The 54,341-nt window shown below is 68.0% G+C and carries 62 protein-coding genes (1 of these 62 running past the window's edge); 9 read left to right on the top strand and 53 right to left on the bottom strand.

Features of this window, described 5'->3' with window-relative positions; genetic code table 11:
- The 4 genes from rpsI to HMPREF0043_RS08690 form a co-directional block, all read right to left on the bottom strand.
- On the bottom strand, window positions 1-319 hold the 5' portion of the coding sequence (rpsI, locus tag HMPREF0043_RS08705) for a 30S ribosomal protein S9 (protein WP_021602677.1). The gene continues 170 nt to the left of window position 1, outside the view; the window shows 319 of its 489 coding nt (coding positions 1-319); its start codon is at window positions 317-319; its stop codon lies beyond the left edge, outside the window.
- A gap of 25 nt (window positions 320-344) precedes the next feature.
- Window positions 345-788, bottom strand: coding sequence for a 50S ribosomal protein L13 (gene rplM, locus HMPREF0043_RS08700; protein ID WP_021602676.1), 444 nt, complete (start codon window positions 786-788; stop codon window positions 345-347).
- A gap of 163 nt (window positions 789-951) precedes the next feature.
- Entirely contained in the window at window positions 952-1,668 is a 717-nt protein-coding gene (locus HMPREF0043_RS08695; RefSeq protein ID WP_084432479.1) for a DJ-1/PfpI family protein, read from the bottom strand.
- A gap of 79 nt (window positions 1,669-1,747) precedes the next feature.
- The gene (locus HMPREF0043_RS08690; protein ID WP_021602674.1) at window positions 1,748-3,091 is read right to left on the bottom strand and encodes an LssY C-terminal domain-containing protein; all 1,344 of its coding nucleotides are present in this window, start codon (window positions 3,089-3,091) and stop codon (window positions 1,748-1,750) included.
- Between the two features lie 105 nt (window positions 3,092-3,196).
- Here HMPREF0043_RS08690 and HMPREF0043_RS08685 point away from each other — a divergent pair, with 105 nt between their 5' ends.
- Window positions 3,197-3,901, top strand: coding sequence for an NAD(P)H-binding protein (locus tag HMPREF0043_RS08685; protein ID WP_040318208.1), 705 nt, complete (start codon window positions 3,197-3,199; stop codon window positions 3,899-3,901).
- 111 nt (window positions 3,902-4,012) lie between these two features.
- Here HMPREF0043_RS08685 and HMPREF0043_RS08680 read toward each other — a convergent pair whose 3' ends face one another.
- From HMPREF0043_RS08680 to HMPREF0043_RS08670, 3 genes are all read right to left on the bottom strand, one after another.
- Window positions 4,013-5,362: a sn-glycerol-1-phosphate dehydrogenase gene (locus HMPREF0043_RS08680; protein WP_021602672.1), complete on the bottom strand. Its 1,350-nt coding sequence runs from the start codon at window positions 5,360-5,362 to the stop codon at window positions 4,013-4,015.
- An 11-nt stretch (window positions 5,363-5,373) separates the two neighbouring features.
- Window positions 5,374-6,939: an FGGY-family carbohydrate kinase gene (locus HMPREF0043_RS08675; protein WP_021602671.1), complete on the bottom strand. Its 1,566-nt coding sequence runs from the start codon at window positions 6,937-6,939 to the stop codon at window positions 5,374-5,376.
- A 121-nt stretch (window positions 6,940-7,060) separates the two neighbouring features.
- Entirely contained in the window at window positions 7,061-7,939 is an 879-nt protein-coding gene (locus tag HMPREF0043_RS08670) for a tRNA pseudouridine synthase A (RefSeq protein WP_021602670.1), read from the bottom strand.
- Between HMPREF0043_RS08670 and HMPREF0043_RS08665 the strand changes: the two genes are divergently transcribed.
- Window positions 7,938-8,843: an ROK family protein gene (locus HMPREF0043_RS08665; protein ID WP_021602669.1), complete on the top strand. Its 906-nt coding sequence runs from the start codon at window positions 7,938-7,940 to the stop codon at window positions 8,841-8,843. The two genes, HMPREF0043_RS08670 and HMPREF0043_RS08665, sit on opposite strands and share 2 nt — an antisense overlap.
- Before the next feature lie 80 nt (window positions 8,844-8,923).
- Here HMPREF0043_RS08665 and HMPREF0043_RS08660 read toward each other — a convergent pair whose 3' ends face one another.
- From HMPREF0043_RS08660 to HMPREF0043_RS08505, 32 genes are all read right to left on the bottom strand, one after another.
- Complete coding sequence (locus HMPREF0043_RS08660; RefSeq protein ID WP_021602668.1) at window positions 8,924-9,430, bottom strand: DUF2510 domain-containing protein; 507 nt, start codon at window positions 9,428-9,430, stop codon at window positions 8,924-8,926.
- Between the two features lie 219 nt (window positions 9,431-9,649).
- Window positions 9,650-10,174, bottom strand: a complete 525-nt coding sequence (gene rplQ / locus HMPREF0043_RS08655) for a 50S ribosomal protein L17 (RefSeq protein WP_021602667.1) — start codon at window positions 10,172-10,174, stop codon at window positions 9,650-9,652.
- 29 nt (window positions 10,175-10,203) lie between these two features.
- Window positions 10,204-11,208, bottom strand: coding sequence for a DNA-directed RNA polymerase subunit alpha (locus tag HMPREF0043_RS08650; protein ID WP_021602666.1), 1,005 nt, complete (start codon window positions 11,206-11,208; stop codon window positions 10,204-10,206).
- Between the two features lie 144 nt (window positions 11,209-11,352).
- Window positions 11,353-11,763 (bottom strand): 30S ribosomal protein S11, encoded by a 411-nt coding sequence (gene rpsK, locus HMPREF0043_RS08645; RefSeq protein WP_040318207.1) that lies wholly within the window; start codon window positions 11,761-11,763, stop codon window positions 11,353-11,355.
- A gap of 25 nt (window positions 11,764-11,788) precedes the next feature.
- Window positions 11,789-12,160, bottom strand: a complete 372-nt coding sequence (gene rpsM / locus HMPREF0043_RS08640) for a 30S ribosomal protein S13 (RefSeq protein WP_040318206.1) — start codon at window positions 12,158-12,160, stop codon at window positions 11,789-11,791.
- 142 nt (window positions 12,161-12,302) lie between these two features.
- Entirely contained in the window at window positions 12,303-12,416 is a 114-nt protein-coding gene (gene rpmJ, locus HMPREF0043_RS08635; RefSeq protein ID WP_021602662.1) for a 50S ribosomal protein L36, read from the bottom strand.
- A gap of 44 nt (window positions 12,417-12,460) precedes the next feature.
- Complete coding sequence (gene infA / locus HMPREF0043_RS08630) at window positions 12,461-12,682, bottom strand: translation initiation factor IF-1 (protein WP_021602661.1); 222 nt, start codon at window positions 12,680-12,682, stop codon at window positions 12,461-12,463.
- Between the two features lie 163 nt (window positions 12,683-12,845).
- Window positions 12,846-13,667 (bottom strand): type I methionyl aminopeptidase, encoded by an 822-nt coding sequence (map, locus tag HMPREF0043_RS08625; protein ID WP_021602660.1) that lies wholly within the window; start codon window positions 13,665-13,667, stop codon window positions 12,846-12,848.
- A 19-nt stretch (window positions 13,668-13,686) separates the two neighbouring features.
- Window positions 13,687-14,271, bottom strand: coding sequence for an adenylate kinase (locus HMPREF0043_RS08620; protein WP_198010315.1), 585 nt, complete (start codon window positions 14,269-14,271; stop codon window positions 13,687-13,689).
- A gap of 33 nt (window positions 14,272-14,304) precedes the next feature.
- Complete coding sequence (gene secY, locus HMPREF0043_RS08615; RefSeq protein ID WP_021602658.1) at window positions 14,305-15,594, bottom strand: preprotein translocase subunit SecY; 1,290 nt, start codon at window positions 15,592-15,594, stop codon at window positions 14,305-14,307.
- Between the two features lie 205 nt (window positions 15,595-15,799).
- Window positions 15,800-16,273 (bottom strand): 50S ribosomal protein L15, encoded by a 474-nt coding sequence (rplO, locus tag HMPREF0043_RS08610; RefSeq protein ID WP_021602657.1) that lies wholly within the window; start codon window positions 16,271-16,273, stop codon window positions 15,800-15,802.
- Window positions 16,273-16,455 carry a 50S ribosomal protein L30 gene (gene rpmD, locus HMPREF0043_RS08605; protein WP_040318224.1) on the bottom strand — a complete coding sequence of 61 codons (183 nt, stop codon included), beginning with the start codon at window positions 16,453-16,455 and terminating at the stop codon, window positions 16,273-16,275. Before rpmD ends, rplO begins: the two co-directional genes overlap by 1 nt.
- Window positions 16,455-17,156, bottom strand: coding sequence for a 30S ribosomal protein S5 (gene rpsE, locus HMPREF0043_RS08600; protein WP_021602655.1), 702 nt, complete (start codon window positions 17,154-17,156; stop codon window positions 16,455-16,457). The genes rpmD and rpsE overlap by 1 nt, the downstream gene beginning before the upstream one ends.
- A gap of 25 nt (window positions 17,157-17,181) precedes the next feature.
- Complete coding sequence (rplR, locus tag HMPREF0043_RS08595) at window positions 17,182-17,553, bottom strand: 50S ribosomal protein L18 (protein WP_021602654.1); 372 nt, start codon at window positions 17,551-17,553, stop codon at window positions 17,182-17,184.
- A complete protein-coding gene (rplF, locus tag HMPREF0043_RS08590) occupies window positions 17,553-18,089 on the bottom strand; it encodes a 50S ribosomal protein L6 (RefSeq protein WP_021602653.1) in 537 nt (178 codons plus the stop codon). Before rplF ends, rplR begins: the two co-directional genes overlap by 1 nt.
- A gap of 11 nt (window positions 18,090-18,100) precedes the next feature.
- Complete coding sequence (rpsH, locus tag HMPREF0043_RS08585; protein ID WP_021602652.1) at window positions 18,101-18,499, bottom strand: 30S ribosomal protein S8; 399 nt, start codon at window positions 18,497-18,499, stop codon at window positions 18,101-18,103.
- 54 nt (window positions 18,500-18,553) lie between these two features.
- Window positions 18,554-18,739, bottom strand: coding sequence for a type Z 30S ribosomal protein S14 (locus HMPREF0043_RS08580; RefSeq protein WP_021602651.1), 186 nt, complete (start codon window positions 18,737-18,739; stop codon window positions 18,554-18,556).
- 2 nt (window positions 18,740-18,741) lie between these two features.
- The gene (rplE, locus tag HMPREF0043_RS08575; protein ID WP_021602650.1) at window positions 18,742-19,287 is read right to left on the bottom strand and encodes a 50S ribosomal protein L5; all 546 of its coding nucleotides are present in this window, start codon (window positions 19,285-19,287) and stop codon (window positions 18,742-18,744) included.
- Complete coding sequence (gene rplX, locus HMPREF0043_RS08570; protein ID WP_021602649.1) at window positions 19,284-19,691, bottom strand: 50S ribosomal protein L24; 408 nt, start codon at window positions 19,689-19,691, stop codon at window positions 19,284-19,286. Before rplX ends, rplE begins: the two co-directional genes overlap by 4 nt.
- Before the next feature lies 1 nt (window position 19,692).
- Complete coding sequence (gene rplN, locus HMPREF0043_RS08565) at window positions 19,693-20,061, bottom strand: 50S ribosomal protein L14 (RefSeq protein ID WP_021602648.1); 369 nt, start codon at window positions 20,059-20,061, stop codon at window positions 19,693-19,695.
- A gap of 82 nt (window positions 20,062-20,143) precedes the next feature.
- Complete coding sequence (gene rpsQ / locus HMPREF0043_RS08560; RefSeq protein ID WP_021602647.1) at window positions 20,144-20,422, bottom strand: 30S ribosomal protein S17; 279 nt, start codon at window positions 20,420-20,422, stop codon at window positions 20,144-20,146.
- Window positions 20,423-20,430: 8 nt separating this feature from the next.
- A complete protein-coding gene (gene rpmC / locus HMPREF0043_RS08555) occupies window positions 20,431-20,664 on the bottom strand; it encodes a 50S ribosomal protein L29 (protein WP_021602646.1) in 234 nt (77 codons plus the stop codon).
- Window positions 20,661-21,077 carry a 50S ribosomal protein L16 gene (rplP, locus tag HMPREF0043_RS08550; protein ID WP_021602645.1) on the bottom strand — a complete coding sequence of 139 codons (417 nt, stop codon included), beginning with the start codon at window positions 21,075-21,077 and terminating at the stop codon, window positions 20,661-20,663. Before rplP ends, rpmC begins: the two co-directional genes overlap by 4 nt.
- Window positions 21,078-21,080: 3 nt before the next feature.
- Window positions 21,081-21,878 carry a 30S ribosomal protein S3 gene (gene rpsC / locus HMPREF0043_RS08545; protein WP_021602644.1) on the bottom strand — a complete coding sequence of 266 codons (798 nt, stop codon included), beginning with the start codon at window positions 21,876-21,878 and terminating at the stop codon, window positions 21,081-21,083.
- The gene (rplV, locus tag HMPREF0043_RS08540; protein WP_021602643.1) at window positions 21,878-22,267 is read right to left on the bottom strand and encodes a 50S ribosomal protein L22; all 390 of its coding nucleotides are present in this window, start codon (window positions 22,265-22,267) and stop codon (window positions 21,878-21,880) included. The genes rpsC and rplV overlap by 1 nt, the downstream gene beginning before the upstream one ends.
- A gap of 37 nt (window positions 22,268-22,304) precedes the next feature.
- Complete coding sequence (rpsS, locus tag HMPREF0043_RS08535; protein ID WP_021602642.1) at window positions 22,305-22,586, bottom strand: 30S ribosomal protein S19; 282 nt, start codon at window positions 22,584-22,586, stop codon at window positions 22,305-22,307.
- A gap of 15 nt (window positions 22,587-22,601) precedes the next feature.
- Complete coding sequence (gene rplB, locus HMPREF0043_RS08530; protein ID WP_021602641.1) at window positions 22,602-23,438, bottom strand: 50S ribosomal protein L2; 837 nt, start codon at window positions 23,436-23,438, stop codon at window positions 22,602-22,604.
- A gap of 24 nt (window positions 23,439-23,462) precedes the next feature.
- Window positions 23,463-23,765 (bottom strand): 50S ribosomal protein L23, encoded by a 303-nt coding sequence (rplW, locus tag HMPREF0043_RS08525; protein ID WP_021602640.1) that lies wholly within the window; start codon window positions 23,763-23,765, stop codon window positions 23,463-23,465.
- Window positions 23,762-24,409, bottom strand: coding sequence for a 50S ribosomal protein L4 (gene rplD / locus HMPREF0043_RS08520; RefSeq protein ID WP_021602639.1), 648 nt, complete (start codon window positions 24,407-24,409; stop codon window positions 23,762-23,764). Before rplD ends, rplW begins: the two co-directional genes overlap by 4 nt.
- Before the next feature lie 2 nt (window positions 24,410-24,411).
- Window positions 24,412-25,077 (bottom strand): 50S ribosomal protein L3, encoded by a 666-nt coding sequence (gene rplC / locus HMPREF0043_RS08515; RefSeq protein WP_021602638.1) that lies wholly within the window; start codon window positions 25,075-25,077, stop codon window positions 24,412-24,414.
- A 14-nt stretch (window positions 25,078-25,091) separates the two neighbouring features.
- Window positions 25,092-25,400, bottom strand: coding sequence for a 30S ribosomal protein S10 (rpsJ, locus tag HMPREF0043_RS08510; protein ID WP_021602637.1), 309 nt, complete (start codon window positions 25,398-25,400; stop codon window positions 25,092-25,094).
- Window positions 25,401-25,650: 250 nt separating this feature from the next.
- On the bottom strand, window positions 25,651-26,448 hold the full coding sequence (locus HMPREF0043_RS08505; RefSeq protein WP_021602636.1) for a GntR family transcriptional regulator: 798 nt from the start codon (window positions 26,446-26,448) through the stop codon (window positions 25,651-25,653).
- Between the two features lie 191 nt (window positions 26,449-26,639).
- Here HMPREF0043_RS08505 and HMPREF0043_RS08500 point away from each other — a divergent pair, with 191 nt between their 5' ends.
- Genes HMPREF0043_RS08500 through deoC form a run of 4 tightly spaced genes read left to right on the top strand, consistent with a single transcriptional unit; the run spans window position 26,640 to window position 31,353 of the window.
- Window positions 26,640-27,659, top strand: a complete 1,020-nt coding sequence (locus HMPREF0043_RS08500; RefSeq protein ID WP_021602635.1) for a Gfo/Idh/MocA family oxidoreductase — start codon at window positions 26,640-26,642, stop codon at window positions 27,657-27,659.
- Window positions 27,660-27,688: 29 nt separating this feature from the next.
- Complete coding sequence (locus HMPREF0043_RS08495) at window positions 27,689-29,236, top strand: FGGY-family carbohydrate kinase (RefSeq protein WP_021602634.1); 1,548 nt, start codon at window positions 27,689-27,691, stop codon at window positions 29,234-29,236.
- A gap of 9 nt (window positions 29,237-29,245) precedes the next feature.
- Window positions 29,246-30,673 carry a sn-glycerol-1-phosphate dehydrogenase gene (locus HMPREF0043_RS08490; protein ID WP_021602633.1) on the top strand — a complete coding sequence of 476 codons (1,428 nt, stop codon included), beginning with the start codon at window positions 29,246-29,248 and terminating at the stop codon, window positions 30,671-30,673.
- Window positions 30,670-31,353: a deoxyribose-phosphate aldolase gene (gene deoC, locus HMPREF0043_RS08485; protein WP_021602632.1), complete on the top strand. Its 684-nt coding sequence runs from the start codon at window positions 30,670-30,672 to the stop codon at window positions 31,351-31,353. Before HMPREF0043_RS08490 ends, deoC begins: the two co-directional genes overlap by 4 nt.
- Window positions 31,354-31,397: 44 nt before the next feature.
- On the opposite strand, the gene HMPREF0043_RS08480 is transcribed toward deoC, so the two are convergent.
- From HMPREF0043_RS08480 to HMPREF0043_RS08460, 5 genes are read right to left on the bottom strand one after another with little or no spacing between them, the layout of a single operon-like run.
- Window positions 31,398-32,258: an ABC transporter permease gene (locus HMPREF0043_RS08480; protein WP_021602631.1), complete on the bottom strand. Its 861-nt coding sequence runs from the start codon at window positions 32,256-32,258 to the stop codon at window positions 31,398-31,400.
- A gap of 7 nt (window positions 32,259-32,265) precedes the next feature.
- A complete protein-coding gene (locus HMPREF0043_RS08475) occupies window positions 32,266-33,285 on the bottom strand; it encodes an ABC transporter substrate-binding protein (protein WP_040318205.1) in 1,020 nt (339 codons plus the stop codon).
- Window positions 33,286-33,321: 36 nt separating this feature from the next.
- Complete coding sequence (locus tag HMPREF0043_RS08470; protein WP_021602628.1) at window positions 33,322-33,990, bottom strand: ATP-binding cassette domain-containing protein; 669 nt, start codon at window positions 33,988-33,990, stop codon at window positions 33,322-33,324.
- Window positions 33,987-34,916: a class I SAM-dependent methyltransferase gene (locus HMPREF0043_RS08465; RefSeq protein WP_021602627.1), complete on the bottom strand. Its 930-nt coding sequence runs from the start codon at window positions 34,914-34,916 to the stop codon at window positions 33,987-33,989. The genes HMPREF0043_RS08470 and HMPREF0043_RS08465 overlap by 4 nt, the downstream gene beginning before the upstream one ends.
- Entirely contained in the window at window positions 34,913-35,287 is a 375-nt protein-coding gene (locus tag HMPREF0043_RS08460) for a cupin domain-containing protein (RefSeq protein ID WP_021602626.1), read from the bottom strand. The genes HMPREF0043_RS08465 and HMPREF0043_RS08460 overlap by 4 nt, the downstream gene beginning before the upstream one ends.
- A 297-nt stretch (window positions 35,288-35,584) precedes the next feature.
- On the opposite strand from HMPREF0043_RS08460, the gene HMPREF0043_RS08455 reads away from it, so the two are divergent.
- Window positions 35,585-36,841 (top strand): hypothetical protein, encoded by a 1,257-nt coding sequence (locus tag HMPREF0043_RS08455; protein ID WP_232206095.1) that lies wholly within the window; start codon window positions 35,585-35,587, stop codon window positions 36,839-36,841.
- Between the two features lie 198 nt (window positions 36,842-37,039).
- Here the strand turns inward: HMPREF0043_RS08455 and tuf are convergent, their stop codons facing one another.
- The 6 genes from tuf to rpoB form a co-directional block, all read right to left on the bottom strand.
- Complete coding sequence (tuf, locus tag HMPREF0043_RS08450; protein WP_021602624.1) at window positions 37,040-38,230, bottom strand: elongation factor Tu; 1,191 nt, start codon at window positions 38,228-38,230, stop codon at window positions 37,040-37,042.
- A gap of 114 nt (window positions 38,231-38,344) precedes the next feature.
- On the bottom strand, window positions 38,345-40,465 hold the full coding sequence (gene fusA / locus HMPREF0043_RS08445) for an elongation factor G (RefSeq protein WP_040318204.1): 2,121 nt from the start codon (window positions 40,463-40,465) through the stop codon (window positions 38,345-38,347).
- 60 nt (window positions 40,466-40,525) lie between these two features.
- Window positions 40,526-40,996 carry a 30S ribosomal protein S7 gene (gene rpsG, locus HMPREF0043_RS08440; protein WP_021602622.1) on the bottom strand — a complete coding sequence of 157 codons (471 nt, stop codon included), beginning with the start codon at window positions 40,994-40,996 and terminating at the stop codon, window positions 40,526-40,528.
- Complete coding sequence (rpsL, locus tag HMPREF0043_RS08435) at window positions 40,996-41,370, bottom strand: 30S ribosomal protein S12 (RefSeq protein WP_021602621.1); 375 nt, start codon at window positions 41,368-41,370, stop codon at window positions 40,996-40,998. The genes rpsG and rpsL overlap by 1 nt, the downstream gene beginning before the upstream one ends.
- Window positions 41,371-41,629: 259 nt before the next feature.
- Entirely contained in the window at window positions 41,630-45,514 is a 3,885-nt protein-coding gene (locus HMPREF0043_RS08430) for a DNA-directed RNA polymerase subunit beta' (protein ID WP_021602620.1), read from the bottom strand.
- Window positions 45,515-45,598: 84 nt separating this feature from the next.
- Complete coding sequence (rpoB, locus tag HMPREF0043_RS08425; RefSeq protein WP_040318203.1) at window positions 45,599-49,060, bottom strand: DNA-directed RNA polymerase subunit beta; 3,462 nt, start codon at window positions 49,058-49,060, stop codon at window positions 45,599-45,601.
- Between the two features lie 618 nt (window positions 49,061-49,678).
- On the opposite strand from rpoB, the gene HMPREF0043_RS11200 reads away from it, so the two are divergent.
- The gene (locus HMPREF0043_RS11200) at window positions 49,679-50,404 is read left to right on the top strand and encodes a hypothetical protein (protein WP_156897562.1); all 726 of its coding nucleotides are present in this window, start codon (window positions 49,679-49,681) and stop codon (window positions 50,402-50,404) included.
- Window positions 50,405-50,632: 228 nt separating this feature from the next.
- On the opposite strand, the gene HMPREF0043_RS08420 is transcribed toward HMPREF0043_RS11200, so the two are convergent.
- Window positions 50,633-51,688, bottom strand: coding sequence for an NAD(P)-dependent alcohol dehydrogenase (locus HMPREF0043_RS08420; protein ID WP_021602614.1), 1,056 nt, complete (start codon window positions 51,686-51,688; stop codon window positions 50,633-50,635).
- Between the two features lie 261 nt (window positions 51,689-51,949).
- Here HMPREF0043_RS08420 and HMPREF0043_RS08415 point away from each other — a divergent pair, with 261 nt between their 5' ends.
- Complete coding sequence (locus HMPREF0043_RS08415; RefSeq protein WP_021602612.1) at window positions 51,950-52,711, top strand: Rossmann-like domain-containing protein; 762 nt, start codon at window positions 51,950-51,952, stop codon at window positions 52,709-52,711.
- 22 nt (window positions 52,712-52,733) lie between these two features.
- On the opposite strand, the gene HMPREF0043_RS08410 is transcribed toward HMPREF0043_RS08415, so the two are convergent.
- Both HMPREF0043_RS08410 and HMPREF0043_RS11195 read right to left on the bottom strand, forming a co-directional pair.
- Complete coding sequence (locus HMPREF0043_RS08410) at window positions 52,734-53,555, bottom strand: phosphoenolpyruvate hydrolase family protein (protein WP_021602611.1); 822 nt, start codon at window positions 53,553-53,555, stop codon at window positions 52,734-52,736.
- Window positions 53,556-53,613: 58 nt separating this feature from the next.
- Window positions 53,614-54,341 (bottom strand): Tm-1-like ATP-binding domain-containing protein (locus HMPREF0043_RS11195; RefSeq protein ID WP_021602610.1); only part of this gene is annotated, 728 nt, incomplete at its 5' end.

Below are 54,341 nucleotides of genomic sequence, written 5' to 3'. Positions count from 1 at the left end.
CCTGGCCGGAGACGCCTCCGCCGTTGATGCGGGCGACGACGTCGAAGCGGCCCTCCAGGTCGAGGAGTGCGAAGGGCGAGCGGACGAGCTGCTGGTGCAGCTTGTTCGGGAAGTAGTCGTCGAGCGTGCGCCCGTTGATCTTCCATTCGCCGCTTCCGGGAATGAGGCGGACGCGGGCGACGGCTTCCTTGCGGCGGCCGAGCGCCTGGCCCGGGGCGGTCAGGGAGGATCCCCGGCCGACTCGGGGAGCTTCGCTCTCCGATGTGTATGAGCCGCTGAATTCCTCAGCCAGCTCGGTGTCGATTGTGGTCTCAGCCATTAATTGTGTCCTGTTCGGGAAAAATTCACTGAGTGATCTTCTTGAGCTCGAAGGGCTCGGGCTGCTGTGCCTGGTGGGGGTGCTCGGCCCCCGCGTAGACCCTCAGCTTGGTCAGCTGTTTGCGGCCGAGGCGCGTCTTGGGGAGCATCCCCCGGACCGCCTTCGTAACGGCGCGCTCGGGATGGGTGGCGAGCAGCTCCGTGTAGGAGGTCGCCTTCAGGCCACCCGGGTACCCGGAATGGTGATAGGCGAATTTCTGCTCGTGCTTGCTTCCGGTCAACACGACCTTGTCGGCGTTGACGACGATGACGAAATCGCCCCCGTCGTGGTGCGGAGCATAGGTCGGCTTGTGCTTCCCACGGAGCAGAGCGGCAACCTGCGTTGCCAGTCGGCCAAGGACGACGTCTGCGGCATCGATGAGATACCACGTGGACTCGACGTCGCCGGGCTTCGGTGAATACGTGCGCACGGGCGTAGCCTTCGTTTCTCATATCGGGGCCGCTGAAAAGAAGCGTGCGGCACCCACGGGTTTAGCTTAGAGATGTGGTGGACGCTGAGGCGGCGAGTGGGAAGGCGCCGCGCATGCAGCATGCACAACAAGGGTAAATCCTACGCCCCCCCGCCGCGGCCGGTCAAAACCCGGGGTGTGAAGTCGCACGCGCTCCCGTCGCAGGCCGTGCGGGGAGCCCGGAGCCGTCTGCCGGCTCCGCCGGGCTATCGCCGGTGCGGCCCGGCGGCGGGGGATCCGCGGTCTGCGCGAAGGGATCCCAGGACGGGTCCCCGTGCACGTCGAGCTCGGCTCGGGACGCCGCCTCGCGGGCGACGGCGTCGCCGAAGAGGCGTCCGAGCAGAGCGACGGCCATGTCCATCCCCGCCGCGACGCCCGAGGACGTCCAGCGGTCGCGGTCTTCCACCCAGCGCGCCCGCCGGATCCAGCGGACGTCCTCCCCGTGCGTCCGCACCCAGTCGAAGGCCCGCTTGTTCGAGGTGGCGTCGTAGCCGTCGAGCAGGCCCGCGGCGGCCAAGAGCGCCGACCCCGTGCACACCGACGTCACGAGGGAGGCGGAACCCGCCCAGCCGCGCAGCCAGGAGAGGAAGCGGCCGTCGGCGACGAGGCGTCTCGTGCCCCGGCCTCCGGGAACGAGGACGATGTCCGCAGGCGCGGCGGCGGCGTAGCCGCTGGTCGCGATCGCCTGCGCGCCCTGACCGCTGGCGACGGCCCCCGCCTGCGGACCGACGAATTCGACGTCGACCTTGCCGGGGACCATGCCGAACAGCTCCACCGGTCCGAAGACGTCGAGGAGTTCGAATCCGTCGAACAGCACGACGGACACACGGCGCGGGCTCACGGTGCCATTATGGCACCTGCTCCGGCTCGGCGCCTCGCCGGCCTCCGCGCCTCTCCCTCCTCCCCTCGCGGATTCCTCTCTACTCGCGCACCCAGGCGCGCACCGAGGAGGAGCTCACGGCGAGCACGACGAGCACGGAGAAGCCCGCGTCGACGAAGGCTTCGCTCTCGGCCCCGCCGACGAGGGCCAGGCGCATCGCGCAGGTCGAGGACGAAACCGCCATGAGCCCCACCCACGCCCACCGGAAGCGGGCGGCCGTGAAGAGGAAGAGGGCGGCGTTCAAGCCCGACGTGAGCAGAGCCGCGGCGGGAGTCCGGCCAGCGAAGACGAAGCCGGCCTGGAGGAGGAGCCCTCCTGCGGACAGCATGCCCGTGACCAACAGCGGCGTCGGCGGGACGTGATGGCGGGCGAGCCCCGTCTCGGCGGCGGGCGCCTCCGGCTCGGGATTCCTCTCCGCCGCGTCGGAGACGTCGACGACGGGAAGGTCGCCGTCGGTTTCGATGGCGTCTCCCCCGCCGCTGCGGGAGTGGTAGGCGGTGGAGAATCCGTCGATCACGCGCACGTCCACGCCGTGGTCGGCGTATCTCAGCGTGTCGACGACGTAGTCGCGTTCGGCGTCGGTGTCCGCGTCGATCCTGTGGGTGATCTGCCCGGTGAAGCTCGACAGGCCGACGGAGCGGTCGTAGGTTCCCGCCGCGAGGAAGTCGACGCGCTGGCCGCCGGGAAGGCGCCACCCTTCGGGCGTGGGCCAGAAGCGCACGTGGTGGCGCTGCGAGGGGTGGCCGTCCACTTCCTGCTGATAGGCGAAGGACTGCCGCCTGCCGAAGAGGAAGAGGTCGGAGACGGGGGCGTTCGGGTAGGAGCGGCGCAGCAGAGAGGATTTCACGATCCTCCAGGAGGAACGCAGGGTCACGTCGTCGGCGAGGGTCCAGCCCGCCGCCTGCATGGCCGCGTGGACGTCCTCGGGCGCGCCGTCGAAGGCGAGGTTGACGGGGTCGCCGAGGATGCCGTCGCCCGTGCGGGTCCGCCCGATGAAATAGTCGGGGACGTAGAGGACTGTGAACAGCTGGTGGATCCGGGGCAGCGCCAGGTAGGCGACGAGCCCCCAGAAGACGACGAGGTAGGCGCCCCAGGCGGGGTCCCCCGGGCGTCCCCTCATGAGGATCTCGCCTGCGAACCACAGGACGAGGGCGAGGGCCACGACGACGAAAACCGAGGCGACCGCGTCCCAGACGGGAGTCCTGCGGCGCCCGCTGACCTTCCTGGGCGCACTCGCGTAGCGGGGGCGCCCGACGGGAACCGGGTACCGCTCGGACGGGGTGCGCTCCACGGCCCGGACGGGCCGTGGGTCGACGCCGGCGCCCGGGCGTCGCGACGCGGGTGCTTCGCCTGCGCTCGGCGCCTCCTCGTTCTCGTAGGCCATGCCCCCATTGTCGCATCGCGGGAGCGTTCGCCGTGCGCTGAGAGCCGTGGCTCGGCGCCGGCCCGCCGGTGGATGATCGTGGAAGCCCACAGTGAGGAGTTCAGCATGTCCCGCATCGTCATCGTCGGCGGCCACGGCAAGGTGGCTCTCCTCCTCGCGCCCATCCTCGCGGCGCGCGGCGACGAAGTCGTCTCCCTCATCCGCGATCCGGGCCAGTCCGCGGACGTCGCCCGGACGGGCGCCGCGCCGTTGGCGCTCTCGGTCGAGACCGCCTCGACCGCCGAGCTCGTCTCGGCCTTCGACGGTGCGGACGCCGTCGTCTGGTCGGCGGGGGCCGGCGGCAAGGGCGGTCCGGGTCGCACCGACGCCGTCGACCGGGTCGCGGCGATCCGCAGTATGGAGGCGGCCCTCCAGGCGGGCGTGCCTCGCTACGTCATGGTCTCGTGGAACGGCTCGTTCGGCGACGACCCCGTGCCGGCCGACCATCCGCTCCACGCTTACGCGAAGGCCAAGATCGCGGCGGACCGGTACCTTCAGTCCACCGGTCTGGCCTGGACGATCCTCGGGCCCGGAACCCTGACCGCCGATGAGCCGACGGGCCGGATCGCGGTGGGGCGCCCGTCCCAGGGCGCGGACGGCCCTGCCCGCACATCCCGGGCGAACGTCGCGGAGGTCGTCGCGGCGGTGCTGGCCGACGCGAGCACCGCGGGCAAGGTGATCCCCTTCCAGGACGGTCCCACGCCGATCGCGGAGGCGGTGGCCAGGGTCGGCACGGAGTTCTCCGACCTGTCCGGGTCCCGCCTCGCGTGAGGCCGAAGCCCCATCTGTGCCCCCGCACCGCCTGCGCATGTACGGGGGCACAGTCTCAATGGCGGTATCTCGCTGGGCGGCAGCACCGCCCGCGCGCGGCGAGGGAGCGGCTCACGTCCAGACGCCTCCCGGGGCGAAGACCTCTTCCGTGATCTCCTCGAACCACCCCAGTTCGCGGGCCACGTCGAGCACCGTGTACCGGGAGCGGTAGTACATCGCCCGCGGGAAGGCCTGGCGGACGTCGTCGACGGACAGGCCGATGTCCTCCGGCCGAGTGGGGGCGCCCGCCTCCCCCAGCATCCGCTGGAGGCGTTCGGCGGGCATGAGCTGATCGCGCAGCCGGGACCGCAGCCGCGGCCACGACTCCACGAGCCGGTCGATCCTCACGCGCAGGGCGTCGGCGTCCACGTATTTCTCGCGGGTCTCGTTGATGCCCTTGTCGATGAGCGGCCCCGACATCGTGCCTCGGATGTCCCGCTCGATCTCCTCCCAGGACGGCCACCGCCCGACGGCGGCATCCACGTCGAGGCCGGCGAGGTCTCGGGCGAGGAATCGTTCGTGGAAGGAGGTCATCGCCAGGGTCCCGATCGCCACTTTGAAGCCGTGGCTGAGCGGAGGGTCGAGTTCGGCGCCCAGGTGGTCGAGCTCCCACAGGTGGCTGAAGTAGTGCTCGGCTCCGGAGGCCGGGCGGGTCCCTCTGGCCACCTGCATGGCCAACCCCGACATGACCAGGCCGGAGCACAGCCCCTCGTAGGCCTCGGGCACGCCCGCCGCGAGCTCTCCCGGCTGCGCCAGGGCTTCGCGCACCCCTCCCTGGACGAGCTCCCAGGCGAGCGGGTGGATCGCCTCGACGCCCAGGGCGTCGGCGTACATCCAGTCGGCGCCGGCGGGGATCTTCGCCGACAGGTCGCCGTACCCCGAGGCGGCCATCGGGCGCGGGGCGGCGGCGGCCACGTCGAGGTCGAAGATCACGGCCAGCGGCGCGGGGCAGGGCATCGTGATCTTCAGCCCGCCGCGGGTCATGGGAGCTCCGAAACCGGTGTAGCCGTCCATGGAGGCCGCGGTCGCGACGACGGCGTAGGGCTGGCGGAGTTCGCCCGAGGCCAGTTTGACGAGGTCGTTGACGGTCCCCGAGCCCACAGCCACGCCGAGTGCCCCGGTTTCGCGCAGGCGCTCGCGGATCTCCTCGCAGTTGTCGTAGGAGGCGTAGAGGGTCGGGCTGCCCGGGAAGACCATCGGCTCGGCGAGGCGGGCCCCCGCCCGGCGCAGCCGTTCCTCGACTGCGGCGCCGGCGGCCGCCCAGGTCCGCTCGTCGGCGACGAGCAGGGCCGGCCGCCCGCCGGCTAGGAGGGTGTCGGCGAGGATTCGGCCGCTGTCGGCGAGGACGCCGCGTCCGACCTCGATCGTCTTCGTGCTCTCGGCCTGGGCGAGGCCCCTGGCGACGGTGTCGTCATTCTTCATCGTTGCTCCTCTCATCGTCCCGGCTCGTCTGCGCCGGACAGGTGCTCGGCCACGGCGTGCTGGACGGGGCGCAGGGCCGGGTAGATCGCCTCGTACTGCTCCATCCAGAACCGGTACTCCTCGTGCCGGGCGGGGTCGGGCTCTATGACGTCCCGGTCATGGACCATCGCCGCGGCCGCCTCGTGCAGGTCGGCGAACCGTCCGGCGGCGACGGCCCCCATCATCGCCGAGCCGAGGGCGGGCCCGTCCTGGACCTGCGTGACGGTGATGCCCAGGCCGGTGACGTCCGCGTGCATCTGCAGCCATTGGGCGCTGGAGAGGGCGCCGCCGCAGGCCACGATCGACGTCGGCTCGTATCCCGCCGCGCGCAGCGTGCGCAGGTTCAACTCCAGCCCGTAGCAGGTCGCCTCCTGTATGGCGTGGTAGATGTGCTCGCGGCGGTGGTGCAGGCTCAGGCCGGTGATCGTCCCCCGGGCTCTGGCGTCCGTGTAGGGGCTGCGGTTGCCCTGGAAGTGCTCGGCGATCAGGATTCCGTCCGAGCCGGGCGGAATGTCCTTCGACAGGTCGTTCATGACCTCGTAGGGGGAGGGGCCTCCCCTCGTGGAGGCCTCGACCAGGTCTTTGGCCATCGTCTCCATGAACCAGCGCTTGATCGATCCGGTCGAGACCTGCGAGGCCTCCAGCGTGTACTGGCCGATGACGAGCGCGTCGGTGTGCGCGCCCACGATCCCAGGCCCGTACAGGGGAGTCGCGCTCTGGGACAGGAGGCAGTTGCTCGAGCCCGTGATGAGGGCCGACCGTCCCGGCCGCAGGACGTCCATTCCGATCATCCCCGCCTCGGCGTCGATTCCGCCCTGGGCGACGGGGACGCCCTCGTGCAGCCCGAGCTCCCGGGCGGCCCATGCGGTCAGCCGTCCCAGGCCGGCGCCCATGGGCTGGACGTCGCCGGGGAGCTTGTCCATGAGGTCGCCGATGCCGAGCTCGGCGTAGAAGTCGAGCGGGAAGCCGCCGTGGTCGGCGTTGTGGTACATCTTCAGGGAGGCGGACGTCAGATTGGTCCTCGCCACGCCGGTCAGGAGGAGACCGAGCCAGTCGGGGGCGTCGAGCACCCAGCGCGCTCTCTCCCACAGCGCGGGCTCCTCCTCCTTCATCCACATCGCCTTGAAGACGAACCACTCCGCCGAGGCGTCGTCTCCGCCGCCGCCGTTGTAGAGCCGCGCCCAGTGGTCGATGGCCGAAGCCCGGCGCGCTTGCTCCCTCGCACGCACGTCGGACCACATGATGGCGTTGCGCAGCGGGCGGTTCTCGCCGTCGAGGGCCACGAGGGTCGCGGAGGTCGCGTCGTAGCCGATGCCGGCGATGTCGCGGGGGCTGACCCCCGAGGCGTCCAAGGCCCCGCGGACCGAGCTCCGCAGGGCCGCCCACCATTCGTCGACGTCCTGCTCCACCCAGCTGGGCCGCGGATACAGGGACGCCACGGGGGTGTCGTGAAATGCGAGGGGCGTCCCCTCGTCGTCGAAGAGGCCGACCCTGCATCCGCCGGTGCCCAGGTCGATCCCCATGAATGCCGCACTCATCTTGTCTCGCTCCCTTGGTAGACATAGTTCGGTCATCCCCAGTATCCGCGGCGCCCGTGGGCTGCGTCAACGCCTGGAATCCCGGAAGGCCGCGCTTTCGAGCCGGTCAGCCGCGGCCGGGTCAGCCGCAGTCCCGGCGGGCCCGGGTCAGGCGGGCGCGGCCGGCCAACTCGCCGTCGGGCGGGTAGCGAACGGATTCGAGCGTGAGCGGGTGCGGCGGGGCGACCACCGCTTCTCCCGTGTCCCGCGAGCGCTCCGCGAGGCGCCTGGAGGGCCAGTCCTCGCCGCGGCGTCCCGTCCCGACGCGCATGAGCGCGCCGACGAGCGCGCGGACCATCGAGTGGCAGAAGGCGTCCGCCTGGGCGGTCACCTCAACGAGCCCCGCGGTGCGCACGGCCTCCAGGCGTTGGAGCTCGCGGATCGTCGTCGCCCCCTCCCGCGGCTTGCAGTAGGAGAGGAAGTCGTGCTCGCCTAGCAGCGGGCGCGCCGCGCGGTTCATCGCGTCGACGTCGAGGCGCTCCCCTAGCCACAGGACGTCGCGGCGGCGGAGCGGGTCGTAGGAGCGCGGGTCGTCGCAGATCCGGTAGGTGTAGCTGCGCGAGAGGGCGGAGAAGCGGGCGTCGAAGCCGGCGGGCGCGTAGGAGACCTTCGTGACGACGAGGTCCGACGTCCCCCTCGGGCCGTCCGATTCGCGGGCGAGCAGCGCGGCCAGCCGCCGGCGCAGGGCCTCGGTCGCCTCCAGGCCCGAGCGTCCGACGGCTCTGTCGAGTTCGGCCTCGCCGACGTCGACGTGGACGACCTGCCCCCGGGCGTGGACGCCGGCGTCCGTCCTGCCGGCGACCGTCAAGCGGTGCGCCGCCCCGGTGGCGGTGTCGAGGGCCGCGGCGAGGAGGCCCTCGACGGTCCTCAGCCCCTCCTGCCGTGCCCAGCCGTGGAAATCGGTCCCGTCGTAGGCGAGGTCGAAGCGCAGGCGGAGCGAATGCGATACCGTCGAGTCCATGACGCCAGTTTCCCACACGCGGCCTCCCGGCCCCCCCGATCCGAGCGCGGAGGGCCTTCAGATCGCGGACTCGCCGGAGCGCGCAGGCGCGGCGGGCCGCGAACACGCCCGGCGGGCGGACGCCTCCGCCGCGGGGCTCGCGCCGAGGACGCTGGCCGTGGACTGCGGCGGCGGCGGCATCAAGAGCTCGCTCTTCGACAGGGCGGGCTTCCAACTCGGCACGGCCCAGCGCACGGCCGTGCGCTACCCCTTCTCCCCCGCGGATCTGCTGCGCATCGTCACTTCCCATGCGCAGGCCTTCGACGGCTTCGAGCGGATGACGCTTGGCATGCCCGGGATGATCCGGCGGGGAGTCGTCGTCTACACGCCGCACTACATCCGCAGGGCCGGCCCGCACACGAAGGTCGAACCGGAGCTGGCGGCGGCGTGGGACCGCCTGGACATGGAGGAGGCGCTCGCCGAGCGCTTCGACGTGCCCGCGCTGGTGCTCAACGACGCCGAGATCGCCGCGGCGGGCGTCGTCTCGGGCCGCGGCTGCGAGCTCGTCCTCACGCTGGGCACGGGCCTGGGCACGGCCCTCGTCGACGACGGGCGGCTCGCCCCCCACCTGGAGGTGTCCCACGCGCAGGCGCGATGGGGGCTGACGTACGACGACGTCGTCGGCGAGGCCGAGCGCATCCGGCTCGGCGACTCCGCGTGGTCTCGGCGGGTCCTGCGCGCGATCGACAGCCTGTGGCCCGTCTTCCGGTGGGACAAGCTCTACATCGGCGGCGGCAATTCCGCGCGGATCAGCACGGGCGTGCGGGCCAAGTTCGACGAGAACGTCATCTTCATCCCGAATGCCGCGGGCATGAACGGCGGAGTGCGGGCGTGGGCGCTCGCGCGGCCGGGCAGAAGGGGGTGACCGCGACGTCGCAATGAGCACGCCTCGATCGGTGATGGCCGGGTAGAGGGGGGTGGCCGGCCGCCCGAGCGGCGAGCCGGCTATCGCCGCCGCCTGTGGCTGGAGAACCATCTGACGACATTGACGATTCCGATGACTAGGAACGCCGAAGAGAGGAGGGCTATGCCGGCTAGGACCGCGAAGCCGGCGTTCAGGCCGACGGAACCGTCGGAGATGGCGGTGAACAGGATGAAGCCCAGGAGGCACACTACCGACAGCATGATGACGATGAGGACGATTCCCTCGATGAGGGTGCTGATCGGTTCCCGCCGCCGCCGGCTTTTCGACAGGCCCTCGCCGCGCGCCAGGGACGACTGGGAGTTCCACCCCTGGGCCTCGTCGCCGTAGGCGTCGCCGCGCGCCAGGGACGGCTGGGAGCCCTCCGCGTTCCAGGCCGGCGCCCCCGGGGAGCCTCCGGCTCCGGCGTCGTCGGCCTCCCATCGCTGTGCCGCGCCGCGAGGGCGGCGGTCCCTCCATTCGACGCCGTTCCAGTAGCGCTCGTAGGAGCCGTCTTCTTGATCGGGGTACCATCCGGGGCTGAGACTCATACGTTTCCTCCTTCGGCCGGAGTCTGCCACGGCGGCCGCGGGTTGCGCGATGGGCCAGCCTATCCAGACTATCCGCGCGGCGCCGTCCGCAGGCGGCCGCCGAACCACGGGGGCGGCGCCTCAAAGGCGTGAGAGGGCGGCAGGGGATGTAAAGGACGGCGGGCGGGACATCCCTCGATGCTCCGCCCGCCGTCGAAACGCCGGCTTGGCCGCCGCCCGTCAGGCTCCGGCCTGCGTCGAGGCGTCCTGCGCCTCGGGTTCGGCGTCCGTCTGGGAGGCCTCGGGCTCCCGCGTCGCCTCCTCGTCCTCGGCCTTCCCGTCCTCGGCAGCGGCGGCCCTCTTGGCGGCCTTCTCGGCTTCGCGGACGGCCGCCTGCTTCGGCGAGACCTTCTCCGTCACGAGTTCGATGCGCGCCAGGGGCGCGTTGTCGCCTCTGCGATTGCCGAGTTTGACGACGCGGGTGTAGCCGCCGTCGCGCTCGGCGAATTTGGGGGCGAGCTCCTCGAAGAGGATGTAGGCCAGTTCGCGATCGCCGAGGGTCCTCAGGGCCAGGCGGCGGTTGTGGGTGTCGCCGCGCTTGGCTTTGGAGATGAGTCTCTCCATGTGGGGCTGTACGACCTTGGCGCGCGCCTGCGTGGTGGTCACCGCCTCGTGGCGGATGAGGTCCTTGCACAGGTTGGCGATGATGTGGCGCTGGTGGGCGGCCGAACCGCCCAGGCGGGGGCCCTTACTGGGCTTGGGCATTGTAGTGTCTCCTATGAAAAGTGCGGGCTTCAGGCCTGCGAGTCGTCGCTGAACTGCATCGTGTAGCTTTCGTCGCCGTAGGTGGACACGAATCCGGCCGGCGAGTCCTTGAGCCGCAGATCCAGTTTCGCGAGCTCGTCCTTGACGTCCTCGATCGACTTCGCGCCGAAGTTCCGGATGTCCAGGAGGTCGGCTTCGGAGCGCTGGATGAGTTCGCCGATGGTTCGGATCCCTTCGCGCTGCAGGCAGTTCTGCGAACGGGCGGGGAGGTTGAGGATCGTGATCGGGCGCTGAAGGTCGGAGGACTGGGTCTCCACCACCGGAGCGGGGCCGATTTCGATGCCCTCGGCCTCGTTGTTGAGGTCGACGCACAGGCCGAACAGCTCGACGAGGGTCTTGCCCGCGGAGGCGAGCGCGTCGCGAGGCGTCGTGGACGGCTTGACCTCGACGTCGACGATGAGCTTGTCGAAATCGGTGCGCTGCTCGACGCGGGTCGCCTCGACCTTGTACGACACCTTGAGGACCGGTGAGTAGATCGAGTCGATGGGGATGCGTCCGATCTCGTCGTCGAAGCCCTTGTTCTGGGCCGCCGAGACGTAGCCTCGGCCACGCTCGACGGTCAGGTCGATCTCGATCTTGCCCTTGTCGTTGAGGGTGGCGATGTGCAGGTCGGGGTTGTGGATCTCCACGCCGGACGGCGGGGTGATGTCGGCGGCCGTCACCTCGCCGGGCCCCTGCTTGTGCAGGTACATGAGCACCGGCTCGTCGTTCTCCGAGGAGACGACGAGGTCCTTGAGGTTCAGGATGATGTCCGCGACGTCCTCCTTCACTCCCGCTATCGTGGAGAATTCGTGGAGGACCCCGTCGATGCGGACCGACGTGACTGCCGCGCCGGGAATCGACGACAGCAGCGTGCGACGCATGGAATTGCCGAGCGTGTAGCCGAAGCCCGGCTCGAGGGGCTCGAGCAGGAAGCGCGAGCGGCGCTCGGAGACTTGCTCCTCAGTGAGGACGGGACGCTGTGCGATCAGCACGATTCATTTCCTTTCGAGGACGCCCGCTATTTGACGTCCATCCTTCCCGCGGCCCTCTGTCCGACCAGCGGAAGACGGCGGGGGACCCCGCCGATGGCCGGCCCGGGAGGCGCGACGGCGGTCCCGCGGCCGGCATCCGGTCCGTCACACCCGGCGACGCTTGGGCGGACGGCAGCCGTTGAATGCCTGGGGGGTCACATCAGAGATCGACGTGACTTCGAGGCCGGACGCGGTGAGCGAGCGGATCGCGGTCTCGCGGCCCGAACCCGGGCCCTTGACGAATACGTCCACCTTCTTCATCCCCTGGTCCATGGCGGCGCGGGCCGCGTTCTCCGCCGCCAGCTGCGCGGCGTACGGCGTGGACTTGCGCGAGCCCTTGAACCCGACCTGCCCGGAGGAGCAGGAGGCGATGACGGCGCCCGTCGGGTCCGTGATCGAGACGATGGTGTTGTTGAAGGTCGACTTGATGTGGGCCTGGCCGACGGCGATGTTGCGACGCTCCTTGCGACGCGGACGGCGGTTGCCGGCGGAGGCCTGACGAGTCTTCGAAGGCATGGTCTACTTTCTTCTCCCGGTCTGCTTACTTCTTCTTCTTGCCTGCGACGGTGCGCTTGGGGCCCTTGCGGGTGCGCGCATTCGTCTTCGTGCGCTGGCCGCGCACGGGCAGGCCGCGGCGGTGCCGCAGGCCCTGGTAGCAGCCGATCTCGATCTTGCGGCGGATGTCGGACTGGACTTCGCGGCGAAGATCGCCCTCCACCTTGTAGTTCTCGTCGATGTGGTTCTTCAGCTTGACCAGATCGTCTTCGGTCAGGTCACGCACGCGGACGTCCGGGCTGATGCCGGTGGCGGCGAGCGTCTCGGCCGAACGGGTGCGGCCGATGCCGTAGATGTAGGTGAGCGCGATCTCGATCCGCTTCTCGCGGGGCAGATCGACGCCGGACAGACGTGCCAATTTCTCAGCTCCTATTGTCATTCCGAAGGTGTGGAGCACTGCGACCCTCCGCGGTTCGAACCGCGAGGCCCCGGCCTTCGGACCGGAGGTGTGCCTCAGGCATGCAGTGCGTGGATGCGGGCGGGGCGCCCGCCGCGCCGGACTATCCCTGACGCTGCTTGTGCCGAGGATTCTCGCAGATCACCATGACGCGCGCGTGGCGACGGATCACCTTGCACTTGTCGCAGATCTTCTTGACGCTGGGCTTGACCTTCATTCTTGCACTTCCTCGCCGCCGGTTCGGGCGGTCGACACTCGGGATCACTTATAGCGGTACACGATCCGGCCGCGGGACAGGTCGTAGGGGGTCAGTTCGACCACCACGCGGTCCTCCGGCAGGATCTTGATGTAATGCTGGCGCATCTTGCCGGAGATGTGCGCGAGCACGATATGCCCGTTCTCCAGTTCGACGCGGAACATCGCGTTGGGAAGGGCCTCGACGACCGATCCCTCCACTTCGATGACGCCATCTTTTTTCGCCATAACCCTCGCTAACGCTACAATCGGACCCGCACCGGGTTGCGCGAGGCCGAGGCCGATCCGCCTGCGGGCAGAACGTGCCAAAGATCTATGCTACATCTCCATCGAGTTCGGGGAAAGCCGGGTTTCGGTGCGCTCGGTCACCGGTCGTGCGCTCTGTCACCGGTCACCCGAGGGGAACGGGGGTCACCCCGAAGGGCGCGAGGGCCTGCGCTCCCCCGTCGGGCGATGTGAGCACCCAGATTCCGCCGGAGTGGACGGCCACCTCGTGCTCCCAGTGGCATGCGTCCGAGCCGTCGGCGGTGACGACGGTCCACCCGTCCTCCAGCGTCCGGTTGGCCTGATCGCCGGCGGTCAGCATCGGCTCGACGCACAGCACCATGCCGGCCCTGAGCTTGGGACCGCGCGAACGGGTGCGGTAGTTGGGGACGTCGGGCTCCTGGTGCATGGCCGAGCCGATGCCGTGCCCCACGTAGTCCTCGACGATGCCCGGAGGATCGGGCAGGCTCACGACGTAGTCGTCGATGGCCCTGCCGACGTCGCCGATGCGCCGTCCCGCGGCGAGTGCGGCGACACCCCGCCACATGGCCTCGCGAGTGACGGCGCACAGGCGCTCCCTGGCTTGCCGCGTCGATCTGTCGCCTCCGTCGAGGACGACGGAGAACGCGGCGTCGCCGTGCCATCCGTCGAGGACGGCTCCGCAGTCGAAGGAGACGAGGTCGCCCGCCTGGAGAACCCTCTCCCCCGGGATGCCGTGGACGATCTCGTCGTTGACGGACACGCAGATCTGCGCAGGATAGCCCCGGTACCCGTGGAAATTCGACCGAGCCCCGCTGGAGGCGAGGACGTCGAGGGCGACGGCGTCCATCTCGGCGGTCGTCGCCCCCGGGCGGGCCGCGGCGCGAAGCGCCTCGTGGATCCGGGCCACGACGAGTCCCGCGGCGCGCATGCCGAGGATGTCCCCGTCGGACTTGTACTCGATGGGCATCGGCTGTACTCGACGGCCGTCAGCGCGATTCGAGGTAGGCGTCCAGCGCGTCGCAGACCCTGGAGGCGACCTCGTCGATCCCGCCGATCCCGTCGACGGACACGAGGACGCCCCTGGAGCGGTATTCGGCGATGAGCGGCTCGGTGGTCTCGTGGTAGAGGGCGATCCGGTGGCGGATGACCTTCTCGGTGTCGTCTTTGCGGCCTTCTTGGGCGGCTCGGCCCAGGAGCCGCGCCACGACCGCCTCGTCGTCCGCCGTGATCTCCAGGACGACGTCGAGAGCGGTGCCGCGCCTGGCCAGCATGGCGTCGAGACTGGCCACCTGGTGGAGATTGCGGGGGTATCCGTCCAGCAGGAAGCCCCCGGCGGCGTCGGGCTGGTCGAGGCGCGCCTCGACCATGCGATCCGTCACTTCGTCGGGCACGAGCTCGCCGCGGGACGTGAAGGAGTCCGCGAGCCGGCCGAGTTCGTCGCCCGCCTCGGTGTGGGCGCGGAAGATCGCCCCCGTGGAGACGGCGGGGACGCCGAACTTGCGGGTGACCGCCTCGGCCTGGGTTCCCTTGCCCGCACCGGGGGGACCGACGAGGACCATTCGTACAGACATTGAGACCTTCCCTCTCCCTCGGCGCGCTGCGCCCTAGCGCAGGAATCCCTCGTAATGGCGCTGCTGAAGCTGAGCGTTGATGTCTTTGACCGTCTGGAGCCCGACGCCCACGAGGATCATGATCGAAGTTCCGCCGAATCCGCCCCGGAGGACGCCCATCTGCGCGAACATGATCGTCGGGACGAGGGCCACGATCGTCAGGTAAGTGGCGCCCACCCAGGTGATGCGCGAGGAGATGCGCTTGAGGTACTCGGCGGTCGGTGCCCCGGCTCTCACTCCGGGGATGAAGCCGCCGTAGCGCTTCATGTTGTCCGCCACTTCGTCCGTGTCGAAGGTGATCGCCACGTAGAAGAACGTGAACCCGAAGATCAGCAGGGCGTAGAAAGTGAAGTAGCTCCAGCTCTGATGGTCGAGGAAGTGGCGGTTGATGAACTGCACCCACCCCGAGTTCTGGCTTCCGAAGGAGGAGATCATCTGGGGGAGCGCCAGGATGGAGGAGGCGAAGATGACCGGGATGACGTTGGCCATGTTGATCTTGATCGGGAGATAGGTGGTCGACCCCCCGATGGTGCGGCGTCCGATCACGCGTTTGGCGTATTGGACGGGGACGCGCCTCTGGCACTGTTCGACGAAGACCACCACGGCTGTGATGGCCAGGAAGACGGTCACGACGATCACGGCGCGCACCCAGCCGCCGTCGGACTTGACCACTCCGTACAGCATCCCCGGGAAATTCGCGCAGATGCCGGTGAAGATGAGGATCGACATGCCGTTGCCGACGCCGCGCTCGGTGATGAGCTCGGCGAGCCACATGATCAGGCCGGTTCCCGCTGTCATGGCCAGGACCGCCATGGCGTACTTCATGGGCGAGGCCGCGGGGATGATCTGGGACTTGCAGTCCCGGAACAGCGTGGTGTTGGCCAGGGAGATGAACACCGAGGATTGCAGGAGGGCCAGTCCGATCGTCACGTAGCGGGTGTATTCGGTGAGTTTGGCCGTGCCCGACTGGCCTTCCTTGCGCAGCTGCTCGAACCGGGGGATGACCACGCCCAGCAGCTGGATGATGATGGAAGCCGTGATGTAGGGCATGATCCCCAGGGCGAAGACCGACAGTTGGAGCATCGCCCCTCCGGAGAACATGTTGAGCATCCCGAGGAATCCGTCGTCGCCCGCCTTCTCCGTGCACTCCCGGACGTTGGCGAGCGAGACGAAGGGCGCGGGCACGAACGTGCCGATGCGGTAGATAGCCATGATGGCCACGGTGAACAGTAGCTTGCGCCTGAGATCGGGGGTGCGGAACGCGGCCGCGAACGCCTTGATCAAGGTTCCTCCAGATTGCGGTATGACCGCATTCGATTGCTATGAGCGCCGCCCAGATTCCGGCGGACGGTGTACCCGCCTGACGAGAAGCATATTGCCGGTGGCGTCCCCGCGCCACCTCGCTAACTATACCCGGGAGCGCCCGCTCGCGGGAAACATGTGTCAAAGGGTAATGCCCCCGCGGGCGAGCGGGGGCATTACCGTCGGATCAGCGGCCGGCGACGCTTCCTCCGGCGGCTTCGATCTTCTCCTTGGCGGAGGCCGACCATGCGTCGGCGGTCACGTCGAGCTTGACCGCCAGGTCGCCCTGTCCGAGGATCTTCACCGGATGTCCGTCGCGCACGGCCCCCTTGGCGACAAGGTCCTCGACCGTGACCTCCCCGCCCTGCGGGAACAATTCGCCGAGGGCCGAGACGTTGACGACCTGGTACTCCACGCGGAACGGATTCTTGAATCCGCGCAGCTTGGGCAGACGCATGTGGATCGGCATCTGCCCGCCTTCGAAGCGGGCGGGAACCTGATACCGCGCCTTCGTGCCCTTCGTGCCGCGTCCGGCCGTCTTGCCCTTCGACCCTTCGCCGCGGCCCACGCGGGTCTTGGCGGTCTTGGCCCCCGGTGCGGGGCGCAGGTGGTGCACCTTGAGCACGCGGGCGGACCGGGCCTGAGACTTCCCATCAGCCATCAGTCAACCTCCTCCACGGTGACGAGGTGCGCCACGGTGCGGACGGCGCCGCGCACCTCGGGACGGTCTTCGCGAACCACGGACTGGCCGATCCGGCGCAGACCGAGGGTGCGAAGGGTGTCCTTCTGATTCTGCCTTCCACCGATGGTGGATCTGACCTGTGTGATCTTCAACTGCGCCATCATGCACCAACTCCCGCGACGGCGGCCTCGTTCTCGGCCTTGACGGCCTCGACCTGCTTGTCGGCGCGCTCCTTGGCGTCGGCCTCGGCGCGAGCCCGCAGCATCGCCTCGGGCGCCACGCGTTCGAGCGGCAGGCCGCGGCGGGCGGCGACCGACTCGGGCTGCTCGAGGCCCTTGAGGGCCGCGACCGTGGCGTGCACGATGTTGATGGCGTTGGACGACCCGAGCGACTTGCTCAGGACGTCGTGGATGCCCGCGCACTCCATGATGGCCCGCACGGGGCCGCCGGCGATCACGCCCGTTCCGGGGGATGCGGGACGGAGCAGGACGATGCCCGCGGCGTCCTCGCCCTGAACCAGGTGGGGAATCGTCTTGCCGATGCGGGGAACCTTGAAGAAGCTCTTCTTGGCCTCCTCGGTGCCCTTGGCGATGGCCACCGGCACCTCCTTGGCCTTCCCGTAGCCGACGCCGACGGTGCCGTTGCCGTCCCCGACCACGACGAGCGCGGTGAAGGACATGCGGCGTCCGCCCTTGACGGTCTTCGCCACGCGGTTGATGGCGACGACGCGCTCGATGTAGGCGTTCCTGTCGTCGTTGCGGCGTTCGCGGCGGTCACCGCGACGCGAGTCGCGACGCCCGCGGCGCTCGCCGGAGTTCTCTTCCGGGCCTCCTGCGGCCCGTCCACGCTGCTGTGCAGCCATTACAACCTCTCCTCGCTCTCGGCGCTCACAGTGTCAGCCCGGCGGAGCGGGCGCCCTCTGCCACAGCGGCCACTCGACCGTGGTACTTGTTGCCTCCGCGGTCGAAGACGACCGCCGAGATCCCGGCTTCCAGGGCTCGCTCGGCGACCAGCTCCCCGACCTTGCGGGACTTGTCTACCTTGTTCCCGGCCAGCCCGCGAAGCCCGCTCTCCAGAGTCGAGGCGGACACGAGCGTGTGACCGACGGAGTCGTCGATGATCTGGGCCATCATGTGCCGATTGGATCGGGAGACGACGAGGCGGGGGCGCTCGGGGGTGCCGGCGACCTTCTTGCGGAGACGGAAATGGCGGCGCGCGCGGGAGACGTGCTTGCCCTTGCCCTTGACGGTTACGGCCATCACTTACCAGCCTTTCCAGCCTTGCGGCGCACGACTTCGTCGGCATACCTGACGCCCTTGCCCTTGTAGGGCTCGGGCTTGCGGAGCTTGCGGATGTTGGCCGCCAGCTCGCCGACCTGCTGCTTGTCGATCCCGTTGACCGAGAACCTCGTCGGGGACTCGACCGTGAAGGTGATGCCCTCGGGGGCCTTGACGAGGATCGTGTGCGAGTAGCCGAGGGAGAACTCCAAGTCGCCTCCCTTCGCCACGACGCGGTAGCCCGTGCCGACGATCTCCATGGCCTTCGAGTAGCCCTGGGTCACGCCGACGACCATGTTGTCGATGAGCGTGCGGGTCAGGCCGTGCAGCGAGCGCGACGTGCGCTCGTCGTCGGGGCGGGTCACCGAGACGGCGCCGTCCTCCAGCTTCACGGCGATGGGCTCGGCGACGGTGTGCTCGAGCGTTCCCTTGGGGCCCTTGACGGTGACGTGCTGGCCGTCGATGGAGACATCGACGCCGGCCGGAACCGCGACGGGCTGTTTGCCAATACGCGACATAATCCCTCCCGTCACCAGACGTAGGCGAGGACTTCCCCGCCGACGCCCTTGTCCTTGGCCTCGCGGTCCGTCAGCAGGCCGGAGGACGTGGAGAGGATCGCCACGCCGAGGCCGCCGAGAACCCTGGGCAGATTGGTGGACTTCGCGTACACGCGCAGGCCCGGCTTCGACACGCGCCGAACGCCGGCGAGCGCGCGCTCGCGGTTGGAACCGAACTTCAGATTGAGTGTGAGCGTCTTGCCCACTTTCGCCTCTTCGACGTCGAATCCGGCGATGTAGCCCTCGCGCTCGAGGATCCCGGCGATGTTCGCCTTGAGCTTCGAGTACGGCATCGACACCGAATCGTGGAACGCCGAGTTGGCGTTGCGCAGACGCGTCAGCATGTCTGCGATGGGGTCAGTCATTGACATTGGGCGCTTGCCCTTCCTCGTCGCGGTTTCCCTTCCGGACCTGCGACGTAGCGTTTACCAGCTGGACTTGGTGACACCCGGAAGCTCGCCTCGCAGGGCCAGTTCGCGGATGCAGACGCGGCACAGGCCGAACTTGCGGTAGACGGAGTGCGGCCGGCCACAGCGATTGCACCGGGTGTAGGCGCGGACCCCGAACTTGGGTTCGCGCGCCTGCTTCTTCTTCAGAGCGGTCTTGGCCATCGTCACGCCTCCTTGAAGGGGAAGCCGAGCCGACGCAGGAGGAACCGGCCTTCCTCGTCGGTCGAGGCGGTCGTGACGACCGTGACGTCCATGCCGCGCACGCGGTCGATCTTGTCCATGTCGATCTCGTGGAACACGGTCTGCTCGGTCAGTCCGAAGGTGTAGTTGCCGTGGCCGTCGAACTGCTTGGGGGAAAGCCCGCGGAAATCCCGGATGCGCGGCAGCGCGGTCGACAGCAGACGGTCGAGGAATTCCCACATGCGGTCGCCGCGGAGCGTGACGTGGCAGCCGATGGCCTGGCCTTCGCGCAGCTTGAACTGGGCGATGGACTTCCTGGCCCTGGAGACCTGGGGCTTCTGCCCGGTGATGACGGCCATGTCGGCCATCGCGCCCTCCAGGACCTTGGAGTCGCGGGCCGCGTCACCGACGCCCATGTTGACGACGATCTTCTCGAGCTTGGCGACCTCGTGGAGGTTGCCGTGCTTGAACTCGGCCGTCAGCGCGGGGACGATGTCCTCGCGGTATTTGACTTTGAGGCGGGGTGTCACAGCTCGATCTCCTTACCTGCGCGGCGGCCGATGCGCTCGCGCATCACCTTGGTGCGGCCGTCGCGTTCGACCTCGACCTCGCGGAAGCCGACGCGGACCGGCTTCTTGTCCGGGCCGACGAGCGCGACCTTGGACATGTGGATCGGGGCCTCGACGGTTTCGATGCCACCTCCGCCGTTCGGGCCGGCCTTGACGTGGCGCGTCACGCGATTGACGCCCTCGACCACGACGCGGTTGCGGCGGCGGTCGACGGACAGGACGACGCCCTGCCTTCCTCTGTCGCCCGGTTTGAGCGGATCGAGGCCGAGTTCCGCGCGGCGCGCGTTGCGCTCTTCGAGCTTCTTCGCGTCCGAGGTCCGCCCTGCGATGACCTGGACCAGATCGCCTTTCTTGATCTTCGCCATATCAGATCACCTCCGGTGCCAGCGAGACGATTCGCATGAACTTCTTCTCGCGCAACTCGCGGCCCACGGGGCCGAAGATGCGGGTGCCGCGGGGTTCGCCGTCGTTCTTGAGCAGCACAGCCGCGTTCTCGTCGAAGCGGATGTAGGAGCCGTCGACGCGACGGGTTTCCTTCCTCGCGCGGACGACGACGGCTTTGACCACGTCGCCCTTCCTAACATTCCCGCCAGGGATGGCGTCCTTGACGGTGGCGACGATCGTGTCGCCGATTCCGGCGTAGCGCCGGCCTGAGCCGCCGAGCACCCGGATGCACAGGATCTCCTTGGCACCCGTGTTGTCGGCGACGCTGAGCCGCGTCTCCTGCTGGATCATTTCTGGTTTCTCCTGTCGTCGTGCCGGTTCTCGCCTGGCGAGCCTTGCCGAACGGATGGGGGTCTCGTGGTGACCTCGGCGGTCACTTGGCCTTCTCGATGATTTCGACCACGCGGAAGTGCTTGGTGGCGCTCAGCGGGCGAGTCTCCATAATGCGGACGAGGTCGCCGACGCGCACTTCGTTGTTCTCATCGTGGGCTTTGACGCGCTTCGTATGGGTGACGACCTTGCCGTACAGCGGGTGCTTGCGGCGGTCCTCCACCTCCACCACGACGGTCTTGTCCATCTTGTCGCTGACCACGTAGCCGCGCTGGACCTTGCGGTGATTGCGGACGGGAGCGCCGGTGCTGTTGTCGCTCAACTTCTACCTCACTTCTCAGTCGTGGGCGCGGTGCGGATATTGAGCTCGCGCTCACGTTTGACCGTGTAGATGCGAGCGATGTCGCGGCGGACCTCCTTGAGGCGCCCGGTGTCCTCGAGGCGATGGGTGACCGCCGAGAAACGGAGGTTGAAGAGCTCCTCCTTGGATTCCTTGAGCTTCTCGAGGAGCTCGGCGTCGGTCATGGCGTCGAGCTCCTCCGTCGAGATTCCCTTGGCCATCATTCACCGTCCTCTCGGGTGACGAAACGGGTCTTCATCGGCAGCTTGTGCATGGCGCGCAGCATGGCCTCGCGGGCGAGGCCGACGTCGACGCCGTCCATCTCGAACATGACGCGGCCGGGCTTGACGTTGGCGACCCAGGTCTCCACCGGGCCCTTGCCCGAGCCCATGCGCAGGCCGAGGGCCTTCTTCGTCAGGGGGCGGTCCGGGAAGATGTTGATCCAGATCTTGCCGCCGCGCTTGACGTGACGGGTCATGGCGATACGGGCCGCCTCGATCTGGCGGTTCGTCACGTAGGCCGGCTCCAGGGCCTGAATGCCGTACGAGCCGAAGGCCAGCTGGTTGCCGCCTTTGGACATGCCGGTCCGGCCGGGACGGTGCTGCTTGCGCCACTTGGTGCGACGGGGTATCAGCATGGGTCAGGCCTCCGATCCTGTGGTTGCGGTTCCCGAGGAGGCGGTCGCGGCCTGGGCATGCTGCTGGTTGTGCTGGCCGCCGCGATTGCCGCGCCCGCGTCCGCGGCGGTCTCCGCGGCCGCGTCCGCGAGGAGCCTCGGCGAGCGTGCGGTAGTACTCGGCGTCGGTGACGTCGCCGCGGTAGATCCACACTTTCACGCCGATGCGGCCGAAGGTCGTGCGCGCCTCGTAGAACCCGTAGTCGATGTTCGCGCGGAGCGTGTGCAGGGGCACGCGGCCCTCGCGGTAGAACTCCGAGCGGGACATCTCGGCGCCGCCCAGACGACCCGAGCACTGCACCCGGATGCCCCTGGCGCCCGCGCGCTCGGCGGACTGGATGCCCTTGCGCATGGCGCGCCGGGAGGAGACGCGCGAGGCGATCTGCTCGGCGATGCCCTGCGCGACGAGCTGGGCGTCGGCTTCGGGGTTCTTGACCTCGAGGATGTTGAGCTGGATCGACTTGCCCGTCAGCTTCTCCAGATCGGCGCGCAGGCGGTCGGCCTCCGCGCCGCGACGGCCGATGACGATGCCGGGCCGGGCCGTGTGGATGTCCACGATGACGCGCTCGGCGCGCCGCTCGATGTTGACGCGCGAGATCCCCGCGCGGTCGAGCGTCTTCTCGATCATCCTGCGGATCTGGATGTCCTCCTGGACGAAGTCGGCGTATCGCTGACCGGCCTTGGGCGAGTCGGCGAACCACTTCGAGCGGTGGTTCGTGGTGATTCCGAGTCGGAACCCGGTCGGGTTGACCTTCTGCCCCACTATCGGGTCCTCCTCTTCTTTGCCTTGTTCTTCACTGCGGCGACGTCGTCGCCGACGATGACGGTGATGTGGCTCGTGCGCTTGAGGATGCGGTTCGCGCGTCCCTGCGCACGAGGCTGGATGCGCTTCATCGTCGGCCCCTCGTCGACGTAGGCCGCCTGGATGAACAGGTCGTCCTCGTTGAAACGCTCGCCGAGCTCGTCCGCGCTGTAACGGGCGTTGGCGATAGCCGAATCGACGATCTTCCGGACGGTCTCAGCCGCCCCCTGGGGTGCGTAGCGCAGCACGTCGACGGCCTCCAGGGCGCGCCTGCCGCGGATGACGTCCACGACGCGGCGGGCCTTCTGGGGCGTGACGCGCACGAATCGCGCCTGCGCCTTGGCTTCCATGTTCCTGCCTTACTCTCTGTGCTCGTCGGACGGCCCCTCAGCGGCGCCGGCCCTTACGGTCGTCCTTCTCGTGCCCGCGGAACGTGCGGGTCGGGGCGAACTCGCCGAGCTTGTGGCCGACCATCGACTCGGTGATGAACACCGGAACGTGCTTGCGGCCGTCGTGCACGGCAAAGGTATGGCCCAGGAAGTCGGGGGTGATGACCGACCGACGCGACCAGGTCTTGATGACGTTCTTCGTGCCCTTCTCGTTCTGCTCGTCGACCTTCTTCTGGAGGTGATCGTCGACGAAGGGCCCCTTCTTCAGACTACGCGGCATTCAGCTCATCCTCTCTCAGCGCTTGTTGCCGGTCTTGCGACGGCGCACTATGAGCTTGTCGCTGGCCTTCTTGGGACGGCGGGTGCGGCCTTCGGGCTTGCCCCACGGGCTGACCGGATGGCGGCCTCCCGACGTCTTGCCCTCGCCACCGCCGTGGGGGTGGTCCACCGGGTTCATGACCACGCCGCGGACGGTCGGGCGGACGCCCTTCCAGCGCATGCGGCCTGCCTTGCCCCAGCTGATGTTCGACTGCTCGGCGTTGCCGACCTCGCCGACGCTCGCGCGGCAGCGCGCGTCCACGTTGCGGATCTCGCCGGAAGGCATGCGCAGCTGCGCATACTTGCCCTCGCGGGCCACGAGCTGTACGGAGGCTCCGGCGGAGCGCCCGATCTTCGCCCCGCCGAGGGGGCGGAGTTCGACGCAGTACACGGTGGTTCCGACGGGGATGTTCCTCAGCGGAAGGTTGTTGCCGGGCTTGATGTCCGCCGCCGGGCCGTTCTCCACCGTGTCGCCCTGACGGAGGTTCTTCGGAGCGACGATGTAGCGCTTCTCGCCGTCGACGTAGTGGAGCAGGGCGATGCGGGCCGTGCGGTTCGGGTCGTACTCGATGTGCGCGACCTTGGCGGGCACGCCGTCCTTGTCCCAGCGACGGAAGTCGATGAGCCGGTACTGGCGCTTGTGGCCGCCGCCCCTGTGCCTGGTCGTGATGCGGCCGGTGTTGTTGCGGCCGCCGGTCTTGTGCAGCGGGCGCAGCAACGACTTCTCCGGCGTCGACCGAGTGATCTCGGCGAAATCGGCGACGCTCGCACCGCGACGGCCGGGGGTCGTCGGCTTGTACTTACGAATTCCCATGGGTTTCGATCCTCAGTCTTTCCGTCAGCCGTAGATGTCGATGGTTCCCTCGCGCAGCGTGACGATCGCGCGCTTGGTGTCCTTGCGGCGGCCGACGCCATCGCGGGTCCGGCGAGTCTTGCCCTGGCGGTTCTGGGTGTTGACCGACGCGACTTTCACGTCGAAGACGGCCTCGACGGCCTGCTTGATCTCCGTCTTGCTGGCCCGCGGGTCGACGAGGAAGACGTACTTGCCCTCGTCCTCCAGGCGGGCCGACTTCTCGGACGCCACCGGTTGAAGGATGACGTCGTGCGGATCCCTGTTCCAGAAACTCGCTGCCTCGGTCATTTCTCCTCCTTGCCGTTCTTCGAGACGAACTCCGCGAGGGCCGACTCGGTGAAGACGACGTCGTCGGCGACGAGGACGTCGTAGCTGTTGAGCTGGTCGGCGTAGACGACGCTGGCCTCCACCGCGTTGCGCAGCGAGAGGACGGTCAGGTCGTCGCCGCGGGAGACGGCCACGAGGGCCGAGCGATCGTCGATCACCTTGCGCAGAAGCCCCAGCGCCGCGGAGGTTGAGGGCCTGGCCCCCTCGACGAAGGCCGTGACGACGTGGACGCGGCCCGCCCGCGCGCGGTCCGACAGAGACTGGCGCAGTGCCGCGGCGATCATCTTCTTCGGGGTGCGCTGCGAGTAGTCCCGCGGTTGCGGACCGTGCACGGTGCCGCCGCCGGTGAACTGCGGCGCGCGGATCGAGCCTTGGCGGGCCCGGCCGGTGCCCTTCTGCTTGAAGGGCTTGCGGCCGCCGCCGGAGACCTGCCCGCGCGTCTTGGTGGCGTGGGTTCCCTGGCGGGCCGCGGCCAACTGGGCGGTGACGACCTGGTGGATGAGGGGGATGTTGGCGTCGACGTCGAAGAGCTCGGCGGGCAGGTCGGCGCTGCCGGCCACCGCGCCTTCGGCGTCGAGGACGTCAACCTTGAGGGACTGCGGCATGGTCAGGCTCCCTTCACGGCGGTGCGGACCACGACCGTGCCACCCTTGTTGCCCGGGATGGCTCCGGCGACGAGGAGGATTCCCTTCTCGGCGTCGACGGCGTGGATGGAAAGATTCATGACGGTCACGCGGTCGGATCCCATGCGGCCGGCCATGCGCAGGCCGCGGAAGACGCGCGAGGGGGTGGCGCAGGCGCCGATGGAGCCGGGCTTGCGGTGGTTGCGGTGCGCGCCGTGGGAGGCGGAGACGCCGCCGAAGCCGTGGCGCTTCATGACGCCGGCGAAGCCCTTGCCCTTGGACGTGCCGATGACGTCGACCTTCTGGCCCGCCTCGAACAGGTCGGCGGTGAGCTCCTGACCGAGCTCGTATTCGGAGGCGTCGGGCGTGCGGACCTCGGCGAGCCTGCGGCGGGGTGCGACGCCGGCCTTGTCGAAGTGGCCCTGGAGGGGCTTCGTGACGTTCTTGGTCTTCAGCTCGCCGGAGGCCAGCTGGACGGCCGAGTAGCCGTCGGTCTCGGGGGTGCGGATCTGGGTCACGACGTTCGTGCCGACGCGAACGACGGTGATGGGAACGAGGCGTCCCGACTCATCCCACAGCTGGGTCATCCCCAGTTTGGTGCCGAGCAGCGCCTTGACGGGCGCGCCGACGGCGGCTTGCTTGGAGTTCATGGTGCGTTGTTACCTCAGAGCTTGATTTCCACGTTGACGTCCGCCGGAAGATCGAGACGGCGAAGCGTGTCGATGGTCTTCAGGGTCGGATCGACGATGTCGATGAGCCGCTTGTGGGTGCGCATCTCGAAGTGCTCGCGGCTGTCCTTGTACTTGTGGGGTGAGCGAATGACGCAGAAGACGTTCTTCTCGGTCGGGAGCGGCACAGGGCCGACAACCGTCGCTCCGGTGCGCGTCACTTCGTCGACAAGCTTCTTGGCCGCACTGTCAATGACCTCATGGTCGTATGACTTGAGCCGGATGCGGATTTTCTGTCCAGCCATGCCGTCGTTACCTCTTTTCTACCTCGGCGATCGCCGGTCCCCGCATCCGGGCGTGTCGCGCCTGCCGCAGCGATCCCAAGCCCATATTGCAGATTTCGACGAACCCTTGTGAAACGCCGGGCGATGTCCTTCCCGGCGAAGTTCCTGGCCCGGTCCTGCCGGGCAACTTGTTTAGTTTGCCAGAATTCGCACTGCCGCGGCAAGTCGGCCTGCTCAACAGTGGCAGGCGTGACATCCAGACCCGGCCCGCTCAGGGCCGCAGATGCAGGGAGGCGATGTCCGACTCCGTGCCCAGAAGGACGTCGAAACGGCTGCGATCGCCCCGGTGATGGGCGATGAAGGTTTCGACGGGCACCCCGTCCGCGTCCCGCAGCGTCGAGCGCATCCGCAGGATCGGCGCGCCCACGTCGCCGTCGAGCGCCGCGGCGACGTCTTCGCTCGCGGGCACGGCCTCGATGCTCCGCGAAGCCTGGCCGAAGGCGATGCCGTGCACGTCGGTCAGGCACTGGTAGAGGGAGCTCGACGTGAAGTCCTCTTTCTCGATTCCCGGCACGCGGCCGGCGGGAATCCACGTGATCGTGTGGGCCCACGGCTCGCCGTCGACGCGCCGGATGCGTTCGAGCACGAATCCGGGAGAGCCCGCGGGCACTTCGAGGATCGCGGCCGCGTGCTCGTCCATCGGCGCGATCTCCTGGCGCAGGATCTCGCTCTTCAGCGTGTGCCCCTGGCTGCGCGCGTGGGCGAAGAGCCCCTGGAGCGAGAGGGCGAGGCCGTGGTCGATCTTCGCCGGGGCGAGGAACGTCCCCTTGCCCTTGACCCGGTGGAGGACCCCCTCGCTCTCGAGTTCGGCCATCGCCTGTCGGACGACGCTCCGCGACACTCCGTACCGATCGCCCACCTCGCGATCGGACCACAGCCGATCCCCTTCGTTCAAGCCGTCCCGCGCGATCCTCGTCCGCAGGATCCGCTTGAGCTGGTGATAGTACGGCAGGACGGATTCCTGGTCGATCGCGTCGGCATCGTCCGCCTCTCCCGATCCGGCGTTCATGCTCCCATGATAACGCGCCCTCCCCGCCCGTCCCCGTCTCCCGGGCCGGGCGTCCGCAGACCCTTCCGTTCAGTGAGACGCAACGGCGAACCTCTTGTCCGGTTGTCCGTACAGGTGTATGGTGGGCGAAACGAAACCAGGTCTCACGCAAGGGACAGTGGCAACGACGCCACACGTCACAGGAGGTTTCCATGACCATTCGCATAGGCGTGATCGGGACGGGCCGTGCGGGCCTCATCCACGCCAGGGCATTCCAAGGGCACATCCCGGCAGCGCGGCTCACGGCGATCTGCGACCCGGGCCCCGAGGCGCTCTCGGCGGCGCGCAGCCGGCTCGGCGGCGTCGCGGGCTTCGCCGACTACCGCGAGCTCCTGGCCGCGGACGTCGACGCCGTCGTCATCGCCACGCCGACGAAGTACCACCGGCAGATCGCCGTCGACGCCGCAGCGGCGGGCAAGCACGTCCTGTGCGAGAAGCCCATGGCGATCAGCGAAGACGAGTGCCGCGACATGATCGAGGCCGCCGAGCGCGCCGCGGTCAAGCTCCAGATAGGATTCATGCGCCGCTTCGACGCGGGGCACGTCCACGCCAAGCGGCTCGTCGAGGACGGCGCGATCGGCGAGGTCGTCGCCGTCAAGTCCCTGACCCACGGCCCGAGCGTCCCCCACCCGTGGATGTACGACCTCAAAGCCAGCAACGGCCCCCTCGCCGAGGTCTCCAGCCACGACATCGACGCGATCCGCTGGCTCAGCGGCTCCGAGGTGGTCGACCTTCAGGCCTTCGCCGGCAACTACCGCTGCCCCGACGCGCGGGCGGAGTTCCCCGACTTCTACGACACCGTGATGGTCAACGCGCGCTTCGCCAACGGCGCGCTCGGCCACGTCGACGGCGCGCACGGGGTCCGATATGGCTACGACAACAGGGTGGAGATACACGGCACCCACGGCCGCATCGACATCGGGGACGTCTCGGCCGACCGAGTCGTCGTCCACGAGGAGACAGGGCGCTCCAGCCGGGACATCGTGGCCTCCTGGCGCGACCTCTACCGCGAGGCCTACATCGCCGAGGATCGGGCCTTCGCCCAGGCGATCGCCGAGGGGACGCCCGTGCGCGTGTCGGGCGAGGACGGACTCGCCGCGGTGCGGATCGTCTGCGCGGGGAACGCGTCCATAGCCAGCGGAGCGATCCAGCGTCTGACTCCCCCGCAATGACGCGGGGACACCGAGGGAAGGATACAGTCATGGCCAACGACGGCTACGTCATAGGAATAGACATGGGCACCGGATCCGCCAGAGCCGGCGTGTTCGACGCCCGCGGCCGCCAGGTCGGCTTCGGAACGGCCGCCTGGACGACCGCCTATCCGCAACCCGGATGGGCCGAACAGGACCCGCATGAATGGTGGAGGCAGACCGTCGCGGCGGTGCGCGCCGCCGTCGCCGACTCGAGCGTCGACCCGGCGGAGGTGCGCGCCGTCTCCATGGACGCGACGTCGTGCACCGTCGTCTGCCTCGACGGCGAGGACGAGGTCGTCCGCCCGGCGATACTGTGGATGGACGTCCGCTCGGTCGAGGAGGCCGAAGAGGTCCACGCGACGGGGGACCCCGCGCTCCGCCTGTGCGGTCAGGGGCCCGTCTCCGCGGAGTGGGGCCTGCCGAAGGCGCTGTGGGTGAAGAAGAACGAGCCGGAGGCCTTCGCCCGCACGGCCACGATCTGCGACGAGACCGACTGGCTCGTCCACAGACTGACCGGACGCTGGACGATGTCCGTCTCCCATGCGGCGGGCAAGTACTTCTACGACGAGGAGTACGGCGGGTGGCCGGTCTCGCTCTATCGGAGGCTCGACGCCCTGGACATCCTCGAACGCTACCCCACGCGCATCACCCAGGTCGGAGACGTCGTCGGCCCGCTTCTGCCCGACGTCGCGCGGGAGTTCGGCCTCCCCGAGGGCGTCGCCGTGGTCGAGGGCGGGATCGACGCGTACATGGGCGCCATCGGCCTGGGCGTGGCGGCCCCCGGGCGCCTGGCCCTGATCACCGGATCGAGCCACGTCATCACCGGCCAGCTGGCCGAACCCGTCTACACGAAGGGCCTGTGGGGCTCCTACACGAACGCCACCGTCCCCGGGTACTACACGATCGACGGCGGTCAGGTCTCCACCGGGGTCCTGGTCGAATGGTTCTTGAAGAACTTGGCCGGGGCCTCCCGGGCGGAGGCCGCGCAGACGGGCGAGAACATCTACGACATCCTCACCCGCGAGGCGGGCAGGGTGCCGATCGGCTGCGACGGCCTGCTCTCGCTCGACCACTTCCAGGGCAACCGCGCCCCGCATTTCGACGGGCGTTCGCGCGGCATGTTCTGGGGTCTGACCCTGCATCACACCGAAGCCCACATGTTCCGAGCCATCCTCGAGGGCATCTGCTTCGGCACCGAGGCCATCTTCGAGGCGATGCGCGCCCAGGGCGTGCCGGTCGAGGAGATCATCGTCTCCGGGGGCGCGACGAAGAACAGGCTGTGGCTGCAGATGCACGCGGACGTCTCCAACGTCCCGCTCATCCTCACCGACGTGACTGAGGGGCCTGCGCTCGGCTCGGCCATGGTCGCCGCCGTCGGCGCAGGGTGGTACGAGGACATCCCCGCCGCCTCCCTGGCCATGACGAAGGTCAGCGACGTCATCCAGCCCGACCCGCAGGCCCATGAGGAATACATGTTCAACTACCAGGCGTACAAGGACTCCTACGAGAGCATGAAGGACCTCATGGCTCGTGTGACCGACCACTACAGCAGTTAGGGTGACGGCATGTCTTCGCAGCGCGTTCTTCGGGCCCTGGCGTCCGCCACGGACACCAAGCGAATCGTGATCGGCCGCGACGTCCTTCAGGCGGCGGGCGAGGTGTTCGCGGAAACCGTCGGCGGCGCCGGAACGGCTGTCGTCGTCGCCGACGAGACGACCTGGCGGCTCGCGGGGCCGGCCGTCGCCGCCTCCCTGCGGGCGCACGGCGTCGATCTCGCCGACCCGCTGGTCTTTCCGAGCCGTCCGCCGGTGTACGCCGGGTACGAGAACGTCTCCCGCGTCCGCGAGCGCCTCCGGTCTACCGGCGCCGCCGCCTGCTCGATCGGCTCCGGCACGATCTCGGACCTGACCAAGCTGGCCTCCGGCGAGCTCGCGCGTCCCTACGTCCACGTCTGCACCGCCGCGTCGATGGACGGGTACGCCGCCTTCGGCGCGGCCATCACGAAGGACGGGTTCAAGATCACGCGCACCTGCCCCGCGCCCGCGGGGATCGTGGCCGACCTGGACGTCATGGCGACGGCGCCCGGGCGGATGCTGGCCAACGGCTACGCCGACCTCATCGAGAAGTATCCGGGCGGCGCCGACTGGATCGTGGCCGACGCCCTCGGGATCGAGGCGATCGATCCCGAGGCGTGGAACCTGGTCCAGGGCCCGCTCGACGAGGCGATGTCGCGTCCGCAGGCCCTGGCGGCGGGCGATCCCGACGCCTTCGAGGCGCTCGTGGTCGAGATCATGCTCTCGGGGCTGGCGATCCAGGCCCACCAATCCTCGCGCCCCGGATCGGGCGCGGGGCACAACTTCTCCCACCAGTGGGAGATGGAGGGCTACGGGCTGGACTGGCCCCTGCCCCTGTCCCACGGGGCCAAGGTAGGGCTGGGGGCGATTGCGATCGCGGCCGTGTACGACGCCGTGATCGACGCCGACTTCTCGGCCGTCGACCCCGACGCCGTCGTGGAGGGATGGCCGACCCCGGAGCAGAACGAGGCGCGCGTGCGCGCCCTGCAGGATATCCCCGCGATAGCGGACGCCGCCGTCGCGCAGTCCGATGGGAAGTACATCCCCCGCGGGCAGGTGCGCGAACACGTCCTCGCGATCCAGCGGGTCTGGCCGGGTTTGCGGGCGCGCCTGCGGGAGCAGGTCCCGACGGCGGCGCGCACGCGCGACATGCTCAGGGCGGCCGGCGCCGTCCACCATCCGGCGCAGGTCGGCATCTCCCTGGACAAGCTGCGCCGCACCTATTACCAAGCGCAGACGATCCGCAGCCGGTACACGGTGCTCGACGTGCTCTTCGCCACGGGGCTGCTGCACTCCGTCGTCGACTCGCTGTTCGAGCCGGGCGGTTTCTGGGCCGAGGAGGCCGTGCCGGACGGGGGGCATCGCACCCTGAGCGCACACCGCCCGACGATCGAACGAAACGAAGAGGTGACGCGATGACCATCACTGCAGCCGGGCTCTCCCGGCTGATCGACCACACGCTCCTGTCCCCCGACGCGTCGAAGGAGCAGTTCGCCGCACTGTGCGGGGACGCCGTCGAGTACGGTTTCGCGATGGTGGCGGTCAACCCCTACCCGGTGGCGCTGTGCGCCGAGCTCGTGAAGGGAACGTCCGTTCACGTCGGCGCGGCGATCGCCTTCCCGCTCGGTCAGACGACGATCCGGGACAAGGTGTCCGAGACAGCGCGGGCGATCGGCGACGGCGCCGACGAGATCGACTACGTCGTCAACCTCGTCGAGCTCAAGGACGGCAACCTCTCCTACGTCCGCGAGGAGATGGAGAGGATCGTCGCCGTGTGCCGCGAGGCGGGAGCCGTCTCGAAGGTCATTTTCGAGAACTGCTATCTCGACGAGGAGGAGAAGCGGGCCCTCGCCGGAATCGCCGCGGAGGTCCGGCCCGACTTCGTGAAGACCTCGACTGGTTTCGGCCCCGGGGGCGCCACCCTCGACGACGTCAAGCTCATGAAGGACGTCGTCGGCGACGGAGTGGGGGTCAAGGCCGCCGGAGGCATCCGCGACCTCGACGCGGCCCTGGCGTTCCTGGATGCGGGCGCCACTCGGCTCGGAACCTCGCGGGGCCCCTCGCTGGTCGACCAGCTCCGCGCGCGCTCGCAGGGCTGACGGCTGGAGACTGGCGGAGCCGGGCCTGCCCGGGACCGCGGCCCTCAGGCGCCGGCGACGCGGTGAGCCTGCAGTCTCCCGCGGATCGGCGCGACGAATACGGCCTCCAGGGTGAAGGTCACGGCCGTCATGACGACGGCGTAGGCGAAGATCTGCGGGGTTTCGATGTTGATCTGGGCGAGCCGGATCGCGCCTCCCATGCCCGAGGCTGTGGACAGGAGCTCGGCCATGACGGAGACGCGGATCGATTGGCCCAGCGCGACCGTCGCGGCGGCGAGCACGGGCACCGCGACCATCGGGAACGTCACCCGCCAGGCCGTCTTCATCCGGCCGAGACCGAAGATCCTGGCCATCTCGACGAGGTCGGTGTCGATGGCCCGCACGGCCGAGGCCGTCGCCGTCGTCAGCAGGGGCGTCGTCACGATCGCGACGACGAAGACGACGACGGCGCTGTTGCCTTCGAACCACACGATGCCGATGATGACGAAGATGACGGCGGGCGTGGAGAGGAGGATCTGGAGGAGGCTCCGGCATAGCCAGTCCAGGTGGAGCGACTTCCCGATGGCCGACCCCCATGCCACTCCCCCGACGATCGCGATGGCCAGGCCGGTCAGCGCCCGCCCGATCGTCTGGCCGAGGGCCGACCAGAAGTCCGAAGTGGAGAGGATGCTCCCCAGGGCGCGTGCGGTTTTGTCCGGGCCGGGCAGCATGTACTCCTGCTGGCCGCCGGCCAGGTAGGCCCAGATCGCGACGCAGGCGCATGCGCCGAGGAAGACCCACCAGGCCCGCTCGGCCTTGTGGAGCAGGCTGCGCCGCCTCCTCTCCGGGCCGTTCCGCCTCGGAGAGGCGCGTCGGGCGGTGCCCCGTCCGACGCGCCCGTCCTCCCCGGATGCAGGCGCGGCCACGGCCGGCTCACTTGGCGTAGAACTTGGCATTGGGCAGTTTGCCGCCGTAGATGGCCGGGTTGCCCTCGCCGATGCGCTTGAGGAAGTCCTCGTATTCGGACCGGGTCTGGGCGGCGGGGGCCATGTCGAGTTGGAGGCGCGGAATCACCTGTTTGACCACGCCGACGGGGAGCTTGTAGTGGTCGGCGATCTTCTGGAGGGTCTGCTCGTCGCCTGCGTTGGCTTTGGCGATCGTGGCCGCGACTTCCTTGCGAACCGCGGGGATCAGGGCGGGGTTGGCGTCGGCGACTTTGCCGGGGACGACCAGGCCGGCCATGGGGAACCGCGCTTTCTTGCCCGTCGCCTTGGCCCACTCCTCCTGGAGGTTCAAGGCCCGCGTGACCGTCTTGCCCTGCTGGGCGAGCTTCGTCTCCGCGAGGGTCGCCGCGTGTTCGGGCAGGATGGCGTACTCGGCCCTGCCGGTCGCCAGGAGTTGGATGGCCTGCTGGCCGTCCTGGGCCTGGACGACCTCGATGTCGGATTTGCTCAGTCCGTTCTTCTTCAGCAGGTAGGAGAAGACCAGGTCGGGCATGTTCCCGGGCATCGTCACCGCGACCTTCTTGCCCTTCAGGGACTTCCAGTCCCCGGTCGGCGCGCCCGAGGGGCCGAGCACGTACAGCATCCCCCACACGACGGGGCCGACGAACCTGACGTCCACGCCCTTGTTGTAGAGATTGGCGGCGACGTAGGCGGGCGTCGCGGCGACTTCGGCTTCGTTCTTCATGAGCGAGGACTTCAGCTGCTCGAGGCTGTCCCAGTTCTTCACGCTCACCTTCGAGGAGAAGGACTTCAGGTTTCCCTCCGTCCCGAAGCCTGTCATGGGAGCGCCGAAGGCCATCGTCGTGGGGACGATGGCCCGGATCTGCTCCATCTTCACGGGGGCGGCCGAGGAGGCGCCCTTCGTCTCCTGGGATGTGAAGCTGCCGGCGCATGCCGTCAGGGCCATGGCGCAGGCGGCTATGACGGCCGTGAGGCGTTTGGTGAACATGTGACTCCTTCGTTGTGGATGCGTGAGGCGGCCGCGCTAGTCGATGCGCCAGCCGCCGGGAGGGCCGTCGAGGTGGAGACGCGTCGAGGAGATCGCGTCGAGTTCGCCCGGATCGTGGGAGACCCACACCGTGACGAGGTCGGACTGGGCGACGATGGCCCTCAGGTCGTCGCGCAGTGCGCGCGCCAGCGGTTTGTCGAGCGCGGAGAACGGTTCGTCGACCAGCAGCAGCGCTGGATCGGTCGCCATGGCGCGGGCTATCGCGACCCTCTGGCGCATCCCGCCCGACATCTGCGCGGGATAGAGGTCCATGGCGTCGGCCAGGCCCACCCGTTCCAGCCATTCTTCGGCGACGAAGAGCTTGCCGGCCGTGTCGGGGGCGAGCGTGAGCTCGACGTTCTTCCGCGCGCTGAGCCAGGGCAGCAGGCGCGGTTCTTGGAAGACGAAGGCCGTTCGGCCTTCGGGGCGGATGACGCTCCCGGCGTAGTCGTGCGTGATTCCGGCCATGATGCGCAGCAGGGTCGTCTTGCCCGCCCCGGACGCCCCGGAGACGCCGAGGATCCGCCCCGGCCCGACCGCCAGGGTCAGGCAGTCGATGAGGTGGAGCGAGCGCCGGTACACGTCGACGTCGAGGAGCACGAGGTCCGCGCTCTGCGTGATCTCGGCGGCGGGCGCTTGCCCGACGCCGCGCTCCATCCCGCTCATGCGGCGGGTCTGCGGGCTACGAAGCCGACCGCGTTCATGTTGTCGCGGTGCTTGCGGAAGACTGCGCGCATCGCGCGGATCCTCTCGCGGGCCGCTCTGTTGCGCAAGACGTTCCATCCGAACCGGAGGGCGCCGAACAGGCCCTCGTCGGACACGAGCCGTTTGGACTCCAGGAGGGCCATCGGGTTGGAGTCGGCGTAGTCGATCTCGAACCCGGCTTCGCGCAGGAGCCTCTGCCAGTTCGCGCTGGTCAGCGGCCGCGCCCCGACCTTGATCGTGCGCGACAGCGCACGGGAGACTTCGGCGACGACTTCCTCGGGGACGTCGTCGGGGCGGAATCCGAGTTCGTGGATCGCGTACCGTCCGCCGGGGGCGAGGATCCGGAAGGCTTCGCGCATGATGGCGAGCTTGTCCTGGTCGGACTGCATCGTCAGCAGGGCCTCGCCGACGACGAGGTCCGCGCAGGCGTCGGGAAGCCCGGTCTGCCTGGCGTCGGCGGTCTGGAGCCGGGCCTGCGGGTGGGCCTTGAGCACTTCGAGCAGCTGCGGCGCCCCCTGGGAGTTCTTCGGGTCCACCCCGGTGTACTGCCGTGGTTCGACGGCTAGGAGGATTTCGGCGGTCCGCCCCACTCCCGGGCCGAATTCGACGATGCGATCCTCGCTCGTGGGATCGGCCTCGGCGATGACCCGCCTGGTCAGTTCGATGCCGCCGGGGCGCAGCACCCTCTTGCCCATCTTGGCCAGGAGCCAGTGCCCCTGGAGCCGCTTCTCAGCGGGGCCCGAGCGGCTTCCGCGAGCGGGCGCTCCGTCCTTCGCGTCCCCCTCCCGGGTGTCCCTCCCGGGAGGGTCGCTGCGTCCGTCTCCCTTCGTCTCGGGTAGAGTCTTCTGGTCGTCGCTCGGCGTCTCCTCGGGCTGGGACGGGCTCATTCCCCACCGTCCTCGCCCTCGACGGCGTGCCTCGACTTGGAGACGTCGACCAGTGTGAGGGCCATGTGGCAGGGCTCGAGCGCTTCGAGCGCGTGGCGGGCGCCCGGGGCGAGGTAGACGACGTCGCCTGCGACGATGTCCTTCGTCTCGCCGTTGACGGTGAATCGCATCCTTCCGCTCATCTGCTGGACGACGACGGCGCGGGGCGAGGAATGCTCCGTGAGGACCTGGCCGGCGTCGAAGCTGAAGACGACGTGCCGCAGCACCTCGTTGTTGACGACCACCCGCGATGTCGTGGCGGCCTCCAAGATCGGCAGTTTGTCGAAAATACCCGTGAAGAAATCCGATTGTGCGACGGGCGTTGTAGGCATCCTTGCTCCCATTGATTTACATAAGGGCCGTGTTGCGTAAACCATCTTATCCCGTCTCGGACGGGCGATCCGACCCCCGGGAAGTGACTATGGCCACGAGAGGGGTGGACCGCCGTCCCCGTCCGTTCGCCGCCGCGTTCTCCGCATCGACGGCTGCGGCGACAGGGCGCCGGAGTACAGTGGGGACAGCCCGGCCCGAAGCCGGGCGAGCGGGCACGGTCCCCGCGGCATCCGGCGCGGCCCGGGGATACGCGTTAGCAGCGGCGTTGAGGCGCCGAGGAGCGGAGAGACGGATGCATGGACGCTTCGAACACCGATGACGAGATGAGCGCGGCGCGGGGACGACGGGCCGCCCGTCCCCCGTCCCTGCCCAAAGCTTTGAGGAATTGGGCGACACTGCAAGGCGACGACGCCTCCGATTGCAAGGTGGTCCTACACCGCTCCAATGGCATCAGAATCGCTGCAGTTCTCATGCTCACCGTCTGTGCGGCATGGGCTGCCTATGGGATGTCGAAGTGGGTCAGCCGTTTCCCGACCGACCTCGATCCGCTCGAGGGCTTCTCGCTCCTCGTCTTGCTCGGTGTGCCGGGGATCTGGGCGGCTAATGCACTGCGGCGCCGAACCGTCCTGAGCGAAGACGGCGTCGAGATGCGGCGGCTGCTGTTCACCGAGCGGCGGCCGTGGACGTCGGTTCTTTCGAGGTTCGAACTGTCGACGATTGAAATGAAAGGCGAAGCAGCAGAAGGTCGTATCGATCGGACTCGGATCGTATTGGTGAATGGCGCCTCGGATGACGTCATCCGGTTGCCCGGTTGCCTTATCGGTTCCAGTGTTTCCAAGAACTCACGAACGAGGGGAAGATCCGCCCTCTACGGCTTGAAGTACTTCATATCCCGGCGGAAGTGGAATGCCTTCGATGTGAAGGATATAAAGCCGGACATCGGACTGCTGCAGGCGCGCCTAAACCATGGGGGCGAGAAGATGGCCGACAAGGCGCGACTGACCTTCTTCACACCGATGTGGCGCAGAATGAAGGAAGGTCTCTGCGATCGCGAGCTGTTTTGCATCTGCATGGGGGCATTATGCCTTTTGGCTTTTTCTCTGGACTCATCGGACATCGATTCTGAAAGCCGGAATGCAGCCGTTGAAGGGATTCTCTTGCTTTCCGGCGGCGCCCTCATCGCGTATCCGGCGTATAAGAGCCGCACATGCTTTCGACGGGTGGTTGTCACCCCTGAGGGGATTCGCACCGCAGGCAGGAGCTTCCCATGGCCCGCGTCCCGCTCAAGCCTGTTCGTAGCCGGAGACAGGATCTTCCTCGCCGATCGTCAAGGGCGGCCCGTCGCTTTGGACGGCGCCGGCGTGGCGTTGGGCGGGTTCCAGCGAAGGCAGGAGAAACTCGTTGCGCGGTGCGAGGCCATCTGGTACTGGGGCGTGGCCCATGGCGCGACCCGAGAGAGCGGCCGCTACGTTCCGCTGACGGATGCGGACATGCAGCGGGAACGCGAGATATTCGAGAAACGCTCCGGGATAACGGCGCCTTCGACGGCATAGGGCTCCCTCGCGTTCAACGCGTGAGCTCTACCCGGCTCGTCGACTGAGCGCCGCGAACCGCTCGGTTCCCGCACGGACCGCTGCGGGGCCCGCAGTTCCGCGGCCGTCTGCCCCCAACGTCCTGCCGCCGGCGGCGAGCCGACGAGGGAGGGCCCGCCGCTCAAGGCGGCGGGCCCTCCCGTTCAGCGGCTCAACAGGTCACTTGAGGATCTTGATGACGCGGCCGGAGCCGACGGTGTGGCCGCCTTCGCGGATGGCGAAGCCGAGGCCCTCTTCCATGGCGATCGGCTGGATGAGCTCGACGGTCATCTCGGTGTTGTCGCCGGGCATGACCATCTCGGTGCCCTCGGGCAGGGTGATGATACCGGTGACGTCGGTGGTCCGGAAGTAGAACTGCGGACGGTAGTTGGAGAAGAAGGGGTTGTGGCGTCCGCCCTCTTCCTTCTTCAGCACGTAGACCTGGGCCTCGAACTGGGTGTGCGGGGTGATCGTGCCGGGCTTGGCGACGACCTGGCCGCGCTCGACCTCCTCTCGCTTAGTGCCGCGCAGGAGCAGACCGCAGTTCTCGCCGGCCTCGGCGTAGTCCATCTGCTTGTGGAACATCTCGATGCCGGTGACGGTGGTCTTCTGGGTCGGGCGGATGCCGAGGATCTCGACTTCCTCATTCAGCTTGAGCTGACCGCGCTCGACGCGGCCGGTCACGACGGTGCCGCGGCCGGTGATCGTGAAGACGTCCTCGATGGGCATGAGGAACGGCCTGTCGAGGTCGCGGATCGGATCCGGGAAGTAGGTGTCGATCTGATCGATGAGCTGCTCGACGGCGGCCGTCCACTCGGCGTCGCCCTCGAGCGCCTTGAGCGCGGAGACGCGGATGACGGGGATGTTGTCGCCGTCGTACTCCTGGGAGGAGAGGAGATCGCGGACCTCCATCTCGACGAGCTCGAGGAGCTCCTCGTCCTCGACCATGTCGGCCTTGTTGAGGGCGACGATGAGGTCGGGCACGCCCACCTGGCGGGCGAGCAGCACGTGCTCGCGGGTCTGGGCCATCGGGCCGTCGGTCGCCGCGACCACGAGGATGGCGCCGTCCATCTGGGCCGCGCCGGTGATCATGTTCTTGATGTAGTCGGCGTGGCCGGGCGCGTCGACGTGGGCGTAGTGACGCTTGTCCGTCTGGTACTCCACGTGGGCGACGTTGATGGTGATGCCGCGCTGGCGCTCCTCGGGAGCGTTGTCGACTTCGTCGAACGGAGTGAACTCGTTCAGCTCCGGGTACTTGTCGGCCAGAACCTTGGTGATGGCCGCGGTCAGCGTCGTCTTACCATGGTCGACGTGACCGATCGTACCGATGTTCATGTGCGGCTTGGACTTGTCGTACTTGGCCTTTGCCACTTGGGGCCCTCCTGGGACTCTAGATTGACTTTCAGGTGAGTGAGATGCGGGAAAGCATCAGACCCGGCCTATGTGTCTTATGGTCGGTTGCGGATTGTACAGGACCGTTGGGACTCATTCGCCCCGGGTCTTCTTGATGATCTCCTCGGAGACGTTCTTGGGAACCTCGGCGTACGAGTCGAACTGCATCGTATAGACCGCACGCCCCTGGGTCTTGGAGCGGAGGTCGCCGACGTATCCGAACATCTCACTGAGCGGGACCAGGGCGCGAACGATCTTCACACCGGTCGCGTCCTCCATGGACTTAATCATGCCACGCCGCGAATTGAGGTCGCCGATGACATCGCCCATGTACTCCTCGGGAGTGCGGACCTCCACATCCATGACCGGTTCGAGGAGCACCGGGTTGGCGCGCCTCGCACCCTCCCGCAGCACCATGTTCCCGGCGATTTTGAAGGCCATTTCCGACGAGTCGACTTCGTGGTAGGCGCCGTCTTCGAGGGTCGCCTTGATCCCCACCATGGGGTAGCCGGCGAGAACGCCGGTCTGCATCGCCTCCTGAATGCCCGCGTCGACCGAGGGGATGTATTCACGGGGCACGCGCCCGCCGGTGACGGCGTTCGCGAACTCGTAGATCGCGCCGTCCTCCGCGTCGACGAGGGGTTCGAAGGTCACGAGGACGCGAGCGAACTGGCCGGAGCCACCCGTCTGCTTCTTGTGGGTGTACTCGACCTTGTCGACCTTCCTGCGGATGGTCTCGCGGTAGGCGACCATCGGCGCGCCGACGTTCGCGTCCACCTTGAACTCGCGCTTCATGCGATCCACGAGGATGTCGAGGTGGAGCTCGCCCATTCCGCCGATGACGGTCTGACCGGTCTCCTCGTCTTGGCGGACGGTGAAGGTCGGGTCTTCGTCGGCCAGCTTCTGGATGGCCGTCGAGAGCTTCTCCTGGTCGTTCTTCGACCTGGGCTCGATGGCCACGTGGATGACGGGGTCCGGGAACGTCATGGACTCCAGGACGATGGGCTTGTCGATCGCGCACAGAGTATCGCCCGTCGTCGTCTCCTTGAGACCGACGAAGGCGTAGATGTGGCCGGCATGCGCGGCCTCCACCGGGTTCTCGCGATTGGAGTGCATCTGGAACATCTTCCCGATGCGCTCCTTCTTGCCCTTCGTGGCGTTGAGCACCTGCATGCCCTGACCCACCTTGCCGGAGTAGACGCGGATGTAGGTGAGCTTGCCGTAGAAGGGGTGGACGGCGATCTTGAAGGCGAGGGCTGCGAAGGGCTCGTTCTCGTTCGCCTCGCGGGTGTCGGGCTCGTCCTCGCGGCCGGGGAGGAAGCCCTCCGTGGCGGGGATGTCGAGCGGCGAGGGCAGGTAGTCCACGACCCCGTCGAGCATGGGCTGGACGCCCTTGTTCTTGTAGGCCGAACCGCAGAAGACGGGGTAGACCTCGCCGGCGATCGTGCGGATGCGCAGTCCCCTCTTGATCTCGTCGAGGGTGAGCTCGCCGCCTTCGAGGTACTTCTCCATGAGCTCCTCGTTGGCTTCGGCCGCGGCCTCGACCGCTTCGAGGTGGTAGGCCTCCGCCTTCTCCAGGAGGTCGGCCGGAATCTCCTCCTCGGCGACGACGATGCCCTTCGTGTCCTGGCCCTTGGCGTCTTTCTCCGGGAAGCGGATCGCCTTCATCTTCAGGACGTCGATCACGCCGTCGAAGTCGCTCTCGACCCCGATCGGGAAGGTCACGACGATCGGCGTGGCCTGAAGGCGGTCCTTGATCGTCTGGACTGAGAAGTCGAAGTTCGCGCCCAGCTTGTCCATCTTGTTGATGAAGCAGATGCGCGGGACGTTGTACTTGTCGGCCTGGCGCCACACGGTCTCCGACTGGGGCTCGACGCCCTCCTTGCCGTCGAAGACGGCGACCGCTCCGTCGAGGACGCGCAAGGAGCGCTCGACCTCGACGGTGAAGTCCACGTGTCCGGGCGTGTCGATGATGTTGATCTGGGTGCCCTTCCAGAAGGCGGTGACGGCCGCGGACGTGATGGTGATGCCGCGCTCCTTCTCCTGCTCCATCCAGTCGGTGGTCGAGGCGCCGTCGTGCGTCTCCCCGATCTTGTAGTTGATGCCCGTGTAGTACAGGATGCGCTCGGTGACGGTGGTCTTGCCAGCGTCGATGTGCGCCATGATTCCGATATTGCGGACCTGCTTGAGGTCTGTCAGCACGTCAAGTGCCACGTTTTGGCTCTCTTCTTCCTTGAGGGCGCGCTGACGGCGGCCAGTCGCGCCCGTTCGTCGTTACCAGCGGTAGTGAGCGAAGGCCCTGTTGGACTCCGCCATTCGGTGCGTGTCTTCGCGACGCTTGACAGCGGCGCCCAGGCCGTTGGATGCGTCGAGGATCTCGTTGAGGAGGCGCTCGGTCATGGTCTTCTCGCGGCGCTGGCGAGCGTAGTCGACCAGCCATCGCAGGGCGAGGGTCGTCGCGCGACCCGCCTTGACCTCCACGGGCACCTGGTAGGTGGCGCCTCCGACGCGACGGGAGCGGACCTCCAGCGACGGGCGGATGTTGTCCATCGCGCGCTTGAGGACCGTCAGGGGATCCTGGCCGGACTTCTCCCCGACTCCTTCGAGGGCCCCGTAGACGATCCGCTCGGCCGTGGACTTCTTTCCGTCGAGGAGAACCCGGTTGACGAGCTGGGTCACCATCGGCGAGCCGTAGACGGGGTCGTTGACGATGGGGCGCTTGCGGGCCGGTCCTTTGCGGGGCATTACTTCTTCTCCTTCTTCGCGCCGTAGCGGCTGCGGGCCTGCTGACGGTTCTTGACTCCCTGGGTGTCGAGGGCGCCACGGACGATCCTGTAGCGCACACCCGGGAGGTCGCGGACGCGGCCCCCGCGGACGAGGACGATCGAATGCTCCTGGAGATTGTGCCCCTCGCCGGGAATGTAGGCCGTGACCTCTATACCGGAGGACAGGCGGACGCGGGCGACCTTGCGAAGGGCCGAATTCGGCTTCTTCGGGGTGGTGGTGAAGACGCGGGTGCACACGCCGCGGCGCTGGGGACTCCCCTTGAGCGCCGGGGTCTTGGACTTCCCGACTTTGCTCGAGCGGCCCTTGCGGACCAGCTGCTGAATTGTGGGCACTGTGGACTCCTGAAAATGTTCTGTTCAATCGTGATGCGGGCGAACGAGGCACGGGCCCCACTTCGCGCGCTTATCCGCGGAATGTCGCGGACTGAGGATGGACACACCCGGATATGGGCAACCTAAGCAAGAATAGCCGCAGGGTCGCGGATCCGTCAAAGAATCCCGTGTGTGGCGGTGATTACGAGGAGGGGCGCGTCATGCGCCCCTCCTGCCCACGCTCCCGCGCGCCGCCGTGCCGACGGCGCGCGGGACACGGTCAGAAGGCCGGGTACCCTGCGCTCAGATCGAAGTCCGGGAAGTCGCCGTAGCCGAAGCCGTCGTCGAAGGCCTCCAGGTCGCGGTGGCTGAAGCCGTTGTTCTTCTCGAATTCGATGCGGGCCTCGGACGTCGGCTCGACGCGCACGTTGCGCAGCTGCTCCAGTCCGGTCCCGGCGGGTATGAGCTTGCCGAGGATGACGTTCTCCTTCAAGCCGGACAACGGGTCGCTCTTGGCGTTGAGGGCGGCCTCCGTGAGGACCTTCGTCGTCTCCTGGAAGGAGGCGGCGGACAGCCAGGAGTCGGTCGCCAGGGAGGCCTTCGTGATGCCCATGAGCTCGGGGCGCCCGGAGGCCGGCTTGCCGCCCTCGGCCATCGCGGTCCGATTCTCGTCCTCGAAGATGGCCACGTCGACGAGCTCGCCGGGGAGCAGCTTCGTGGTTCCCGCTTCGAGGATGGTCACGCGGCGCAGCATCTGGCGGACGATGACCTCGATGTGCTTGTCGTGGATCTCCACGCCCTGCGAACGGTAGACGCTCTGGACCTCGGAGACGATGTGCTCCTGGGCCGAACGGCGACCCGAGATGCGCAGTACCTTCTTGGGGTCGACCGATCCCTCGACGAGCTGCTGGCCGACCTGGACTCGGCTGTCCTCGGAGACGAGCAGCTTGGCGCGCTTGGAGACCTGGTAGACGAGGTCTTCGTCGCCGTCGTCGCGCACGACGATGAGGCGGCGGGTGCGCTCGCCGTCCTCCACCTTGAGTCGCCCGGGGGCCTCGGCGATCGGCGCCTCCCCCTTGGGGGTCCGAGCCTCGAAGAGTTCCTGCACGCGAGGCAGGCCCTGGGTGATGTCGTCGGCGGAGGCCGAGCCGCCCGTGTGGAAGGTGCGCATCGTCAGCTGTGTTCCCGGCTCGCCGATCGACTGGGCCGCGACGATCCCGACGGCCTCGCCGATGTCCACGAGCTTGCCGGTGGCCATCGAGCGGCCGTAGCACATGGCGCAGGTGCCGATGCGCGACTCGCAGGTCAGCACGGAGCGGACCGCGACCTCGGTGACGCCCGCCGCGATGAGCCTCTCGATGACGACGTCGCCCAGGTCGGTTCCCGCGGCGACGATGACCTCGCCGTCCTCGCCGACGATGTCCCGGGCGAGGGTGCGGGCGTAGACGGTGGTGTCGAGCTGTTCGTCGGGCACGAGGGCGCCGGATGCGTCGCGGTGCGCGATGACCTTGGTCAGGCCGCGCCGCGTGCCGCAGTTGTCCTCGCGGACGATGACGTCCTGGGAGACGTCGACCAGGCGCCGCGTCAGATACCCCGAGTCGGCCGTGCGCAGAGCGGTGTCCGCCAGGCCCTTGCGGGCGCCGTGCGTGGCGATGAAGTACTCCAGGACCGACAGGCCCTCGCGGTAGTTCGACTTGATCGGGCGGGGGATGATCGCCCCCTTCGGGTCGGCGACGAGGCCTCGCATGCCCGCGATCTGGCGGACCTGCTCCCAGTTGCCTCGCGCCCCCGAGGAGACCATGCGGTTGACGGTGTTCATCTCCTCGAAATTGGTGCGCATCTCCCGGGCGATCCGGTCGGTCACCGCGGACCACAGGTCGACGAGGTCGCGGCGGCGGTCCTCGTCCTCGATGCGTCCGGTGAGGAACTGATGCTCGATCCGGGAGGCGTCGGCCTCCGCATTGTCGAGGATCTCGCGCTTCGTCCCGGGGACGACGACGTCCGACACGGCGATGGTCGCGCCCGAGCGTCCCGCCCAGTAGAAGCCCGCCTCCTTCAGGGCGTCGAGCGAAGCGCCGACGGCGACCTTCTCGTACCGCTCGGCCAGGGCGTTGACGATCCGGCCGAGGACCTTCTTGTCGACCGGCTCGTTGACGTAGGGGAAGTCCACGGGGAGCGTGTCGTTGAAGATCGCGCGGCCCAGACTCGTCTCCAGGCGGAAGGGCTCGCCGTCGGCGCGGCCATCGGGGGCCTGGAAGTCCACGGGCGCGGCGACGTCCCCCTCGAAGCGGATGAAGCACCGCGCGTTCAGGTCGAGCTGGCCGAGGTCCATCGCCATCCGAGCCTCGGCGACGGAGGAGAAGTACCTCCCCTCGCCGGGCAGGCCGTCGCGCACGCTCGTCAGGTGGAACAGCCCGATGATCATGTCCTGGGAGGGCATGGTCACCGGACGGCCGTCCGAGGGTTTGAGGATGTTGTTCGAGGAGAGCATGAGGACGCGCGCCTCGGCCTGGGCCTCCACCGACAGCGGCAGATGGACGGCCATCTGGTCCCCGTCGAAGTCGGCGTTGAAGGCGCCGCACACGAGCGGGTGCAGGCGGATGGCCTTGCCCTCGATGAGCTGCGGCTCGAAGGCCTGGATGCCCAGGCGGTGAAGCGTCGGCGCCCGGTTGAGGAGGACGGGGTGTTCCTGGATGACCTCTTCGAGGACGTCCCACACTTCGGGACGCTGCCGGTCGATGAGACGCTTAGCCGCCTTGACGTTCTTGGCGACGTCGAGGTCCACGAGCCTCTTCTGGACGAAGGGCTTGAACAGCTCGAGCGCCATGATCGTCGGCAGGCCGCACTGGTGGAGTTTGAGGGTCGGACCCACGACGATGACGCTGCGACCAGAGTAATCCACGCGCTTGCCCAGAAGGTTCTGGCGGAAGCGCCCCTGCTTGCCCTTGAGCATGTCGGACAGGGACTTCAGCGGCCGGTTGCCGGCGCCCTGGACGGGGCGGCCGCGTCGGCCGTTGTCGAAGAGGGCGTCCACGGCCTCCTGGAGCATGCGCTTCTCGTTGTTCACCATGATCTCGGGGGCCCCGAGGTCGAGCATGCGCTTGAGGCGGTTGTTGCGGTTGATGACGCGGCGATAGAGGTCGTTGAGGTCGGAGGTGGCGAAGCGGCCGCCGTCGAGCTGCACCATGGGGCGCAGGTCGGGCGGGATGACCGGAAGGGCGTCGAGCACCATGGCCGTGGGCTTGGTCCCCGAGTGCAGGAAGGCGTTGATGACCTTGATGCGCTTGAGGGCGCGGGCCTTGCGCTGGGCGGTGCCGGACTCGATGACCTCGACGAGGTGGTCGCGCTCGGCCTGCAGATCGAAGGACTCCAGGCGCCGCTTGATGGCCTCGGCGCCCCGGAACGCCTCGAAGTAGTCGGAGTAGCGCGCCTCCATCTCGCGGTAGAGGTCCTCGTCCCCTTCGAGATCGCCGACCTTGAGCTTGGTGAAGCGCTCCCACACGGCGTCCAGGCGCTCCAGGTCGAGGTCGGCGCGCTTGCGGATGCGGGCTAGATCGGTTTCGGCGGCGCGCTTGATCTTGCTCTTGGCGTCGGACTTCTGCTTGTCGCCCTCGGCCTCGGCCAGATCGGCCTCGAGCCTCTTCTGGCGCTCCTCCAGGTCGACGGCCAACTGCTTCTCGATGGCCGAGCGCTCGAGCTCGTACTCGGACTGGAGGGAGGGAAGGTCCTGGCGGCGGTTCTCCTCGTCGACGGAGGTCACCATGTAGGCCGCGAAGTAGATGACCTTCTCCAAGTCCTTGGGCGCGATGTCGAGCAGGTACCCCAGTCGCGAGGGAACGCCCTTGAAGTACCAGATGTGGGTCACGGGAGCGGCGAGCTCGATGTGGCCCATGCGCTCGCGGCGCACCTTCGAACGGGTGACCTCCACGCCGCAGCGTTCGCAGACGATGCCCTTGAAGCGGGGGCGCTTGTACTTGCCGCAGGCGCACTCCCAGTCGCGGGTGGGGCCGAAGATGCGCTCGCAGAACAGCCCGTCGCGCTCAGGTTTGAGCGTGCGGTAGTTGATGGTCTCCGGTTTCTTGACCTCGCCGTGCGACCAGGTGCGCACGTCGTCGGAGGTTGCCAGAGAGATGTGGAGCTGGTCGAAGCGGTTGACGTCGAGCAAGGTTCCTCTTCCTGATGAAGCACCGATACATGTTGTCAATGGGCGGACTGGACGGCCCGGCGGGCGCTCGGCCGGGCCGCCGCGTCAGAAGTCGGCGCCCGACGTGAGATCCTCCAGGCCGGTCGGCATGGCCAGCGGCTCGAGGGTCTGGAACTGGTCCTCCTCGGTGTCCTGGAGGTTGATCGACTGGCCTGCCGCGTCGAGGGCCTCGACGTTCAGGCACAGGGAGCGCATCTCCTGGATGAGGACCTTGAAGGATTCGGGGATGCCCGCCTCGGGGACGTTGTCCCCCTTGACGATGGCTTCGTAGACCTTGACGCGGCCGACCGTGTCGTCGGACTTGATCGTCAGCATCTCCTGCAGCGTGTGGGAGGCGCCGTAGGCCTCCAGGGCCCATACCTCCATCTCGCCGAAGCGCTGGCCGCCGAACTGGGCCTTTCCGCCGAGCGGCTGCTGCGTGACCATCGAGTAGGGGCCGGTCGAACGGGCGTGGATCTTGTCGTCGACGAGGTGGTGGAGCTTGAGCATGTACATGTAGCCCACCGATATCGGCTCCGGGAAGGGCTCGCCGGAACGTCCGTCGAACAGTCGCGCCTTGCCCTGGCCGTCGACGAGGATCTCGCCGTCGCGGTTGGGCAGAGTCGCCGACAGCAGCCCGGAGAGCTCGTCGCCCCGGACGCCGTCGAACACCGGCGTGGCGACCTGGGCCCCCGGCGCTCCCACCACGGTGTCCTCGGGCAGACGGGCCGCCCATTCCTCGCCCGACTCGCGGGCGGCCGAGGCGTCCCATCCCTGGCTGGCGATCCACCCCAGGTGCAGCTCGTAGACCTGGCCCAGGTTCATGCGCCCGGGAACGCCCAACGGGTTGAGGATGATGTCCACGGGGGTGCCGTCCTCCATGAAGGGCATGTCCTCGATCGGCAGGATCCGCGAGATGACGCCTTTGTTTCCGTGACGCCCGGCCATCTTGTCGCCGATGGTGATCTTGCGGCGCTGGGCGATGTAGACGCGAACCGTCTCGTTGACGTCGGAGGCGAGCTCGTCGTTGTTCTCCTGGGTGAACTGGCGCACGCCGATGACGATGCCCGACTCGCCGTGGGGCACGCGCAGCGACGTGTCGCGGACCTCCTTGGCCTTCTCGCCGAAGATCGCGCGCAGGAGCCTCTCCTCGCTGGTCAGCTCGGTCTCCCCTTTGGGCGTGATCTTGCCGACGAGGATGTCCCCGGCCTGCACCTCGGCGCCGATGCGGATGACGCCGTGCTCGTCGAGGTGCGAAAGCATCTCATCCGAGACATTGGGGATGTCCCGGGTGATCTCCTCGGGCCCGAGCTTCGTGTCGCGCGCGTCGACTTCGTGCTCCTCGATGTGGATCGAGGTGAGCAGGTCGTCCTTCACGCAGCGCTCGGAGAGGATGATCGCGTCCTCGTAGTTGAAGCCGTTCCACGTCATGAAGGCGACCAGGAGGTTCTGCCCGAGCGCGAGCTCGCCTCCCTCGGTGGCGGGGCCGTCGGCGATGAGCGTTCCGGCCTCCAGACGGTCCCCGGGCTTGACGACGACCTTCTGGTTGATGCAATTGCCGGGGTTGGACCGCTCGAACTTAGTCATCTTGTACGTAACGTGCCGTCCGTTGTCCTGCTCGACGACTACGGAGTCGGCGTCGACCTCCAGGACGACGCCGGGGGCGCTGGCCGCCGTCACGTCGCCCGCGTCGACCGCGGCGCGCATCTCCATGCCCGTGCCCACGTAGGGGGCGACGGGACGGATGAGCGGAACGGCCTGGCGCTGCATGTTCGCCCCCATGAGGGCGCGGTTGGCGTCGTCGTGCTCCAGGAAGGGGATCATGGCCGTTCCGACCGAGCACATCTGCCGTGCCGAGACGTCCATGTAATCGATCTCCTTCACCGGCACGAGAGCGGGCTCGCCGCCGGGCATGCGGCACAGGGCCTCCTCGTCGAGGAAGCGTCCGCCCGCGTCGAGCGGGGCCTCGGCCTGCGCGATGACGGCGCGATCCTCGTCGTCGGCCTGGAGGTAGACGATCTCGTCGGTGGCGACCCCGTCGACGACCCGCCGGTAGGGCGTCTCGATGAAGCCGAAGGAGTTGATGCGCGCGAAGGACGCGAGCGAGCCGATCAGACCGATGTTCGGGCCTTCGGGCGTCTCGATCGGGCACATGCGGCCGTAGTGGGAGGGGTGGACGTCTCGCACCTCCATGCCCGCGCGGTCGCGCGAGAGCCCGCCGGGGCCCAGCGCGGAGAGGCGGCGCTTGTGCGTCAGACCCGCGAGCGGATTGTTCTGGTCCATGAACTGCGAGAGCTGGGACGTGCCGAAGAACTCCTTGATCGCAGCGACGATCGGCCGGATGTTGATCAGCGAGGACGGCGTGATGGCCTCGGCCTCCTGGGTCGTCATGCGCTCGCGCACCATTCGGTCCAGACGGGACAGGCCCGTGCGGACCTGGTTCTGGATGAGCTCGCCGACGGCGCGGATGCGGCGGTTGCCGAAGTGGTCGATGTCGTCCGTCTCGACGGCCACGGACGCGGCCCCTTCGGCGCACACCACCTCGGCCTGCCCGGCGTGAAGAGCCAGAAGATAGCGCAGGACGGCCGTGATGTCCGAGATGCCGAGCTGGCGGGAGTCGCCGGAGGGATCCAGGCCCAGCTTCTTGTTGATCTTGAAGCGCCCGACCTTGGCCGTGTCGTAGCGTTTGGTGTTGAAGTAGAAGTTGTTGAGGAGCGTGCGGCCCGCCTCGGCCGTCGGCGGCTCGCCGGGACGCAGCTTGCGGTAGAGGTCGGTCAGAGCCTCTTCCTGGGTGTGCACCGTGTCCTTCTCGAGGGTCTCGATGAGGGCTGGGAAGTCGGCGAAGATCTCGCGGATCTCCGATTCGGCCATGCCCAGGGCCTTGAGGAACACCGTCACGGACTGCTTGCGCTTGCGATCCACCCGCACGCCCACGGCGTCGCGCTTGTCGATCTCGAATTCGAGCCAGGCTCCGCGCGAGGGGATGACTTTCGTCGAGAAGACGTCCTTGTCGGAGGTCTTGTCGGCCACGCGCTCGAAGTAGACGCCGGGCGAGCGCACCAGCTGGGAGACGACGACGCGCTCGGTCCCGTTGATGATGAAAGTGCCGCGCTCGGTCATGAGCGGGAAGTCGCCGATGAAGGTCGTCTGGCTCTTGATCTCGCCGGTCTCGTAGTTCTGGAACTCGGCCGTCACGTATAGCGGAGCGGCGTACGTCAGATCGCGCTCGCGGCATTCGGCGATGGAGTACTTGGGGTCTTCGAGGTGGGGGGTGGAGAGCACGAGCCCCATCGTCTGGGCTGCGTTCTCGATCGGAGAGATCTCCTCGAAGATCTCTTCGAGGCCGGACTGCTCACCCGGGCTCTTCCGGGCCCAGGCCTCGGAGCCTATGAGCCAGCCGAAGCTGTCGGTCTGGAGTCCGAGAAGATCGGGAACCTGAAGGGGCTCGTGAATCTTGGCGAACGACACCCGGTCTACGACCGGCTTGCCTTTGAGAGCGGAGAGCGAATAGGTGCGCGAAGCAGCCAAAGGGGGTTCCTTCCCTGACGTTGGTAAGGCGGTCGGCACCGGCACTCCCCCGGCCGGACCGGTCGCCGGACCGCGGCGTCGAGCCGGGCGGGCGACTTTTGGGCACAGTGATGGGTACACGGCGCGAGTACCTACATTACACCCATAGAGAATGCGAGCGCTACGCCAAACCCTGTGGAAGGCGTCACGGGACGACTCTGTCCGCGGCAGCCGCCGCGTGCGGACGTCGCGCGGGCCTGCCGTCACACACTGTTGCACAGCCCGGCCCGACATGCAAGTGCGACTACACGTCACGGCGTGTTGCGCACAGCCCCCGCCGGAGGCCGGAAGGGGCGGGCGCGCGCCGATCCGTCCGCTTCGCGAGAGGTCGGCCCCTGCCGTCCCCCTCGTCCGCTCCCCGGCCGCGCATCCCGTCGGCCGGTCGGATCGGTAGAAACCTCCTCCTGGCCGGCCGCGGTCCGGGCCAGCCGAAGGCCTGCGCCGGGGAGCGGTTCACCTTCCCACCTGTGCGAGGCAGCGCCGAAGTCGATTCGGGCTATCGTATGGATGTGAACATCCGGAGTGCGGCTCTCCCGCGACTCCTTCGCAGCAGAGGCACCGGACACTAAGGAGGCCACGATGACCAGACGACATCCGGCGATCGTCACCGCCGTGGGCCTGCTCCTCGCCGGAGCACAGCTTTCGGCCTGCTCGGACTCGAACTCCGATGCGTCCTTTCTGAATGACGCGTCGCGTTCGGCAAGCCCCTCGCCCAGTTCCCAAAAGCCCAGCCAACCAAGTAAAAACGCTTCTTCTTCCTCGAATAGGCAGAGTTCATCCCTATACGGAAACTCAAACTCTTCAGCCTATCAGAGGTCATCTTCAGCCACATCCGATCGACCAAGCACCCTCAATAGATACATATTTTCACAAAACACCATTTTCTTCAACACACCCGGAAAGAAGGAAAAAGCCAAATTCGACGTCCCGAAGCATTTCAGATTCGATAACAATCCACAAAAAAATGGTAAAAAGATTCTCGACGCTGCAATAGTTTACGACCCGGCTGATAGCTATATAAATTATATAATAATGCCGGACACAGTATTCTATAGGCTACCGAACATGGATCAAGTACTCACTGATCTCAAAGCTTCGAATTTGCAGCCCAAAGGAATTTACAGCCTGGACCGATTGGGCGCGTACAAAGCTGTAGGAGTGGAGTTCACCACGGAAAACGGACGACTCAGCCGCATCTTCATCGTCGAAGTCGAGGGAACCACCTGGAACATCACGATAAACGCGCGCAACGCCCAGGAGGCCGACGACCTGCAGAGGAACTTGGACAGCATGCGCCCCGCGTAGGCAGCCCGGCGGCCCTGGGCGGGTCGGCCGACCCGCCCAGGCTGACGCCTTCGCCCGCGAGCGGTCCGCGCTGCAACGGGATCATCGAACTTCCTCGCCAACGCGATTCCCCGACCGAGCGAAGCCGTGCTGCCCTCCCCGTCGCCTTCAGGCGACGATCTTCGCGTACGTAGCGCAGAGCGTCGGCCGCTCTCGAAGGGCGGAGAGCCGCGGCGACGGGCGCTCGCGTCAGAGGACGACTACCGGCTTGATGAGGTCTGCGGGCTTGTCCTTCATCAGCCAGAGCGCCTCCTCCACGTGTTCGAAGCCCTGGAAGCGATGGGTGATCAGGCGGGAGACGTTGAGCTTGCCCAGGGACACCAGACGGGCCAGCTTCTCCATTCGCAGGCGTCCGCCGGGCATGAGGCCGCCGGTGATCGTTATGTGCCCCATTCCCACTCCCCATTCGACGCGCGGAATCCTCACGTACTCGCCGTCGCCCAGGTAGTTGACGTTTCCGATGATGCCTCCGGGGCGAACGGATTTCACGGCGGAGGCGAAGGTGTCGTTGTCGCCTCCCGCGATGACGACCTTGTCCACGCCCCGTCCGTCGGTCAAGCTCATGACCTGATCCTCGATGGCGCCGTCCCTGTAGTTGACGAGATCCGTCGCGCCGTAGGAGCGGGCCGCCTCCTGGCAGACCGGACGGGAGCCGACGCCGATGATGTGGGCCGCGCCGTGGAGGTTCGCGCCCGCCACGGCCATCAATCCGACCGGCCCGATCCCGACGACCAAGACGTCGTCGCCGAAGGTGACCTGGGCCAACTCGACGCCGTGCAGGCCGGTGGGCACCATGTCGGAGAGCATGCAGGCCTCGGCGGGCGAGACATTCTCGGGGATGAGGGCCAGGTTGCCGTCCGCGTCGTTGACGTGGAAGTACTCGCCGAAGACTCCGTCTTTGAAGTTGGAGAACTTCCAACCGGAGAGCATGCCGCCCGAGTGCATGGGATATCCCGACTGCGTCTCGGTCGAGGACCAGTCCGGCGTGATGGCGGGGATCAAGACGTGGTCTCCCGGCTTGAAGTCCTTGACGAGCGCCCCCACCTCGACGACTTCACCACACGCTTCGTGGCCGAGGATCATGTCCGTGCGCTCGCCGATCGCCCCCTCCCAGCACGTGTGCACGTCGGAGGTGCACGGCGCCACGGCCAAGGGACGCACGATCGCGTCGAGGGGGCCGCAGACGGGGCGCTCCTTCTCCACCCAGCCGATCCGGCCGATGGAGCGCATCGCAAAGCCTTTCATCGTTATTTCCTTTCCGAGCTCATCGACAACGTGCGGACGCCGGACGGGCCAGCGGCTTCTCGCTGCGCATCAGTTAAACAACGAATACCACGTCATGGAAGAGGAAAATGAAATAGCTCACAATGCGGGCGTCTCCGGATGGCGTCCCAGGCACGCCCGCACCCACGTGGCGCAGAGACGACCGAAGAAGGCGAAGAAGGTAAGGTTGCCCTTAGCATCAGTGTCGGAACCCGGATTCATTCCCGCCGAATAGGAGATCTCATGGCAAACCCGTGGACGTTGTACGACCGACTCATCGATCCGATCCCCGAGGACCTCACCGTCACAGCGGCGAGCGTGGGGCCGAAGTGGTGTCGCATAACGTCCTGCGAAGGCGGCGCGGGAATGGCCTTCTCCATGCCCGCGAGCACGCGGCCCGCGCTTCACGAGAACGGGGAGTTCGTCGGAGCGCGCCTGCGCGACGTAGCGCAACTCGCCAAGAGCTGGAATCTGGCCGAGGCGGGAATGGGGATGGCCGCGGTCAACTCGTGGCACAGCCTGCCCGCGCGGGCACGCGCGAACGGCTTCGCACCGTGCGCGGACAACAACTGGGCGAAGAGCTTCCATCCCTACCGCGAGGCGACGCGCGGGCGGAAGGTCGCCGTGATCGGACATTTCCCCTTCGCCCCCGCAGCACTGTCCGAGGCCGGGGAGCTGTTCGTCTTCGAGCGCAATCCCGTCGAAGGCGACTATCCCGACTCGGCCAGCGAATACCTCCTGCCCGAATGCGACTACGTCTTCATCACCGGGTCGTCCTTCGTCAACAAGACGATCCCGCGCCTGCTCGAGCTCTCCCGCAATGCGACGACCGTCATGATCGGGCCCTCCACTCCGGCTTCGCCGATTCTCTTCGACTACGGAGTGGACGTGATAACGGCCTTCGCCTGCGATCAGGGAGCGCTGTTGGATGAAGCGCTGGACGGCAACCTCCTGGGCGGCATGTACGAGGCGGGCATGCGCGTGGAGCGGGCGAAGCCCTTGTGAAGGGCTTCGCCCGCCGGAAGGACTAGAAGGCTATGCGGGTGAAGGCCTCGGTCTGCTCCTTGATCGCCACCTCGGTGGGAAGGCGCTCGATCGAGCTGGCCCCGTAGAATCCGACCACGCCCTCCGTCCGGCTGAGCACGTACTGCGCGTCCTGCGGCTCGGCGATCGGCCCGCCGTGGCAGAGGACGAGGATGTCGGGATCGATCTCGACGGCGGCGTCATGCATGGCCTGCACGCGCTCCACGCATTCGTCGAGCGTGAGCGCCGTGGAGGCGCCGATCGTCCCCTTCGTCGTCAAACCCATGTGGGGCACGAGGATGTCCGCGCCGGCCTCGGCCATGGCCCTCGCCTGCTCGACGTCGAACACGTACGGGGACGTGACCAGGTCGCGTTCGCGGGCTTGCCGGATCATCTCCAGCTCGAGGTCGTAGCCCATCCCCGTCTCCTCGAGGTTCTGGCGGAAGACGCCGTCGATGAGCCCGACGGTCGGGAAGTTCTGGACGCCGGAGAATCCGGCGGCCTTCACCTCGTCGAGGAAGCGGCCCATCACCCGGAAGGGGTCCGTGCCGTTGACCCCCGCGAGCACAGGCGTGTCCTTGACGACGGGGAGGACTTCGTTGGCCATCTCCATGACGATCGCGTTGGCGTCCCCGTAGGCCAGCAGCCCGGAGAGCGAGCCCCGGCCGGCCATGCGGAAACGGCCCGAGTTGTAGATGACCAGCAGGTCGATTCCGCCCGCTTCGGCGGACTTGGCCGATATGCCCGTGCCCGCGCCGCCGCCGATGACCGGGCGGCCCTCGGCGACTTTCGCCCGGAGTCGGGCGAGTACTTGTGAACGTTCCATCGTTCGTCCTTTCTTCTTGCTCCTTGCGCCGCGGGCTCTGCAAGCCCACGGCATTCCGTCAGGCCGCGGAGCCGCTGCGGCCCGCGGGCGCAGACTCCTCGATCATCCGGTGCAGGAGGCGCGCGGATCGCGCTCCGAAGCCGGGATCGTTGATGTGCGCGTCGCATTCGACGATCCGCACATCGCCGGCCGGGGATCCGGCGACGGTTCGCCTCACGGCCTCGAAGAGCGCGGCGTCGGCCTCCTCGTCCCGGAAGGGGCCGGCCTCGGCGTCGATCCCGCTCACGCCCCTCAGCGGCAGCACGAGCGCGACCGGGCCGCGGGCGCCGAGAGCCTTCTCCCCTATCCGCCTGCCGAGTTCGGCGTTCTCCCCCGGAGTGGTCCGCATGAGAGTGACCACGGGATTGTGGACGACGAAGGTCCGCCCCTCGAATCTCTCCGGCACATCCTCGCGCGGCCCGAAGTTGACCATGTCGAGGGCTCCGAAGGAGACGACCTGGGGAATCCCCGCGGCGCCGGCAGCGGTCAGGCGATCCGGGCCCGCGGTGAGGATCCCGCCGACGAGCTCGTCGGCGAGCTCGGTGGTCGTCAGGTCGAGGACTCCCGCGAGCCGGCCGTCGGCGGCGAGCTTCTCCAACGCCCGTCCTCCGGAGCCGGTGGCGTGGAAGACCAAGGTCTCGTACCCGAGGCCGCCGAGGACTTCGCGCGCCTCGTCGACGGCGGGCGTCGTCAGCCCGAACATCGACAGCGCGACGACCGGCTTGGCCTGCCGGCCGCCCTCCGCCC

The sequence above is a fragment of the Actinobaculum sp. oral taxon 183 str. F0552 genome, assembly GCF_000466165.1.
GTDB lineage: Bacteria > Actinomycetota > Actinomycetes > Actinomycetales > Actinomycetaceae > Peptidiphaga.
Note: the sequence above shows the minus strand (reverse complement) of the source record. Positions and strands in the feature narration are given on the sequence as shown.

Excerpts from the sequence above, each read along its gene's own strand:
- rpmD (WP_040318224.1), bottom strand. The coding sequence starts at position 16,455 with ATGGCGCAGTTGAAGATCACACAGGTCAGATCCACCATCGGTGGAAGG.
- HMPREF0043_RS08580 (WP_021602651.1), bottom strand. The coding sequence starts at position 18,739 with ATGGCCAAGACCGCTCTGAAGAAGAAGCAGGCGCGCGAACCCAAGTTC.
- HMPREF0043_RS08495 (WP_021602634.1), top strand. The coding sequence starts at position 27,689 with ATGGCCAACGACGGCTACGTCATAGGAATAGACATGGGCACCGGATCC.
- HMPREF0043_RS08620 (WP_198010315.1), bottom strand. The coding sequence starts at position 14,271 with ATGTCTGTACGAATGGTCCTCGTCGGTCCCCCCGGTGCGGGCAAGGGA.
- HMPREF0043_RS08675 (WP_021602671.1), bottom strand. The coding sequence starts at position 6,939 with ATGAGTGCGGCATTCATGGGGATCGACCTGGGCACCGGCGGATGCAGG.
- map (WP_021602660.1), bottom strand. The coding sequence starts at position 13,667 with ATGCCCATCGAGTACAAGTCCGACGGGGACATCCTCGGCATGCGCGCC.
- rplQ (WP_021602667.1), bottom strand. The coding sequence starts at position 10,174 with ATGCCCAAGCCCAGTAAGGGCCCCCGCCTGGGCGGTTCGGCCGCCCAC.
- rplD (WP_021602639.1), bottom strand. The coding sequence starts at position 24,409 with ATGCCGCAGTCCCTCAAGGTTGACGTCCTCGACGCCGAAGGCGCGGTG.
- HMPREF0043_RS08465 (WP_021602627.1), bottom strand. The coding sequence starts at position 34,916 with ATGAGCCCGTCCCAGCCCGAGGAGACGCCGAGCGACGACCAGAAGACT.
- HMPREF0043_RS08505 (WP_021602636.1), bottom strand. The coding sequence starts at position 26,448 with ATGAACGCCGGATCGGGAGAGGCGGACGATGCCGACGCGATCGACCAG.
- HMPREF0043_RS08410 (WP_021602611.1), bottom strand. The coding sequence starts at position 53,555 with ATGGAACGTTCACAAGTACTCGCCCGACTCCGGGCGAAAGTCGCCGAG.
- rpsH (WP_021602652.1), bottom strand. The coding sequence starts at position 18,499 with ATGTCAATGACTGACCCCATCGCAGACATGCTGACGCGTCTGCGCAAC.
- rplO (WP_021602657.1), bottom strand. The coding sequence starts at position 16,273 with ATGGCTGATGGGAAGTCTCAGGCCCGGTCCGCCCGCGTGCTCAAGGTG.
- HMPREF0043_RS08690 (WP_021602674.1), bottom strand. The coding sequence starts at position 3,091 with ATGGCCTACGAGAACGAGGAGGCGCCGAGCGCAGGCGAAGCACCCGCG.
- HMPREF0043_RS08470 (WP_021602628.1), bottom strand. The coding sequence starts at position 33,990 with ATGAGCGGGATGGAGCGCGGCGTCGGGCAAGCGCCCGCCGCCGAGATC.
- HMPREF0043_RS08680 (WP_021602672.1), bottom strand. The coding sequence starts at position 5,362 with ATGAAGAATGACGACACCGTCGCCAGGGGCCTCGCCCAGGCCGAGAGC.
- rplC (WP_021602638.1), bottom strand. The coding sequence starts at position 25,077 with ATGAACTCCAAGCAAGCCGCCGTCGGCGCGCCCGTCAAGGCGCTGCTC.
- HMPREF0043_RS08500 (WP_021602635.1), top strand. The coding sequence starts at position 26,640 with ATGACCATTCGCATAGGCGTGATCGGGACGGGCCGTGCGGGCCTCATC.
- rpsK (WP_040318207.1), bottom strand. The coding sequence starts at position 11,763 with ATGCCTTCGAAGACTCGTCAGGCCTCCGCCGGCAACCGCCGTCCGCGT.
- HMPREF0043_RS08685 (WP_040318208.1), top strand. The coding sequence starts at position 3,197 with ATGTCCCGCATCGTCATCGTCGGCGGCCACGGCAAGGTGGCTCTCCTC.
- deoC (WP_021602632.1), top strand. The coding sequence starts at position 30,670 with ATGACCATCACTGCAGCCGGGCTCTCCCGGCTGATCGACCACACGCTC.
- rplB (WP_021602641.1), bottom strand. The coding sequence starts at position 23,438 with ATGGGAATTCGTAAGTACAAGCCGACGACCCCCGGCCGTCGCGGTGCG.
- HMPREF0043_RS08665 (WP_021602669.1), top strand. The coding sequence starts at position 7,938 with ATGACGCCAGTTTCCCACACGCGGCCTCCCGGCCCCCCCGATCCGAGC.
- rplN (WP_021602648.1), bottom strand. The coding sequence starts at position 20,061 with ATGATCCAGCAGGAGACGCGGCTCAGCGTCGCCGACAACACGGGTGCC.
- rpmC (WP_021602646.1), bottom strand. The coding sequence starts at position 20,664 with ATGATGGCCAAGGGAATCTCGACGGAGGAGCTCGACGCCATGACCGAC.
- HMPREF0043_RS08415 (WP_021602612.1), top strand. The coding sequence starts at position 51,950 with ATGGCAAACCCGTGGACGTTGTACGACCGACTCATCGATCCGATCCCC.
- HMPREF0043_RS08475 (WP_040318205.1), bottom strand. The coding sequence starts at position 33,285 with ATGTTCACCAAACGCCTCACGGCCGTCATAGCCGCCTGCGCCATGGCC.
- rpmJ (WP_021602662.1), bottom strand. The coding sequence starts at position 12,416 with ATGAAGGTCAAGCCCAGCGTCAAGAAGATCTGCGACAAGTGCAAGGTG.
- rplV (WP_021602643.1), bottom strand. The coding sequence starts at position 22,267 with ATGGAAGCCAAGGCGCAGGCGCGATTCGTGCGCGTCACGCCCCAGAAG.
- HMPREF0043_RS08670 (WP_021602670.1), bottom strand. The coding sequence starts at position 7,939 with ATGGACTCGACGGTATCGCATTCGCTCCGCCTGCGCTTCGACCTCGCC.
- rpsG (WP_021602622.1), bottom strand. The coding sequence starts at position 40,996 with ATGCCCCGCAAAGGACCGGCCCGCAAGCGCCCCATCGTCAACGACCCC.
- infA (WP_021602661.1), bottom strand. The coding sequence starts at position 12,682 with ATGGCGAAAAAAGATGGCGTCATCGAAGTGGAGGGATCGGTCGTCGAG.
- rplP (WP_021602645.1), bottom strand. The coding sequence starts at position 21,077 with ATGCTGATACCCCGTCGCACCAAGTGGCGCAAGCAGCACCGTCCCGGC.
- rplX (WP_021602649.1), bottom strand. The coding sequence starts at position 19,691 with ATGGCGAAGATCAAGAAAGGCGATCTGGTCCAGGTCATCGCAGGGCGG.
- rpsJ (WP_021602637.1), bottom strand. The coding sequence starts at position 25,400 with ATGGCTGGACAGAAAATCCGCATCCGGCTCAAGTCATACGACCATGAG.
- HMPREF0043_RS11200 (WP_156897562.1), top strand. The coding sequence starts at position 49,679 with ATGACCAGACGACATCCGGCGATCGTCACCGCCGTGGGCCTGCTCCTC.
- rpsS (WP_021602642.1), bottom strand. The coding sequence starts at position 22,586 with ATGCCGCGTAGTCTGAAGAAGGGGCCCTTCGTCGACGATCACCTCCAG.
- rplF (WP_021602653.1), bottom strand. The coding sequence starts at position 18,089 with ATGTCGCGTATTGGCAAACAGCCCGTCGCGGTTCCGGCCGGCGTCGAT.
- HMPREF0043_RS08455 (WP_232206095.1), top strand. The coding sequence starts at position 35,585 with ATGGACGCTTCGAACACCGATGACGAGATGAGCGCGGCGCGGGGACGA.
- HMPREF0043_RS08660 (WP_021602668.1), bottom strand. The coding sequence starts at position 9,430 with ATGAGTCTCAGCCCCGGATGGTACCCCGATCAAGAAGACGGCTCCTAC.
- rplR (WP_021602654.1), bottom strand. The coding sequence starts at position 17,553 with ATGGCCGTAACCGTCAAGGGCAAGGGCAAGCACGTCTCCCGCGCGCGC.
- HMPREF0043_RS08420 (WP_021602614.1), bottom strand. The coding sequence starts at position 51,688 with ATGAAAGGCTTTGCGATGCGCTCCATCGGCCGGATCGGCTGGGTGGAG.
- HMPREF0043_RS08460 (WP_021602626.1), bottom strand. The coding sequence starts at position 35,287 with ATGCCTACAACGCCCGTCGCACAATCGGATTTCTTCACGGGTATTTTC.
- rpsE (WP_021602655.1), bottom strand. The coding sequence starts at position 17,156 with ATGGCTGCACAGCAGCGTGGACGGGCCGCAGGAGGCCCGGAAGAGAAC.
- HMPREF0043_RS08490 (WP_021602633.1), top strand. The coding sequence starts at position 29,246 with ATGTCTTCGCAGCGCGTTCTTCGGGCCCTGGCGTCCGCCACGGACACC.
- rplW (WP_021602640.1), bottom strand. The coding sequence starts at position 23,765 with ATGACCGAGGCAGCGAGTTTCTGGAACAGGGATCCGCACGACGTCATC.